The following is a 54,288-nucleotide window of genomic DNA, read 5'->3' on the forward strand; positions in this document are numbered from 1 at the left end:
CGAGCGCGATCCCGCGCGCGGCGCTCATCGCTCCCTCACCAGCACGGCCCGCGGGTACGCGCAGCGGAAGCCCGCCTTCTCGAGCGTCCGCTGCGAGGCCGTCCCGGGCTCGGTCGCGGAGGCGGCGAGATCGCACCCCAGCGCGGCCGCCCACGCGAGCCGCGCGCGCACGAGCGCGAGCTGGAGGCCGCCCCCGCGCCGCTCGGGCACGACGCCGGCGCCCGACAGCGTCGCCACGCCGCGGTGCGCGGAGGCGAGCGCGACCCCCGCGAGCGTGCCGCGCTCGAACGCGCCGAACGCGACGTTGCCCGGGGCCCGGGGCATCGTCAGGAGCCCCTCGATCATGGAGGCGTACTGCGGCATCCGCCCGAAGTACGCCACGGCGAAGGTCTCGGCCCAGGCGCGCTCCTCCTCCCGCCGGATCGGCCGGACCTCCACGGTGGGCGCCTCCGGGAGCGGCGTGGGCGCGCGGAACCAGATCTGGTGGAACCGCTCGATGCGATAGCCGCGCCGCGCCAGCTCCGCGCGGAGCGACGCATCGGCCGGCGCGGCGATCTCGATCCGGATCGCGCCACCGCCGCTCCCGAGGTGCGCCTCGATGCGGTCGACCTCCGCGGCGGTCACCGTGCCCGCGAGGCCCACGCCGAGCGCCGCCGAGAACGGCGAGCCCTGCCCCTTGGAGACGGCGAGCCCGCCCCCGAGCTCGAGCGCTCCGCTCGGCCCCGGCTCGCCGGTCCGCGCGAGCTGCTCCGCCTCGGCGCGTTCGATGCGCCGGGCGAGCTCGCGCAGGTCGGGGAAGGGCATGGCTTCGAGTCTCCGCGCGGATCCCGAGCGTGTCCAGCGCGTTCGCGGCCGCTCGCCCGCTCGACCTCCGCGGTCACGGAGCGTCTCCCCGGCTGCGGCAGATCGCACGCTGCGCTCGCCCGTACCCACGGTCGGTGCCTGCGGTGAACCCGCGCAGAGTCCTTGGGTCACCGGACACGAAGGCCCCTGATCTGGCAGGCGAAAACCCAAATTAGCTTTCGAGCGGCCCGCGTCGGGTGACCTGTTGTTTTCAAGCCTGTAGTATGTGGGACCTGTCTCCACAGAGACGACAGGGGGTGCAGTGCCATGATGCGCGCGAACGTTCGCGTCCCCGCACCGCGGGGCGCCGCGGCTCATTGCGAGGGCGACGCCATGCTCCGCTGCGACCGTCAAGCGGAGGACATGCTACGCGTGTTCTTCCCGGAGGCCACCGACGGCGCAACCATTCCGAGCGAGCTCCGAGGCCTCACCGACGGGGCGCAGCAAGGGCCGCCGGGGATCCGCCGCACGCTCGTGATGGAGGGCCACGGCGAGCGGCTCCGGATCGAGGTCACCGCGGTCGGGAAGGGCAAGACGCAGCTGCACCTCTGGCGGGAGCCGCTGCCGGAGCCGGTGCAGATCGGGCCCGAGCCCGTGCAAGCCTCTCCGGGCGATGGGCTCACCCAGCGTGAACGCGAGGTCGCCCTGCTCGTCGCCGACGGGCTGCGGTCGCGCGAGGTCGCGGAGCGGCTCGGGATCGCCTCGCAGACCGTGAAGAGCCACCTCAAGACGATCTTCGACAAGCTCGGCGTCCGGAACCGCGTCGAGCTGGCCCGCCGCCTGGTCCAGCACTAGGCGGCGCGGCGCACGCCGTTCGCCGAAGCCCGGCGACGGCGGCGCGCCGCCTCCGTCACCGCCGAGCCCGCCGCTGGCCTCACGGCCGACGCGCAGGCCCGCCGCGCGCCCCCGGCCTTGCGATCGATCGCCCGCGGGGGGTAGCGTCACCCTCCCACATGATCACGCTCCAGGACGTCCAGGCTGCGCTCGGCCGGATCCGGGATCGCATCTACGTCTCGCCCTGCGCCCGCAGCGAGACGCTCTCCCGGCTGACCGGCACGAGCGCCCACCTCAAGCTCGAGAACCTGCAGATGACCGGCGCCTACAAGGAGCGCGGGGCGCTGAACAAGCTCCTCCTGCTCTCGCCGGCGGAGCGCGATCTCGGTCTCATCGCGGCGAGCGCGGGCAACCACGCGCAGGCGGTCGCGTACCACGCCGGCCGGCTGGGCGTGAAGGCGACCATCGTGATGCCGGAGACGACGCCCATCACGAAGGTCGCGAACACCCGCGCGCACGGCGCGCGGATCGTCCTCCACGGCGCGAACTACGACGAGGCGTACGCGGAGGCGCGGAGGCTCGAGCAGGTCGAGGGGCTCACGTTCGTCCACCCGTTCGACGACCCCGCCATCATCGCGGGCCAGGGGACGATCGGCCTCGAGATCCTCGATCAGGATCCGGAGGTCGAGACGATCGTCGTCCCGATCGGCGGCGGCGGGCTCGTGTCCGGCGTGGCGGTGGCGGCGAAGGAGCGCCGTCCGGGCGTGCGCGTCGTCGGCGTCGAGACCGAGGCCCTGCCCTGCATGATCGCGGCGATCGACGCGGGCAAGCCCGTGACGCTCGAGCCGGCGAACACCATCGCCGACGGCATCGCCGTGAAGCGCGCGGGCGAGCTCACCCTCGACCACGTGAAGCGCTACGTGGACGACATCGTCACCGTCTCCGAGGAGGAGATCGCGAGCGCGATCCTGTACCTCCTCGAGCGCGAGAAGACGGTCGCCGAGGGCGCCGGCGCCGTCACGGTCGCCGCGCTGATGCAGCGGAAGCTGCGCGGCGTCGAGGGCCGCAACGTCGTCGCGATCGTCTCGGGCGGCAACATCGACGTGAACCTCGTCGCCCGGGTGATCGAGCGCGGCCTCGTGAAGGACGGCCGGCTCGTCCGCATCAGCGTCGCGCTCCAGGACAAGCCAGGCCAGCTCGCGAAGGTGTCCTCGATCGTCGCCCACCACCGCGCGAACGTGATCGAGGTCCACCACACGCGCGCGTTCGCCTACCGGTTCGGCGACACCACCCTCCAGCTCACGCTCGAGACGCGCGGGCCCGAGCACGTCGAGGAGCTCCTCACCGCGCTGCGCGAGCGGGGCTACCAGGTGCAGCGCATGGGGCTGTAGATGGCGAGGCGGCGGGATCGCAGGGGGGGCGAGGCGCGGGCGGACGCGATCGTGGCGGACGCGCACCGGCGGCAGCGGGCGCGCACGCTCCTCATCGGCGCGATCGTGGCCGCGATCGTGGGGTTCGGCGCTGGCCTCCTCGTGCGGATGTGGACCGATCGCTCGCCCGAGGCGCGCGCCAGGGACGCCGTGGGCGAGCTGCAGGAGCACGCGCGCGAGCACGCGCGCTGAAACGGCACGTCACGTCGTCCCCGCCCGCGCCTCGCTCCGGGGGAGCCCTCGCCCGCGCTGCGGGGGCGACCCGCGGAGGACGAAATTGGGCAGCCTCGTGTGCGTTGAACGGATCCGTCCGGTCGGTCATGATCCCGGCCTGGTAGCCGTGCCCCGGAGGTGGGAGCCGGCAGGGAGGTCCGCGCGCATGAGGGACGACCGCGCTGGGGCGCTCATCGAGGACGGAGAGCTCCAGGCCGGCGCGGAGGCGGTCGTCCGCGACTACGGCCCCCAGATCCTGGGGTACCTCACCTCGATCCTGCGCAACGACGCGGACGCGGCCGAGGTCTTCTCCCAGTTCACCGAGGATCTCTGGCGCGGGCTCCCCGGGTTCCGCGGCGAGTGCCCGGTGCGCGTCTGGGCGTACCGGCTCGCCTGGCACGCCGCGGCGCGCCACCTGCGCGATCCGTACCGGCAGCGCGGCAGGCGCCTGGAGACCACGGAGCTGTCGCGCATCGCGGAGGAGGTGCGCTCGAGCGTCCTCCTCGGGCAGCGCGAGGCGCGGCAGCGCGGCATCGACCTCCTTCGCGCGCGCCTCTCGCCCGACGAGCAGACGCTGCTCGTGCTCCGGCTCGATCGCGGCCTGTCCTGGCGGGAGGTCGCGACCGTCCTCGCGGAGGAGGGTGAGGGCGTGGACGAGCCGGCGCTCCGCAAGCGGTTCGAGCGCCTCAAGGAGCGGCTCGCCCGGATGGCACGCGAGGAGGGGCTCCTCGAGTAGGAGCGCGGGAGCGCATGGACGACGGGATCCACCCGCGGCGCCCCACCTCCCCGGAGCTGGCGGGGGACGGCGAGGCTCTGTCCTCCCTGCTCATGGAGCTCGCGAGCGCGCCTGCGCGCGATCCCGGCGACCTCGCCCGTCCGATCGTGGCGGGCCAGCGGATCGGGAGGTTCGAGCTCCTCCGCGAGGTGGGGCGCGGCGGCTTCGGCGTGGTCTTCGAGGCGCGAGACACGGAGCTCGGGCGACTCGTCGCGTTCAAGGCCATGCGCCCGTCGCTCGCGCAGCCGGCGCTGCTCGAGAAGCCGCTCCGCGAGGAGGCCGAGGCGGCCGCCCGGCTCAACCACCCGAACGTCGTCACGCTGCACGATTACGGGATCCACGAGGGCACGCCGTACCTCATCCTCGAGCTCCTCCGCGGAGAGACCCTCCAGCAGCGGATCCGCCGCGGCGCGCTGGCGCCGCTCGAGGCGGTGCGGTTCGCGCGCGACGTCGCGCGCGGGCTCGTGCACGCCCACGCGAACGGCGTCGTCCACCGGGACCTCACGCCGGGCAACGTCTTCCTCACCGACGAGGGCGGCCTGAAGATCCTCGACTTCGGCCTCGCCCGCCTCCTCGATCGCGCGAGCCTCGCGGGCGGCACGCCGGCCTACATGGCGCCGGAGCAGCTCCGGGGAGAGCCCGGCGACGCGCGTGCCGACGTGTTCAGCGCCGCGGTGATGCTCTTCCAGATGCTCGCCGGACGGCTCCCGTTCCCGCAGGTCGAGGGCCGGAGCGCGGCCCTCGATCCCGGCCCGCCGCCGCCGCTCCCCCTGCACGACGCGCCGCCCGAGCTCCCCGCGCTGCTCGCGAGCGCCCTCTCGAAGGATCCCGCCGGGCGCCCCCAGAGCGCGAGCGCCCTCCTCGCCGCGCTGCAGCGCGTGGAGGAGGCGTACACCGAGCGGGCCGCCGCCGCCTCCCGGGCGCTGCGTCACCGCCGGCTGCGCCGCGTCGCGGCGGTGCTCGGCACGATCACGATCGCGGCGGCGTCGGGCGCGGCGGCGCTCGCGCTCCGGGCGCGCGGCGAGGCCGAGCGCGCCCTGCGCGCCTCCCGCATCGCGAGCGCGGCGGAGGGCGCCTCCGACCCGCTCGCCGCGGCGCTCCTCATGACCGAGCTCGGCGAGGATCCGCCCGCCCGCGCGCTCGAGATCGCGCAGCGGATCCTGTCGGAGCCGATCCCCGTCGCCGTGCTCGACCACCCGCCGGGCGGCCTCGGGCTCGCGGTGAGCCCCGACGGCAGAAAGGTCGCCGTGGGGGTCGGCTCGGCGGAGGCGACCGGCGGCGGCGCCCCGGCGGCGGGCGTGGCCTTCTGGAACGCGGACGGCACCGGGGGCGCGCGGGTGCTCACCGCCCCGGGCCTGCACACGACCGCGCTCGCCTTCACGCCCGACGGGTCGCGCGTCGTCGTGGGGACGCACGACGGCGAGCTGAGGGTGTTCCGCGCGGACGGGAGCGGGAGGCCGCTCGTGCTGGCCGCCGGCTCGAGCCCGCACGCGGCGCTGGCGGTCGCGCTCGACGGCCGATCCGCCGCGGTCGGCGCGCTCGACGGGCGCGCGTGGATCGTCCCGCTCGACGGCGCGCGGCCGGCGCGCCCGCTCGTCCACGACGGGGCGGTGCTGACCCTCGCCTACGCACCGGACGGCGCGCGGCTCGCCACCGGCGGCGGAGACGGGCACCTGCGCGTGTTCGACACGCGCTCGGGCGCGCTGCTCGCGCGCGTGACCCTGCCCGGCGGTGCGATCTTCGCGCTCGCCTGGGCCCCCGACGGCGGCGCGATCGCCACGGCCTCCGAGGACGGGGTGGCGCGCCTCTTCTCCGACGGCGGCACGCCCCGCGCGGCGTTCGGCGCGGCGGGCGCGCCGCTCTCCTCCGTCGCGTTCAGCCCCGACTCGCGGCGGATCGTGATCGCCTCGCAGGACGGGTCCGCGCGGATCCACCCGGTCTCCGCGCCCGCCCAGCAGGTGCGCCTGCGCGGCCACCGCGGCGCGGTCATCGACGCGCGCTTCAGCCCCGACGGCGCGCACGTCCTCACCGTCGGCGCGGACGGCACCGCGCGGGTGTGGGCGGCCGACGGCGAGGGCACGCCGCTCGTGCTCCGCGGCCACACGGCCTTCGAGGCGGCGTTCTCTCCCGACGGATCGCGCATCTTCACGCGCGGGAAGGATCGGACGATCCGCGTCTGGAAGGCCGAGGACCCGCGGGAGCGCGGCGTCCTCCGCGGGCACGGCGAGCTCGTGGACACCGTCGAGTGGACGCGCGACGGCACGCGCATCGTCACCGCCGGGCACGACGGCACGGCGCGGATCTGGCCCATCCACGGGGACGGCGCGCCCCTCGTCATCTCCGACCCGGGTCGGGTGCTGCACTCGGCGGACCTGGATCGCGACGAGCGGCGGCTCGTGACGGCGTCGGAGGACGGGACGGTACGGCTCTGGGACGCCCGCGACGGGCGACTGCTCCGCGAGCTGCGCGGCCACACGAGCTCGGTCCTCTCGGCGGCGTTCAGCCCCGACGGCACCCGCATCGCGAGCGCCTCGCTCGACGGGACCGTGCGCATCTGGCCCGCCGACGGAGACGGCGAGCCGCTCGTGCTGTACGGCCACGAGAAGGGCATCACCTCGGTGTGCTGGACGCCGGACGGCAAGTTCGTGGTCTCGGCCTCGCAGCTCGACGCCACCGTCCGCATCTGGCCGGTGGACGGCTCCCCGGCGAGCGTCATCCGCGCGGAGCGGAGCGTCTTCCGCGCGACGGTGACGCCCGACGGGACGCGCCTGCTCGTCGCCGAGGAGAACGGGCCGCTGCACGTGTACCGGCTCGAGCCGCTCGAGGAGCTGCCGCCCATCGCGGCGCTGCCGGAGGGGCTCTTCTCCGCGGCGGCGAGCCCGGACGGCGACCGCATCGCGCTCACCTCGCACGACGGCATCGTGCGCGTCTACCCGGCCTCGGGCACCGGCGAGCCGCTCATCCTGCGCGGCCACGACGGCAGCGTGGGGCACGCGGCGTTCAGCCCGGACGGCACCGAGCTCGCGACGGCCTCGGTCGACGGCACCGCGCGCGTGTGGACCGTCTCGTGGGGACGCGTGCTCGCCCTCCTTCGCGCCTCGACGACGGCGTGCCTGCCGGTGGCGCACCGGGTCCAGATCCTCGGGGAGAGCGCGGCGGAGGCGGAGCGCCGGGCCGCCGCGTGCGAGCAGCGCCACGGGCGGGCGCCCGAGCCCCACCGGCCTCCTGAGGGAGAGCCGGGCGCCGGCCTTCCGCCGCCGACCTCGGCGCGGGGAGGATGACCGTGAACGCCCGCGCCCTCGCCGCCCTCTCCCTCGTGGCCGCGCTCGCCGCCGCGCCCGCGCACGCCGACGCGCCCACGCCACCGCGGCTCCCGCCCCCCGCTCCGGAGCCACCGCCGGCCGGCGCCGAGCGCGTCGAGGTCCGCGTCACGTTCCCGCCCTGGCAGTACACCGGCAAGTTCCGGCTCGAGACGATCTCCGGCGACCTCCTCGACGAGGGGACGGCGCGGGACGACGGCGGGTTCGCGTCGCAGGCGACGGTGGAGCGCGTGCTCGAGGGCGCGCGCGGGACGCTCGTCCTCCGCGTGCAGCGCACCGCGAAGGTGCCGCGCTTCCCGGCGCTGTTCGGGCGCTGGACGGTCGTGGGCGGCACGGGCGCGTACGCGCGCGCGGTCGGCCACGGCACGTTCACGAGCTGTGCGTCAGGTGAAGTCGGTAAGGGGAGTCCCTTCGAGCTACAGACGCTCGTGGGCTACGCGCGCCTCCGGTGATACCCCTGGCCCTGCGGTGGGCCCCCCAGGGACCGCGCCGGCGCGCGTCACGAGACTGCTTCTCGCTGCTCTAGATCATTGGGTGGTGGCAGCGCCCTCTGGAGGAGCGGAAAATGACGCGCGAGAAGCAGGAAGTCCTCTTTGCCGGGTTGCCGCGCAGGCGGCGTCTCGCCGGGTTCGTCACGATCGCTCTCTGGCTCGGTATCGCCGTCGCCTTCGCGACCGACCTGGTGCCCACGAAGTCCAGCGCCGAATGGCTGTACGGGGTCGAGGCGCGACGCGATGCCTACGCCCACGTCCTCGCTGCGCGCGCCGCGCAGCAGACCGACGCGCCGCGCCGCGCGCGGACGCCGCCGGCCACCGCTCAGCGAGACCGAGCGGCGGCTGTCGTCACGCCCGCCACGCTGCAGGTCCACACGCCGCCCGCGCTCTGCCAGGCGCCGTGACGCGGACGGTCAGCCTCGTCGACCGAGGAGCCAGAGCAGCAGCGTGAGGAGGATCGACAGGACGATCGACGTGCCGAGCGGGAGGTAGAGGCGGAAGCCGTCCCGCTCCAGCGAGACGTCGCCCGGCAGCCGTCCGAGGCGAAGCCCGGGGAAGCGCTCGGCGAGGATGAGGAGGACCCCGGCGAGCGCGATGATCGCGCCGGCGAGGACGAGCATCCGGCCGAGGCCCCCGAGGCCACCCGCTGCCATGCACCCATCCTAGCGGAGGCGAGAGCGTGTCGCGAAGGGTGAGCCGACGGGGACCCCGGTTCGGCTCAGCCCTTCGCGGCTAGGGGGATCACCTCTGCGAGCGCGACGAGGAAGGCGTCCACCTGCGCCTCCGTGTGCCCTGCGGTCAGCGTGACGCGCAGCCGGCTCGTGCCGCGCGGCACCGTGGGCGGGCGGATCGCGCGCACGTAGAAGCCGCGCTCGCGGAGCGCCTGGGACGCGGCGACGGCCCGGGCCTCGTCCCCGAGGATCACGGGGAAGATCGGCGCGACCACGCGCGCCACGTCGAAGCCGAGCCGGGCCAGGCCGGCCTTCATGCGCGCGACGAGCGCCCCGAGCCGCTCCCTGCGCTCCGGCTCCGACGCGACGATCCCGAGCGCGGCGAGCGCGGCGGCCGACGCCGCGGGCGCGGGGGCCGTGGTGAACACGAACGTCCGCGCGCGGGTGATCAGCAGATCGACGAGCCGCCGCTCCCCGGCCACGAACGCGCCGGCCGCGCCGAGCGCCTTGCCGAGCGTCCCCATGTGCACGTCGACGCGGTGGGCGATCCCGAGCGCCTCGGCCAGCCCGCCGCCCCGCGGCCCGAGCACGCCCTCCGCGTGCGCCTCGTCCACGTAGAGCATCGCGCCGTGCCGGTCGCAGAGCTCGGCGAGCTCACGGAGCGGCGCGGCGTCGCCGTCCATGGAGAAGATCGCGTCGGTGACGACGAGCTTGCGCCGCGCGCGCGAGCGCGCGAGCAGGTCCGCGAGCTCCTGGACGTCGCAGTGCCGGTAGCGCACGAGCTCCGCGCGTGACAGGAGGCAGCCGTCGACGATGGACGCGTGGTTCAGCACGTCGGAGAAGACCGCGTCGTCGCGTCCGACCAGCGCCGGGGGGACGCCCGCGTTCGCGTGGTAGCCGGAGCCGAACAGGAGCGCGGCCTCCGCCCCGGCGTGCGCCGCGAGCGCCCGCTCGAGCGCGCCGTGCACCGGGAGATCGCCGGCGACGAGGCGCGAGGCGCCGCTCCCCGCCCCCTCGCGCTCGGCCGCGTCCGCGGCGGCGCGCCTGAGGCGCGGGTCGGCCGCGAGCGCGAGGTAGTCGTTCGAGCAGAGGTTCACGAGGCGGCGGCCGCCGAGCTCCACCTCCGGCCCCTGGGGCGAGCCGATCGGCTCGAGCGCGCGGCGGAGCCCCCTCGTCTCGAGCGCCTCGAGCTCGCGATCGATCCAGTCGAGCGAGGCGCGCCCCATCGGCTACGCGCAGCCGCCGCGCGGCGCGCCGACGACGGGCAGCGCCCGCTTCCCGCCCGGCTCGGCGGCGCGGCGGTTCCACTCGGCGTCGGCCGGGACCGTCCCGTCGAACGACCAGGCCCGGCCGGTGTCGGGCGCCCGGAGCGAGAGCCCCTGGGCCTCCACCATCTCCACCGTCTCGCCCGGACCGCGCCCCGCACTCGTGAGGTAGTTGCCGACCATGGTGCCGTTCGCGCCGGCCCGGAAGATGAGGTGCTGGTGGACGCCGAGGTTCACCTCGCGGCCGCCCATCACGAAGATGTGCGCGGCCGGCATCATGAGGCGGAACACCGCGATCGCGGCGAGGCACTCCTCCGCGGTGATCGCGCTCACGTGCTCCATCGGCGTGCCGGGCCGCGGGTTCAGGAAGTTCATCGGCACGCAGTCGACGCCGAGCTCGCGGATGGTCTCGGCGAGCTCGACGCGCTGCTCGGGGGTCTCGCCCATCCCGAGGATGCCGCCCGAGCACAGCTGCAGGCCCTGCCGCTTCGCGGCGCGGATGGTCTCGAGCTGCTCGTCGTAGGTGTGCGTGGTGCAGACGTTCTCGAAGAAGCTGCGCGCCGTCTCGAGGTTGTGATGGTAGTGCATGAGCCCGGCGGCCTTGAGCCGGACGAGCTCCGGCTCGCGCACGAGGCCGAGCGACGCGCACGGCTCCACCGCCGTCTCGGCGCGCAGCTTCCGCACCGCCTCCTCGATCGTCGCGAGCTCGCTCTCCTTCGCGACGCGCGTGCCGGAGGTCACGATCGAGAACTCGCGCGCGCCGGCGCGCTCCGCGGCCTTCGCCTGGGCCACGATCTCCTCGGCCGGGACGAGCGGGTAGACCGGCGCGTCCGCCGCGGGGAAGTGCGCCGACTGCGAGCAGAACCCGCAGTTCTCGGGGCAGCGGCCGCTCTTCGCGTTCGTGATGCCGCAGAGCGCCACCTCGTCGCCGTGGACGGCGCGGCGCACGGCCTCGGCGCGATCGAGCAGCGCCTCGAGCGCAGGGCCGGAGGTGTGGCGGATGAGCGTGCGCGCCTCGTCGGCGCCGATGGGCGTGATGCCGGGCGGGAGCGTGGTCTTGGCGGTCTCGCACATGGGAGCCGCACGATAGAGGCCGCCGATCCGCTCGTCAACCGACCGGTCAGGCAGGGGTTTACGACGCGCCGCGCCGACCTCCCCCCGCGGCCCGGCGGAGCGGAGCCGCCGGCTGCGTCGGCCCCGGAGCAGTGGCTAGCTTCTCGATCGGGAGGGAAACAATGCTCTGGACGATCACGATCCTGCTCGTCGTGCTGTGGGCCATCGGCATGGTCTCCGGCGCGACGCTGGGCTGGTGGATTCACCTGCTGCTCATCCTCGCGGTCATCTCGCTCATCTTCGCTGTGATGCGCCGCGGTTCCGCTGCGGTCTGACGCTGGCGGCGGCGTCGTCCCGTACGGACGGCGCCGCCGCGTCGTTCCTGCCGGTCGCCCGCCGGCCAGGCGAGCCAGCGCCGCGCCATTCGACGGAGCGTGACGCGCCGCGACGAAACCGTCGCGACCGCGCGGTGCTCACGCGCGCGGCTGCGCGAGCGTCTCCGGCTCCCGGTCGGGCAGCCCGGCCTTCCTCAGGATCATCTCCGCCGGGCAGAACCCCGAGAAGGCGCTCTGCACGAGGTTCAGGCCGACGAAGGCCGTGAACCACAGGAAGCGGGCCGAGACGAAGAGCGGGCTCGCCTCGACGCCCAGGGCGAGGGAAAGAAGGACGAAGGTTCCCGCGAGGACGCGGACGGCGCGATCTACGGTCATCTCAGGTGGACTCCCGGGCGACCTCGGGTGGACGCCACGGGGGTCGGAGACGGAGCGACGCCGAAAGGGTTCGCCCCGCCGCCCCGACGCGGTCAGAGCCGCGTGCTAACGGTGCGCATGGCCCGCCCCGCCCCGAAGGCGAAGACCGTCTACGCCTGTGCCGAGTGCGGCCAGACGAGCCCGAAGTGGCTCGGCCAGTGCCCGGCCTGCAAGCAGTGGAACACGATGCAGGAGGAGGTCGCCGCGCCGGAGCCGAGGGGTGCGTCGCCGCGCGGGTGGGGGGTCGCCAGCTCCGCGAGGCCGATCTCGCTCGCGGAGGTCGAGGCGCGGGAGGAGGACCGGCAGCGGACCGGCATCGGAGAGCTCGACCGCGTGCTCGGCGGCGGCGTCGTCCCGGGTGCGCTCGTCCTGCTCGGCGGAGACCCCGGCATCGGCAAGTCCACCCTGCTCCTCGCGGCGCTCGACCGCCTCGCGCGCGCCACCCCGGACCGGCCGGTGCTGTACGTCTCGGGCGAGGAGTCGGCGCGCCAGGTGAAGCTCCGCGCCGATCGGCTGGGGGTCGGTGCCCCGAACCTCCGCGTGCTCGCCGAGACCGACGCCCAGAAGGTGCTGCACGCGGCAGAGGCGCTCGCGCCCGCCGCGGTGGCGGTGGACTCCATCCAGACGCAGTACCTGCCCGAGCTGCAGAGCGCGCCCGGCACGGTGACGCAGATCCGCGAGGTCGCAGCGCGGTTCATGGCGTACGCCAAGACGAGCGAGACGCCGGTCTTCCTCGTGGGGCACGTGACGAAGGACGGCGCCATCGCCGGCCCGCGCGTCCTCGAGCACATGGTCGACACCGTCCTGTACTTCGAGGGCGGGGGCGCGCACCCGTACCGCGTGCTGCGGGCGCACAAGAACCGCTTCGGCTCGGCGAGCGAGATCGGCGTGTTCGAGATGAAGGCCGGCGGGCTCGCCGAGGTCACGAACCCGTCGGCGCTGTTCCTCGCCGAGCGCCCCGAGGACGCGCCGGGCAGCGCCGTGGCCGCGGTGCTGAACGGGACGCGCACCCTGCTCGTCGAGATCCAGGCGCTCGTCGCGCCGACCGGCTTCGGCACCCCCCGCCGCACGGCGCTCGGGATCGACTCGAACCGGGTGGCCCTCCTCGCGGCGGTGCTCGAGAAGAAGGTCGGGATGGAGATCCTGGGCTGCGATCTCTTCGTGAACGTCGCCGGGGGGCTGTCGGTGGACGATCCCGCCGCGGATCTCGCCGCCGTGGCCGCGCTCGCCTCGAGCTTCCGCGATCGCGCGCTGCCGCGGCGGACGCTCGTGCTCGGCGAGGTCGGCCTCGCGGGTGAGGTCCGCGCCGTCTCCCAGCCCGAGATCCGCCTCGCCGAGGCGGCGCGGCTCGGCTTCGAGCGAGCCATCATCCCGGCCGCGAGCGCGCGGCACGCCGAGGTGCCGGCGGGGATCGAGATCGTCGGGGTGGACACCGTCGCGGACGCGCTCGATCGGTTGGGGTGACCGCCGCGCCCAGCGCAGCAGCCCGGGATCGTGCGCCGACTCAGGCCGACTGGACTGCCTTTCGCCACTTCGCGAGATGCCCCTCGCGCTCGACCGGCTTCATCCTCGGGTCGAAGCGCTTGCCGACCTTCCACGCCTTGCGGATCTCCTCGCGATCCTTCCAGAACCCGGTCGCGAGGCCGGCGAGGAACGCGGCGCCGAGGGCGGTGGTGTCGATCATGCGCGGGCGCTCGACGGGCACGTCGAGCAGGTCCGCCTGGAACTGCATGAGCAGGTCGTTCTGCGAGGCGCCGCCGTCCACCTTGAAGACCGGGTAGGCCTTGCCCGCCTCGGCCCGCATCGCCTCGGCGAGATCGTAGATGAGGAACGCGATGCCCTCGAGCGTGGCGCGGGCGAGGTGCGCGGCGGTGACGCCCCGGTCGATGCCGCGGATGACGCCGCGGGCCTCGGGGCGCCAGTGCGGCGCGCCGAGCCCGGCGAGCGCCGGGACGAACACGAGGTCGCCCGTGTCCTTCACCTGCCTCGCGAGCACCTCGACGTCCGGCGTCTTCTTGAACAGGCCGAGCCCATCCCGCAGCCACTGCACGGCGGCCCCCGCGATGAAGGAGGAGCCCTCGAGCGCGTAGGTCACCTCGCCGGCGACGTCCCAGGCGACGGTGGTGAGGAGGCCGCGCGACGACAGGAGGGGGTCCTTCCCGATGTTCTGGAGCAGGAACGCGCCCGTGCCGTAGGTGCACTTCGCCTCGCCGGGCTGGAAGCACGCCTGGCCGAACAGCGCCGCCTGCTGGTCGCCCGCCATGCCCGCGACCGGGATCCCGTCCGGCAGGACCTTCACGTTCCGCGTGACGCCGTACACGTGCGAGGAGGGGACGATCTCGGGCAGGACGTTGCGCGGCACGCCGAACAGGTCCAGGAGCTCGCGGTCCCACGCGCGCGTGCGCAGGTCCATGAGCAGCGTGCGGCTCGCGTTCGACACGTCCGTCACGTGGGTGGCGCCGTTCGTGAGGCGCCAGACGAGGTAGCTGTCGATCGTCCCGAACGCCGCCGCGCCCGAGTCCGCCCGCTCGCGCAGGCCGCGGACGTTGTCGAGGAGCCAGCGCATCTTGGTCGCGGAGAAGTAGGGATCGATGACGAGCCCGGTCTTCTCGCGCACCCGCGGCTCGTGCCCCTCCGCCTTGAGCAAGGCGCACACGTCGGTGGTGCGCCGGTCCTGCCAGACGATGGCGTGGTGCAGCGCGCGCCCCGAGATCCGATCCCAGGCCGCGGTCGTCTCGCGCTGGTTCGTGATCCCGATCGCGGCGATGTCCCGACCGGTGAGGCCCGCCTCGCGCAGCGCGCGCTGGACCGTCGCGATCGTCGAGCCCCAGATGTCGTCGAGATCGTGCTCCACCCAGCCCGGCTTCGGGAAGATCTGCCGGAACTCCTGGTTCACCCGCGCGCGGAGCCCGAGCCGCTTGTCGAGGACGAGGACGGTCGTCCCGGTCGTCCCCTGGTCGATCGCCATCACGTAGGAAGCCATGCTCACCTCGCGCGCGGGCGCCACCCCGGCCCGCGTCGCCTCGTGCCGCCGCTCCGCTCCCGCGCCCGGGCGCCGTCGTCGCCGCGCGTCCTCCGCCCCGGCTCCGGCGTGGCGCGCGCCCCCGGCACGGGGAGGCTCGTCAGGAAGCGCGCGGTCACGTCGGCGCAGAGATCGCGCTCCACGTCGATCCCGACGAGGTGCCAGCTGTCCTCGAGGACCACGAGCTCGGCCGGCCCGCTCCCGATGCGCCGCGCGATCCGCCGGGCCCCGCCGACGGTGACGGTGTGATCGCGCGCCCCGGCGACGACCAGCGCGGGCGCGGCGATGCCCGGAAGCTGGCGGTCCACGTGCGCGGCGAGCGCGGCGAGCTCCGCGACCGCGCCGAGCGGCACGCCGCCGAGGGTCGGGGCGCGGTTGCGCTCGCGCATCTCGGGATCGCGGACGTCCGAGCCCGCCTCCTTTGGGACGACGATCCGCGAGATCGGCCCGAGCCGCGCCAGCAAGGCGCCGAGGCGGCCGTGGAGCTGGAGCTCGAGCGCGGGGGCGAGGAGGACGAGGCCGTCGACGCGCTCCGGGTGATCGTGGGCGAGCGCGCAGGCGACGAGCGCGCCCATCGAGCAGCCGACCACGAACGTGCGCCGCGCGCCCTCGAGCCGGCCGAGCTCGCGGCGCGCCTTCGCGACCCACTCCGACCACGGCACGCCGAGCAGGTCCCGGGGGTCGCCGCCGTGCCCCGCCATGACCGGCGCGAGGCAGCGCATGCCGGTGTCGGCGAGGCGGCGCGCCACGACGTGCATCTCGAAGGTGGAGCCAGTGAGCCCGTGCAGGAGCAGGACGGCGTCCGGGCCGCCGCGCAGCTCGAACTCCCTCCCGTGCTCGATGCCCGTGCGTGCCAACCGAACGATCGCTTACCCCTGGACGGGCTACGTTTCAATGCTCCCGGTGCGACGGCCCCGTCCAGGCAGCGCTCCCGGCGCCGGCATGCTAACACCGCGGCATGTCCGACAAGCCCGGCGTCCCGCCGCACGCGATCCAGCTCCAGCTCGAGATCGACCCCGTCACGGCGAACGGAGTGTTCGTCAACATGGCGATGGTGAACCACACCGAGACCGAGTTCACCCTCGACCTCATCTACATCCAGCCGCAGGCGCCGAAGGCGACCGTCCGCTCGCGGATCATCACGACGCCCAAGCACATGAAGCGGCTCATGCTCGCGATCCAGGACAACGTCGCGAAGTACGAGGCGCGCTTCGGCGAGCTGGACCTCGGCGACACGCCTCACTTCCCCCACGGAGGCGCGGTGGCGTGAAGGCGGTGTGACCCCGGGCGAGCCACGTCGTCCTGAACCCCCTGCCCGCGCTCGGTGATCGTGCGTCGCCCCCTTGCTCGCCGCGTCCCATGACCGCGCCGCCGGACGCGGTGACGCCCCGGCGCTCGCCTCGCTCGGCGGTCCTCCACGGAGCCAGTTCCATGAAGATCTCCTCCCCGCTCCTCGGCACCACGTTCGAGCTGCCGGAGCGCCCCGGGCGCATCGTCTCCCTGGTCTCGTCCGCCACCGAGACGCTCTTCGCGCTCGGCGCGGGCGACGCGGTGGTGGGCGTCACGCCCTACTGCGCGCGCTACGTGCCCGGCCTCGGCGCGCCCGTGGTCGCCGACTACGTCTCCGGCGACCCCGAGGCGATCCGCGCCGTCCGCCCCGAGCTCGTCGTGGCGACCGACGGCGTGCAGCTCCCGCTGGCGCGCCGGCTCGCGGCGGCGGGGCTCCCGGTGGCGCTCCTGCCCGTGCCGCAGAGCCGGTTCGGCATCCTCGAGAACACCGTCGCGCTCGGGGCGCTCACCGGGCGGCTCGCCGCGGCGCGCTCTCTCTGCGACCGGCTCGAGCGCGCGTGCGCCGAGCTCGTCGCCTCCGCTCCCTCCCCGCGGCCACGCGCGTACGCGGAGCTGTGGTTCGGCCGCCACCTGCGGCGTCCCGGGGGGCGCGCGTTCGTGCACGACCTGCTCTGGCTCGCGGGGCTCGAGCCCGTGCACGGCGATCGGCCGGACGCGTATGCCCCGCCGGAGCTCGACGAGGTGCCGGGCCTCGCGCCGGACTGGGTGATCGTGTTCTCGGAGCCCGAGCACCCGATCGACGCGGAGGCGCTCGTGCGCGAGCGCGGCTGGGATCGGGCGGTCGCGCCACGCGTGCTCGCGTCCACCACCGAGCGCGGGCGGAACCTCATCCACGACGGCCCGTCGTTCGTCGAGACGGCGGCGTGGCTGCGCGACGCGACCGCCGCGTGAGCGCGCGGCCGCCGCGCGGCCGCCGCGGCCGGGCCTGAACCCCCGTTCCGTGGACGGTCCAAAGGATCCCGCGGGGTTGGGACCGGCACAGGCGCTGCTCTCCTGCCGCGCGCGCGCACGACCGCGCGCTCGAACGGAACGGAGAGAGAGATGAGCGACACGAACGACAAGGGCGGCGCCCGCAAGCTCGCGGTCTACGCCATCCCCGACAGCGCGAACGGCGAGCGGACCTGGTGGCCGAAGATCGGCGTCGCGTTCACGAACAGGGACGGCAGCATCGCGATCCTGCTCGACGCCTTGCCCCTCGGGACGAACAAGCTCCAGGTGCGCGAGCTGCGCGAGGACGGGCGGCCCGCGGGGAACGGAGCGCCGCGCCGCGTGGGGCTCGAGACCGTCGAGGTGCGGCCGTGAGGCGGGCCCTCCTCGCCGCGGTCGCCGCCGCGGTGCTGCTCCTCGCGGGCCCCGCGCTCGCCGCGAAGAGAGCGCTCGGCCCGGGCGAGCGGATCGACCTCAACCGCGCGAGCGTCGCCGAGCTCATGCGCCTGCCGGGCGTCGGAGAGAAGCGCGCCCAGGCGATCGTCGCTCAGCGGGCCCGCCAGCCGTTCCGCCGGCCGGAGGACGTGCTCGTCGTGAAGGGGATCGGCCCCGCGTGGCTCGCGAAGGTGAAGGCGAACGTCGCCGTGGGCTCCGCTCCGTCCGGCACCGCTGCGGTGACCGCACGGAAGTGAAGGCACCCGGATTCGCTCGGGGACCCGGCCGGCGCATGCACTCTCCGGCCGGGTGCCCCGGCGACGCCCCGCGGGGTCCTGCTTGACACCCGGCGCGGGCGGGCGCTACTCGTGGCTTCGATTCAGCGGCACGGAGGAACAGGGAAGCCGGTCGAAGTCCGGCGCGGTCCCGCCACTGTAGCCGGGTGAAGGTGCCTCGGAAGTCGCCACTGCCGCAGCCCAATCGCGGTGGGAAGGTGGAGGTACCGAGCGGAGCGTCCCTCCGCGACCCGGGAGCCAGGAGACCTCCCTCCGAGCCTGTCGCGCATGGTGCGCGGCCTCGCCGTTCGCGGCGAGCAAAGATGCATCGGGTCCGGAGGAGACCCGACACTTGGGCTCGACTTCCCGCTCATCGGGGCGCGCGTGCGCCCTCGTCGCCGCGCTGGCGCTCGGGCTCGCGCTGCGTGCGCGCGCCGACGGCACCGTCCCCGACGCGCCGCCGTCCGAGAGCGAGCCGCCGGTGCGGCTCCCCGAGGTCGAGGTCCGGGTACCACGCGCCGAGGTCGAGAAGGATCCGACCGCGTCCGCGACGGTGGTGTCCGCGAGCCGCTTCGAGGGCGAGGCGAAGGACGTGGCGCAGCTCCTCGCCACCGCCCCGGGCGTCTCGGTCACCCGCTACGGCACGCTCGGCCAGCTCGCCACCGTCTCGGTGCGGGGCGTCGCCGCGGACGGCGTGAAGGTGCTGCTCGACGGGCTCCCGCTCGGCACGGCTGGCGGCGGGGTGGATCTCTCGACCATCCCGCGCCAGTGGATCTCGCGCATCGAGGTGGTGCGCGGCGCGGCGGGCGCGCAGTTCGGCGCGGGCGCGCTCGGCGGCGCGGTGAACGTCGTGATGCGCCAGGGCGAGAAGGGCGAGCTCTCCGCCGAGGCGACCACCGGCGCCTTCGGCACCTACGCGATCTCCGCCGACACCGTCGCGGAGGTCGGGCCGTTCTCGCTCTTCGCGGCGGCCACCGGCGAGGACACCCAGGGCGACTTCACCTACGCATTCGACGACCGGCCGTCGCTGCCGGGGAGCCCCCTCGAGGAGCGGACCCGCCGGAACAACGGCGCGCGGCGCGCCGGCGCCCTCGCCAAGTTCGGCGGGGTCGCGAGCGGCTTCCGGGTCGACGGCCTCGCGCAGCTCACGGCCGGGCGGCGCGAGCTCCCCGGCTCGCCCTACCAGCCGACCCCCGCGGACTGGGAGGAGGACGGGCGGGTGCTCGCGATGCTGCGCGTCGCGCGCGCGGTTCACCCTCGCCTCACGCTCGCCGCTCGTGCGTTCGGCCGCCGCGACCTCCTAGACACGAGGCTCGCCGCGACGGGGTCGGACCCCACGCGGCAGCGCGGCGGCGCCGGCGGGCTCGAGCTCGAGGCGGGGCTCACGCACGGGCCGGGCGTCCTCACCGCCGCCGCCTCCGCGGAGGTGGAGGGCTACTCGAGCGACGCGCTCGGCGGGACGCGGAGCCGGCCTGGCTTCGCGGGCGCGCTCGCGGAGGACCTGCTCCTCGCCGGCGGCCGGCTGCGCGTCGGCCCGTCGGTGCGGGCGGAGCGGACCGGCGGATACTCGGGCGTCTCCGCCAAGCTCGGCGCGGCGCTCGAGCTCGCCCGCGGCCTCGCGCTCCGGGCGAGCGGCGGACGGACCTACCGCGTACCGAGCTTCGCGGAGCTCTACCTCGAGCAGGGGCTCCTCGCCCCGAACCGCGACCTGCGCTCGGAGAAGGGCGCCGGCGCCGACGCGGGGCTCGTCTACGACGGCGCGCTCGGGCTCCTCTCCGTCGGCGGCCACGCGACCGTCTACGACGACATCATCACCTACGAGCCGGCGAGCGTCGGCAGGTTCCGCCCGTTCAACACCGGCCGCGCCTTCGTCGCGGGCGTGGAGGCCGAGGCGGCGACCTCGCCCTGGCGGCGCGCGCTCGGGCTCGCCCTCTCCGGCGCGTACACCTTCCTCCCCACCGAGGTGCTGCGCGGCAGCGCCGACGTGCTCGGGAACGCGCTGCCCCGCCGGCCGCGCCACCGGGTCTACGCGCGCGCCGCGATCTCGCCCGGCCGGGTCGGCGCCCACCTCCAGGTGGAGCACGTGCGCGACCAGTACCTCGACCTCCGGAACCAGGCCCGGCTCCCGGACCAGACGATCCTCGGCGCAGGCGCCTCCGTGCGGATCCTTCGCCAACCGCTCGTCGCCCTCCACCTCGAGGTCGAGAACCTCGGCGACGACCGGACGCTCCTCGACGGCTACGGCAACCCCCTCCCCGGCCGGACGTGGATGGTCACGCTCCGCGGCGGGACCTTTTCTCGCAGTGAAAGGACCCCATGACCCTCCGTTCCCCCCTCGCGGTCGCGCTCGCGCTCGCGTTCGCCCTCGGCTGCAAGAAGGACCTCGTCTGCCCCTCGGGCGAGGTCGACTGCGGCGGCCGCTGCGTGTCGCTCCTCACCGACGCCTCGAACTGCGGCGCCTGCGGGGCGACCTGCGGCGCGCTCGAGGCGTGCAGCGCCGGGAGCTGCGGCTGCGCGCCGGGCATCGCCCTGTGCGGCGGGGCCTGCACCGATCTCGCCCGCGACGCGCAGCACTGCGGCGCGTGCGACACCGCCTGCGGCGCGGCCGACTTCTGCACGACGCAGGCGGACGCCACCGCCTGCACCGCGGCGTGTCCCGGCGGGTTCACGGCGTGCGGCCGGTCGTGCGTGGAGCTCGCGACGGATCGGCAGAACTGCGGCGCCTGCGGCAAGGCCTGCGGCGCGGGGGAGTCGTGCCGCGACGGCGCCTGCCGCGCCGAGGTGTTCGTCGCCTGCTACGCGACGGGGGACGTTCGGCCGGTGACGGCCGAGCTGGCCCCCGCCGGCGCCCCGCGCCTGTCGCGCGGCGGCCCCACGGCGCTCGCGATGGGCGCGGACGTGCTCTACACCGCGAACGGCTACCCCGCCGGGGTGGGCGTCGTGCCCATCGACGCGAGCCTGCCCACGAGCCTCACCGTGCTGCCCGGGAACGACCTGCAGTACGTCACGACGTACGCCGGCGCGGTGCTCGCCGCGAACTCCGGCGTCGGCACGCTCGTGGTCCTCGACGCGGCGGGCGGGGTGCTCGACGAGATCGTGCTGCCCGGCGACGCGCCGAACCCGCACGGGCTCGCCGTCGCGGGGACGACCGCGTACGTCGCGCTCTACGGCAACGGGCCCACGGGCGACCAGACCGCCCCGGTCGGCCAGCAGATCGCGAAGGTCGATCTCTCCGGGCTCGCCGAGTGCGCGAAGCCCGACGCGCCCGCCTGCGGCGCGGGCGGCGCCTGCGCCGCGGGCCGCGAGTGCCGCGACGGCCGCTGCCGGGCGCGCTGCGGCGAGGTCACGGGCACGATCGACGTCCTCGCGATCCCGGGCAGCTTCGACGCCCCCGGCTATCCCTTCCCGAACCAGGTGGCGACGGTCGGCGCCCGCGTGTTCGTGTCGCTCCCCAATTTGAAGCTTTCGGGCGTTTACTACACGGCGCCGGCCGGGAACGGGAAACTCCTCGTCGTCGACACGGCCGCGAACGACGCGACCTCGATCGTGGACCTCGGGCCTGGATGCAAGAACCCCGGCGACGTCGCGGTGCTGGGCTCGACGGTGTGGGTCGCGTGCGGCTCGTTCTCCTTCCCGACCGAGGCCCCCGGCGCGATCGTCCCGGTGGACGTCTCGGGCGCGCCGAAGGTCGGCGCCGCCGTCGACGCGAGCGCGATCATCCCGGGCAACGTGGCGTTCTGTGGCGGGCGCGGCTACGTCACCGACCAGAGCTCGGGCAAGGTGCTGCCGTTCGATCCAGCGTCCCGCGCCATCGGAACGGCCGTCGACGTCTGCCCGGTGGTCTACTTCGCCTGGGCCTCCGACATCGCATGCAGCGAGTGATCCGCGCCGCCGCCCTCGCCCTCGCCCTCGCCGCGCTCGCCCCGTCGCGCGCGGCGGCGGACGATCCCCTGCGCCCGTCCGGCAAGGGCGCCGCGGAGGGCGGCGCGATCTGGGTGGGGCCGCGTCCGAAGGCGCCGCCCCGCCGCGTCGTCGTGCTCGCCCCGAGCCTCACCGACGTCGTGGTCGCCCTCGGCCACGCGGATCGGCTCGTGGGCGTGACGCGGCTCGACGACTCTCCCGAGGTGAAGGACCTCCCGCGCGTGGGCGGGTTCCTCGACCCGAGCCCGGAGGCGGTGCTCGCGCTCTCTCCCGATCTCCTGCTGTGGGTGACCGACGGGGGCGCCCTCGGCGCGGTGCGGCGCATCGCCGAGCTGTCGGCCGCGTCGCGCCACCCGTTCCCGGTCCTCGCCATCCCGATCGTGAGCGTCGCCGACGTGCTCGCGACGCCGCGCCTCGTGGGCGAGGCGCTCGGAGATCCCGCGGGCGGCGAGCGGCTCGCGCGGTCCCTGCGCGCGGCGGTGGACGACGTGAGGCGCCGGGGGCGGGAGGTGAAGCGCAAGCGCGTCCTCTTCGTCGTCGGACGGGAGCCGCTCGTGGTGGCGGGCCCGGGGAGCTTCCCCGACGAGCTCCTCGCGCTCGCCGGGGCCGAGAACGTCGTCCGCGGCGAGCGGCCCTGGCCGGTCTACCCGCTCGAGAAGGCGGTCGTGGACGATCCGGAGCTCGTCGTGGACGGCGCGGCGCGCGAGCCGGCGGAGGGGATCGCGCGGCTCGCCGCGATCCCCGCGGTCCGGCGCGGCCGGGTGTTCCGGATCCCGAACGACGATCTCCTCCGGCCGGGCCCGCGCATGGTCCGCGGCCTCGACGCGCTCTTCCGCGGGATCCACCCGGAGGCGGGCCGGTGACCGTGCCTCCCGCGGCCCGGCTCGCGCTCGCCCTCGCCGCGGGCGCCGTGGCCGTCGCCCTCGCGATCGCCCTCTCCTGCGCGCTGGGCGCCCAGCCGATCTCCATCTCCGCCGCGCTCGCGCGCCGCGATCCCGACGCGGCGATCCTCCTCGGGCTGCGGCTCCCGCGCGCGGTGCTCGCCGCGCTCGTCGGCTGCGCCCTCGCGGGCGCGGGGACCGCCCTCCAGGCGCTCCTGCGGAACCCCCTCGCCGAGCCGTTCGTGCTGGGCGTCTCCGGCGGCGCCGCCCTCGGCGGCTCGATCGTGCTCGTCGCGGCGGCGGGGCTCGCGCGCGTCGCCGGGAGCGCGGGCGAGGCGCTCGCAGCGGCGCCGCCGGTCGCGGCCGGCGCCGTGCTCGGAGCGCTCGCCTCGACCGCGCTCGTGTTCGGGCTCGGCCGCGTCGCGGGGCGGCTCGTGCCGGAGGCGGCGCTCCTCGTCGGCATCGTCTTCAACGCCTTCGTCGCGGGCGTCATCACGCTCATCAAGCTGCTCGTCCCGCCCGAGCAGGCGAGCCGGCTCATGTACTGGCTCGTCGGCGCGGTCGGCTACGAGACCTCCGGCACGATCGCCGTCGGGGCCGTCCTCATCGCCCTGTCCGTGGGGGCGCTCGTCGCGCTCTCGGCGCGCCTCAACGTCCTCACGCTCGGCGACGAGGAGGCGGCCTCGCTCGGGGTCGACGTCAGGCGCGCCCGCGCGGCCGTGTTCTTCGCGGCGAGCGCCGCGACCGGCGCGGCGGTCGCGCTCGCCGGCATGGTCGGGTTCGTCGGCCTCATCGTCCCGCACCTCGTGCGCCGCGTGGTCGGGCCCGACCACCGCCTGCTCGTCCCCGCCTCGGCGCTCTTCGGCGCGGCCTTCCTCGTCCTCGCCGACGCGCTCGCGCGGCTCGCCTTCCTCCCGCTCGGCACCGAGCCGCCGGTCGGCGCGGTCACCGCGTTCCTCGGCGGGCCGTTCTTCCTCTGGCTCCTCCGCCGCACCGAGCGGCCGTCGGAGGCGGCGTGAGCGCGCCCGCGCCGGGCCCCATCGTCGAGGTGCGCGGCGCCTCGTTCGCCTACGGCGCGCGGAACGCGCTCGAGGACGTCTCCTTCACCGCGCGCGCGGGCGAGTTCGTCGGGCTGCTCGGCCCGAACGGCGCGGGCAAGTCCACCCTGGTCCGGCTCGTCGCCGGGCTCGCCGCGCCCTCGTCCGGCTCGGTGCGCCTCGGGGGGCTCGATCCCCACGCCGCGCCGCGCCGGGAGGTCGCCCGGGTCTGCGCGCTCGTCCCGCAGGAGCCGCGCGTCGGCTGGCCGTTCACGGTGCGCGAGGCGGTGATGATGGGGCGCACGCCGCACCAGGGCCTGCTCGCCGTGGCGACCCGCCTCGATCACGGGGCGGTGCGCGGCGCCCTCGAGGCCTGCGACCTCCTCCACCTCGCCGGACGCCGGCTCGACGCGCTCTCGGGCGGCGAGCGGCGCCGCGTGTTCTTCGCGCGCGCGCTCGCGCAGGAGCCGCGCGTGCTGCTCCTCGACGAGCCGACCGCCTTCCTCGACCTCGCCCACCAGGTCGCCGTGATGCGGATGGCCCAGCTCGCGGCCCGCGGCGGACTCTGCGTCGTCGCCGTGCTGCACGACCTGAACCTCGCCGGCGCCGCCTGCGATCGGCTCGTCGTGCTCTCCGGCGGCCGGGTCGTCGCGGAGGGCCGGCCCGCGGACGTCCTCACGGACGCGCGGGTGAGCGCGGTGTGGGGAGTGCCGGTGTGGCGCGGCGAGAACGGGGCGACGGGGAAGCCGATCGTGCTGCCGAACGTGTGAGGATGGCCGGCGCCCGGAAGGTGCACGGAACAGTCACCGTGGGAGTGCCCGGCCCATCGCGCGAGGAGAGGCGACGCCCCTCCCGGCAGCGGAGGAGTCGAGCGTCCCTTCGAGCGGTGAGTGAAACTGACAGCGAGCGTATCGGCACGGGACGCCGGCGGCGCAGTCACCTCGCGGCGCCGAGCTCTTTCAGGCGTTTCTCGGCGATCTCTTGCTGCCTCGGCGAGATCGGCATGCCGAGGAAGCGCCGGTAGCGCGCGACCGCCTCCGCCTTGCGCCCACTGTCGCGGTAGACGTCGCCGAGGTTGAGCTGGATGGCCGGGCGCTCCGGAAACTGCTGCTCGCACTCGAGGAGGACCCTCTCCGCGGACGCGTGATCCCCGATCGCCCAGTATGCGAACCCGAGGTTGTTGCAGATCTCGCCCTCGTCCAGGAGACGCCGGCCATCCTGCAACGCGGACCTCCACGACGCGATCGCCTCGGAGCGGCGCCCCGCCTTCCACATCGCGAGCGCTCCCGCGTCGAGCTCGCCGAGGTCCTCGCGCTCGCGGTCGAAGGCGGCGCTCGCGGTGTCGACCACCGGGCCGAGCGGACGGACGTCGAAGAGCTTGCGCCGAGCATCCCAGCGAACGAGCGTGGAGCAGTTCAGGTGCGCCCCTCCGGGCACGTAGAACTGCTCCACCGTCACGGCTGCGTCCGTGGCGCGCAGGGCGCTCACCGTCCCGAGCCCGCCGCAGCTCGCCGTCGGGCCGGACAACCCGTCCCCTAACTCGACCGTGCGCCCCGCGTCGATCGCTCCGCGTGAGGGGTCGTGGACGAACACCTTCGCCTCGAAGCCCGCGCCCGGATCCCTCTCGTCCACGTACCGCCCGCCGGACTGGACGTACACGAGGAGCAGCCCCGACCCCGGGAGCGTCGCCGCCATCAGCTGCGCCGGTCGCGCAGGGCCTGCAAACTCGACGAATGCACTCGACGCATGGAAGGTCGCCCTCGCGGACGCGCTCGGGCGGGCGCTCCAGCTCGCTCCGGTCGCCAGCGCGTCGCGCGCGGCGTCGGTCGCGAGGAGGTCCCGGCGCGTGACGTCGATCGTGGAGCGCTTCGGGTCCCATGTCACGAAGCAGGCCGGGCGCGGGTCGCGGCCACCCGCGAACCCGATCACCACGGCCCCGCCGATGCCGGCGACGTTCGGCGTCCCGTGCTCGGGCGAGCCGAGGCACCTCGCGTCAGGATCCGCACCTCGTATGGCCTCGGCGAGCGCCGCCGTCAGCGCTCCGTCCGGCGCGCCGTTCGCGCGCAGCACGAACGCAGCCTTCGGGCTCGGTCCGTCCGGCTGCGCGGGCCATGCCTCGACCACTGCCACGTGCATCGACGACCCGGGGAGCGGAACGTACTGCTCGTGCGCAGGGAGCGGGCCCCCGAGGAAGGCGCGAACGGCCGGGAGCACGAGGAACCCCGCGGGCACGGGAGCGGCAGCCGGTTCGTGAGGTCCTGTCCGGCTCGTGTTCGTCGCCGGAGCCGCGGCGGTCACGGCGAGCACGAGGGGAAGCGTCCACATACGCGCAGTCACCCGCCTCGACGACGCAGCTCCGAGCTTCAATCGAACATGTACATCTTCAGCGAAGCCGCGATCGTCCGCGCCGAGGTCGCGTCCAGGCTCTGGCGGTAACCGACGTCGAGCGCCACTCCACCGCGGGTGACGATGCCCGCGCCGAGCGACCACCACGACGTGTCGATCGTCTCGTCGCGCGCCCAGCCGGCGCGGAGCGGGACGAGGCCTCCCAGCAGCACCTCGGCGCCGACGCCGTAGCGGTTCTTCGTGGTCTCGGCGCGGTCGAGGTCTGCGCGCCAGTCCGCGGTGATCTGGAAGGCGCGGTCGTTGCCGAGCGTGAGGCCCGCGCCGACGCCCATCGGAGCCACCGCCTCGTTCGCGATGGGCACGAGGTTGTAGCCCACCGCGCCGAGCGAGACCCACTCGCCCACCTGCCAGAACAGTCCGGCGTCGCCGGTCGCCGCGCTCACCTTCTCGTTGGCGCGAAGCGAGAGCCACTTCGCGGCGACGCCCAGGTAGAGCTTCTCGGCGATCGGACCCGCGAGCGCGAGGTGGACGAGGTTCCCCGTGTAGTCCCCGTCGATCGCGCGCAGGTACGAGACGCCCGCGGCCACCGGCGACGAGAGCGAGTCGACCACGGAGCCGCCGAAGAGCTGCGCGACGCTCTCGGCCCCGCGCCGATCGACGAAGCCGCCCGCCTCGACCGAGTAGCGCCGGCGCGCCCCGATCGTCGCGGGGTTCACCAGGATCCCGTCGTTGCCTGCCGCCATCCCCACGCCGGCCGAGAGCGCGAGCGCGCGTGGACCGGCGAGGTCCGGGACCCCACCGGGCGGAGGCAGCTCGGCGGCAGCGGCGTGGGCGGCGACGATGACGGCCGCGAGGGCACTCGTCACGATTCGCGCGTGCACCGGGCGAGGATACGGGGACGTCACGCCCCCGGCAAGGACGCTTGTGGCGGTTTTCGGGAACGCGCTACGGTCGAAGGGTACGGCTCACCCGAGGAGGACCCCATGCGCAAGCGCGACACGGATCGCTACCGTGCTCTGCTCGAGGAGCAGCTCAGCGCGCTCGTGGGGCAGTCCGAGCGGGCGGTCCACGAGATGTCGGGAGGAGAGGGACGGCAGATCCCGGATCCGAACGACCGCGCCACGGCCGAGGAGGGCCGGAACTGGGCGCTCCGCCTGCGCGATCGCGACCGCAAGCTCATCACGAAGATCCAGGAGGCGCTCGCGCGCATCGAGGCCGGCACCTTCGGGCGCTGCACCTCCTGCGGACGCCCGATCGCGGCGGCGCGGCTCCGTGCACGCCCGGTGACGGACCTCTGCATCGGCTGCAAGACCGAGGCGGAGCGGCTCGAGCGCTGAACGGCCGGGTGCGCGCCCGCCCGAAGGCCGCAGGAGCACCCACCGCCTCGCGGCGTCCTGCGGCGTCCTGCGGCGTCGACGAGCGTCGAGGTCGGGGCCGGGGTCGGCTCCGCGTGACGAGCCCGCCGGGCGCACCCCCGATGGAACGCTTGCGGACTTCTGCTCGGCGCTGAGCGGGGCTAGATTGCCGGCACCATGGAGAACCGGACGATCCGCAAGGCCGTCATCCCTGCAGCGGGCCTCGGCACGCGCTTCCTCCCAGCCACGAAGGCGGTCCCGAAGGAGCTGCTCCCCATCGTGGACACGCCCACAATCCAGTACATCGTCGCCGAGGCGGTGGCCGCCGGCGTGCGCGACGTCGTGCTGGTGGTCGCCCGCGGCAAGGAGTCGATCGTCGATCACTTCGACATCGCCGCCGAGCTGGAGGCGCACCTCGAGCGCACCGGGAAGCTCGAGCTCAAGAAGCAGATGCGGTCCATCGCCCAGATGGCGAACGTCATCACCGTCCGCCAGCAGGAGCCGCTGGGGCTCGGGCACGCGGTGCTCTGCGCCCGCGACGTCATCGGCGACGAGCCGTTCGTGGTGATGCTCGGCGACGACATCATCGACGCGAAGGTGCCGGGCGCGAAGCAGCTCGCCGACTGCTACGCGAAGCACGGCCTCGGCACCGTGGCGCTCATGGAGGTCCCGCGCGAGGAGACCTCGATGTACGGCATCGCCGCAGGGTCGGAGATCGAGCCGCGCACCCTCCGGGTGGACCGCCTCGTGGAGAAGCCGAAGCGGGACCCGCCCTCGAACCTCGCGGTGATCGGCCGGTACGTGCTGCCGCCGCGCGTCTTCCAGGTCCTCGAGCAGGTTCGCCCCGGCGTCGGCGGCGAGATCCAGCTCACCGACGCGCTCGCGGTGCTGGCGCGCGAGGACGGGCTGCTCGGCTACCGCTTCGAAGGCGACCGATATGACGCCGGCGACCGATTGGGGTATCTGAAGGCGAACCTCGCGTTCGCGCTGAAGCGCCCCGAGCTCGCGGGCCCGCTGCGCGAGCTGATGAAGGAGATGTCCCGTTGACGAAGCGCCTCCTCGCCACCCTCGCCGTCGCCGCCCTCGCGCTCCCCGCCGCCGCCTACGTCCTCCCGGTCTCGAGCATCCTCTCGCGCCTCGCCGCGAGGCGCGCCGAGCTCTCGCTCGCCTCGGTCGAGGCCCAGGGGACGTTCCAGGCGGAGGGCCCCGACGCCCAGAAGCTCGCGCAGGCGGCGGGGGTCGAGCTCCGCGGCCAGCAGCTCACCGTACCCGCGCGCTTCCTCATGAAGGTGCCGGGCCGCTGCCGCCTCGAGCTCGCGCCGCTGGACGTCCCGGAGGCGAGCCGGCCGTACGTCGCGATCCGCGACTCCCGCGTCGTCGGCTCGCGCGGTCTCGCTGAGCTCCCGGCCGCGGTCGCGCTCGTCCGCTCGACCTGCGCCCTCCTCGGCCCGTCGCTCGCCGGCGGCGGCGCCTCCGCGTACGCGAGCGTCCTCGGGCGGCGGGGGGTCTCGACCGCGGAGGTGTCCATCGGCCGGTTCGACGGCCGCCTCGCCTACGTCGTCGGCGCGCGATCGAGCAAGGACGCGAAGCCGGTAGCGTACGTGGACAAGGAGACCTTCCAGCCGATGCGGCTCGTCTCGGCAGAGGGCGGCGTGATGCTCGACGTCCGCCTCCTCGGCTGGGGCTCGCCGACGGGCGGCGACTGGTTCCCTCGCGCCGTCGAGGTCTGGAAGGGCGAGGCCGTCCAGCTCCGCTTCACGACGGAGAAGGCCGCCGCGAACCCGCGGCTCGGGGACCCGTTGTTTCCATAGAAGCGGGGGGGGGGGGCCCCCCCCCCCCCCCGGCGGGGGGGGGGGGGGCCCCCCCCCCCCCCGGGGGGCCGGGGGGGGGCCCCGGGTTTAGCCACCTCCGGGGGGCAGGGCGCCCCCCCCCCCCCCCCCCGCCGTCGGCCGGGGCCCCACCCCTGCTCGGCGGGGCCCGTGCGCCACCGCGTGGCGGCTTCGCCGCGAACGCGGCGGCGCCCCGCCGGGAGGGACTGCGTCCCTCCCCGTCGCTTCGCGACGGGGCCCCTCCCTGCTGACGGATGTCGGCGGGCGGCGTGAACGCGTGTCGCGAATGCGGCAGGAGGGACTGCTTCCTCCCCGGACACACGTCGGGCGGGAGCGTGAACGCGGCGGTGACCCGCCGCGGCCGGCGGGCTCGCTTCGTTCGCCTACCGCCTACCCTGCCGCGCGATCGGCCTCGTCCTGCTCGCCCACGTCGGGCTCCACGTCGGTGCGGTACTTGCGCAGCACGCGCTTGAAGTTGGACCGGTCCATGCCGGCCTTGCGGGCCGCCGCCGAGATGTTGCTGTCGCAGTGGCGCATCAGCGTCTCGACGTAGCCCTTCTCGAACCGGCGCAGCGCCTGCTCCTTCGCGGCGGCGTAGGACATGGTGAGCCACACGGACTCGTCGCCGCTCGCCGGCGCCTCGCGCACGAGCGGCGCGGTGCGGCCGGTCACGGCGGGCGGGAGGTCCGACGCGCTCACCGCCTCGCCGCGGCAGAGCACGACCGCGCGCTCGATCGCGTTCTCGAGCTCGCGGACGTTCCCGGGCCAGCGGTAGCCGCAGAGGAGCTCGACCGTCTCCGGCGACAGGGTGCGCACGCGCTTGGCGAGCCGCTCCGCGTACCGGCGCAGGAAGTGGTGGGCGAGCAGCGGGACGTCGTCGACGCGATCGCGGAGCGGGGGGAGCGGGATGTTGATGACGTTGAGGCGGTAGAACAGGTCCTCGCGGAACTTGCCGGCCTTCACGAGGCGCGGCAGGTCGCGGTGCGTGGCGGCGATGACGCGCACGTCGACCCGCACCGAGTCGGCCGAGCCGACGCGCTTGAGCTCGCCCTCCTGCAGCACGCGCAGCAGCCGGACCTGGGTCGCCATCGGGATGTCGCCGATCTCGTCGAGGAAGATCGTCCCGCCGTCGGCGGCGTCGAACAGGCCCTTCTGGTCGCGCTGCGCGCCGGTGAACGCGCCCTTCACGTGCCCGAAGAGCTCAGACTCGAGCAGCGTCTCGGTGAGCGCGCCGCAGTTGAGCGCCACGAACGGCTGGGCGCGCCGCGGGCTCCGCGCGTGCAGGGCCCGGGCGACGAGCTCCTTGCCGGTGCCGCTCTCGCCGGTGACGAGCACGGTGGTCGCGCTGTAGGCGACCGCCTCGATCATCCGCACCACCTCGCGGATGGGCGCGGAGTTGCCGACGAGCCCCTCGGGCGCCGCGCCCTCCTTCTCGCGGAGCTGCGTCTCGAGCCGGCGGTTGCGGTCGAAGAGCATCTTGCGCTCGGCCGCCTTGGCGACCGCGCGCGCGACGAGCTCGACGTCCTCGAACGGCTTCGTGAGGTAGTCGTACGCGCCGGAGCGGACCGCGGCGAGCGCGGTCTCGACCGTCGCGTGCCCGGTCATCATGATGACCTCGACCTCGGGGCGGCGGTGCTTCACCGCCGACAGGAGCTCGAGGCCGGAGAGCTGCGGCATCTTGATGTCGAGCAGCGCGACGTCGAAGTCTTCGTGCGCGAGCCGCTGCGTCGCGGCGATGGGCGAGTCGAGCGCGACCACCGCGTAGCCCTTCTGCTCGAGCAGAGCCTGGAGCGCGCGGAGGAGCGTCGGCTCGTCGTCGACCACGAGGACGCGTACGGGCTTGGTGTCTGTGCCTTCGGCCATGATGAGGTCCCCTCGGTTCAGTGCTTCGACTGCGTCGCCGGCAGGTCGACCACGAAACAGGCGCCCCCCTCAGGGCCCGGCTCGACGCGGATCGAGCCGCCGTGGTCCTCGGCGATCTGGTAGCAGATGGAGAGACCGAGCCCGGTGCCCTTCCCCTCGGGCTTGGTCGTGAAGAACGGCTCGAAGATCCGCTTCGCGATCTCCGGGCGCACGCCCGGCCCGGTGTCGGCGACGGACACCCGCACGCGCCCCGGCGCGCCGGGGCCGGCGGTCACGGTGAGCCGCCCCGCGCCGCTCATCGCCTGGATGGCGTTCACCACCAGGTTCACGACGATCTGCTGGAGCTGGTTCGCGTTCCCGAGCGCGGTGACCGGGCGGTAGTCGCGCACCACCTCGACCTTCCCGTCCTTCATCTGCGGGCGGAGCAGGAACAGCGCGTCGTCGGCGACCTGCGCGAGCTCGACCGGGCCCTTCTCCTCGCCGCGCGGCCGGCGCGAGAAGCGCAGCAGGCTCTCGACGATGCGCTTGGCGCGCATCGCCGCGTCCTGGATGAGCTTCAGGTTCTCGAGGTCGGCCGGCGAGCGGTCCTCGCGGCTCATGAGCTGCGCGAAGGCCAGGATCCCGCCGAGCGGGTTGTTGATCTCGTGCGCGACGCCGCCGGCGAGCTGGCCGATGGCGGACATCTTCTCCGCCTGGAACAGCCGCTGCGTCACCTCGCGCTCCTCGGTGACGTCCTTCATCACCACGACGAAGGCGGCGTCCTCGCCCGTGAACGGGAAGGAGCGGACGAGCCAGGTGCGGTCGCCGCGGACGGCCTCGGCCTCGGCGCCGCCCGCCGCGACGCGGCACCGCGACGGGCAGGGCAGCGCGCCGAAGGCGTGCTCCCGGCAGCGCAGGCTGGGGAGCGCGTTCACGGCCACGCCCGCGGCGCGCGCGAACGCCGCGTTCGCGCGGACCACCTCGCAGCCGCCGCTCTTCACGATCGCGACCGGGTCGCCGAGCGCGTCGAAGCAGGCGCGCCACTCCTCGGCGGCGCGCACGAGGGCCACCTGCCGCGCCACGAGGTGCGCGTCGAGCTCGCGGTTCACCCGCTCGAGCTCCGCGTTGCGCACCGCGAGCTCGCCGGCGAGCCGGTCGTTCTCCTCGAGCGTCCAGAACTGGTCGATCGCGCTCTGCACGGTGATGAGCAGGTGCGCGTCGTCCCAGGGCTTCCAGATGAAGCGGAAGATCTCGGAGCGGTTCACCGCCTCCTCGATGGCGGCGGAGTCGGCCTGGCCGGTGAGCAGGACCCGCTGGACCCGCGGCCAGCGCTCCTTCACCCTGCGCAGGAGGTCGATGCCCGTCATGCCGGGCATCCGGTGATCCGAGACGATCGCGTGCACGGGCTCGCGGTCGAGGAGCTCGAGGGCGTCCTCCGCCCCGGCCGCCTCCAGGATGCGGCAGCGCGTGCGGCGCAGGACGCGCTGGAGCGCGCGCCGGACGAGCTCGTCGTCCTCGACGATGAGGAGGGTGCACTCCCGGCTGGGTCCGGGGTGCACGCATCCCGTCGAGGTGACCTGCGCGTCCATCACGGGGTGCCCCCACGGTGCATCGTCCGGTCCACGTGGGACGGACCCGGGGAGCAATGTTTTCGCAGCGTTGAGCGCGCTCGGACCCGGGTAGCGATGCGCTCCGGGTCAACCTATACCCTTACCCTGACAGTAACGCCACTTTGCGTTCAGCCGTTTGCGGGAGGGCCGGGCGGCGGGGTCGAGCTGGGCGACTGGTAGAGACGGATGGTGTTCCGCCCGGCGCGCTTCGCCTGGTAGAGCGCGTCGTCCGCGAAGCGGAGGAGGTGCTCGTGCGCCGTGATGTCCTTCGAGGGGAAGAACGCCACGCCGAGGGAGGCGGTCACGCGCAGCTCCGCCGGACCGGCGTGCGCCTCCGCCGCGACGGCGTACGCCTTCGCGCCGAGCGCGCGCCAGATCCGCTCCGCGACCGCGAGGGCGCCGGGCAGGTGCGTCTTCGGCAGGATGACCGCGAACTCCTCGCCGCCGTAGCGGCAGCAGATGTCCGGATCGCGGATCGACGCGCGCGCCACGGCGGCCGCCTCGCGCAGCACCGCGTCGCCGGCCGGGTGGCCGTGCCGATCGTTCACGGTCTTGAAGTGATCGAGATCGATCATGATGAGCGACAGCGGGTCCGCGTAGCGGTGCGCGCGGCAGAACTCCTCGTAGAGCCGCTCGTCGAAGAAGCGCCGGTTCTTGAGGCCCGTCAGCGCGTCGGTGACCGAGCGCTCCTCCAGATCGCGCTGGGCGCGGCGGAGCTGGTCCTGGAGCGACTTGATGCGCAGCATCGCCGCGCAGCGGGCGAGGACCTCCGCCTCGGCGAACGGCTTCGCGAGGAAGTCGTCCGCCCCGAGCCGCAGCCCGGCCACCTTGGAGTCGACGTCGCACCTCGCCGACAGGATCATGACCGGGACGAAGGGCTCCTCCGGCCTGGCCTTGACGGTGCGCAGCACCTCGAGCCCGTCCACGTCCGGGAGCATGAGGTCGAGCAGCACGAGATCCGGTGGCGCCCCGCGGATGGCGCCGATCGCCTCGCCTCCGTCGCGCGCGATCCGGACGCGGTAGCCCTCGCGCCTCAGCACGGACACGAGCCAGTCGACCTGGCTCGGCGAGTCGTCGACGACGAGGATCTCCGGCGCGGGCACGCGGCGCCGACTCTAGCCGAGATCCCGGGGACCCCCAAGGACGCGGGCGTGCGCGCCTACGTCCACGCGACGCGCCGCGCGCACACCGGCGACGCGCTCCCACCGCAGGCTCCCACCCGGGCGTTTCCGCCGCCGCGCCGGCGCCCTACTCGAGGGACATGAGCCGCCGCACGCGCCCAGCCGCGCAGGAGCCCACCCTCGCCGCCGCGCTGTCGCGCGCCGCCGCCGCCGCGCCCCGGGGCGTGGTCGTCCTGGATCTCGACTCGACGCTGCTCGACAACCGCCCGCGCCAGGCGCGCATCCTCCAGGACTACGGCCGCGTGGCGGGGCTGCCCGCGCTGCTCGAGGCGAGGGCCGAGCACTGGCAGGGGTGGGACCTGCGGCTCGCCATGGCCAACGCGGGCCTCACGCCCGCGGAGGTGGCGGCGCACGCCGGGCCGGCGCGGCGCTTCTGGGCGGAGTGGTTCTTCACGAGCGCGTACTGCCGCCTCGACGCCGCGCTCCCCGGCGCCGCCGCGTTCGTCCGCGCGCTCGCGAGCGCCGGCGCGCGCATCGCGTACGTGACCGGCAGACCCGCCCGCATGATCGAGGGCACGCTGCACGTCTTCCGGCGCGAGGGGTTCCCGGCCCCGGACGGCGCGGGCGTCCACCTGCTCATGAAGGACGACCTCGCGCTCGACGACGACGCGTGGAAGGAGGTCGCGGCCGCGCGCGTCGAGCGGCTCGGCCCGGTGGTCGCCGCGTTCGACAACGAGCCCGCGCACGTGAACCTCTACGCCCGCCGCTTCCCGGAGGCGCTCGTCGTCCACCTCGCGACCGATCACTCCGCGCGGCCGATCGCGGTGCTCCCGGGGATCCCGGCGATCGCGGACTTCTGCTCCGGGCCGCTCACCGAGGAGGAGCCGTCCGCCGCCGCGGGAGTCCCGTGACCCGCCGCGCGGCGCTCACCGCAGCGCCTCGTACACGTCCGCGGGCACCACCGGCGCGAGCCCGCCGCCGCCGAGGATGTTGACCACCGGCGAGGCGGCGGCGCGGACCACCGAGCCGTCGGCCCGCGAGGGCCCCAGCCCGCAGTAGGTGGACAGGTCGCGGTAGAGCATCCCGCGGTCGAGGCCCTCCGGCGTCACGCGCGTCGCCGCCCGGCGCGCCGCGAAGATCCGCTCCTGCGCGACGAACCCTCCCCCGCGCGCGTCGCCGAGCGCCGCCTCGACGGTCCGCGCCCACTCCTCGGGGGCCTCCTCCGCGCCGAGGTGCACGCTCTTCCCGCCGTAGTCCCAGCTCCGCTTCAGCACCCAGCGCGCCCGCTCCTCGAGGAGGCGCGGCGCGAGCGCCGGGGTGAGCCGCCGCGTGATCGGGAGCCGCGCCGCGGCGGCGCGCTCCTCCGCGTCGAGCCCGGCGCGCCCGGCGAGCGCCGCATCGTCCGCGCACTCCGACAGCCGCGCGAAGAGGGCCTTCGCCTCGAGCAGGCCGTTCACCGGGTTCACGAGCACGTGGCGCGCCGGGGCGAGCAGCGCGCGCGCGAACGGCGTGGCCGGGTCCACGCGGTTCGCCCACACGTGCCGGTACAGCACGTCCCAGCGCTCCGGCTCGCACGCCGCCGGGACGAGGTTCGCCGCGGCGTGCCCCATCCGCGCGAGGTGGGCCTGGAGGCACCGGAGCTCGCCGATCTGCGCGTCGCCCGGCCGCGCGACGATCGCGATCGACGGGCGCTCGCGCGTGCCGCCGCGCGCCCGGTAGTAGGCGACGAGCACCTCGCGCAGCCGCTCCATGTGGCTGCCGCAGCGGGCGACGAGCGCCTCCGCCTCGCGGGGAGGCTTGCCGCGCGCGGCGGCGGCGGCGCGGATCCAGGCGTGCGCGGCGAGATCCGCGTAGCCGGACATGGCCGGGATGGTGGCGTTGAGCTCGAGCGCGCGGGGCGGGCCGCCGCCCTCGGGGATGAGGAAGTCGACCCGGGCGTGGAGCACGGGGAGCGGCGCCTCGGCGAAGAGCTTCGCCATCGCCTCCGCTTCGAGGCCCTCGAACGGCTCCACGAGCGCGGCGCGATCCCGCGCGTCCCCGTGGAGGAGGAGGTGGCGCGCGAGCTTCACCGCGCCGGACAGGATCGCCTGCGCCTCCCGCGCGGCCGCGGCGAGCGCCTCGCGCGACGGCACCTCCGGCTCGGCGACGAGCGGGATCGGCACCACGCTCCCGTCGGGCCTCGCCACCGTGAGCCCGCCCGCCCAGGCGCGCTCCGCCGCCGCGCGCCCGACCGCCGCGAGCGCGTCTCCCTCGAAGATGGGCTCCATCCGCTCCTCGCGCGGGCGTTGCGGCCCGCCTCGTGCCTCTGATAGGCACGCTGGCGTGAAGATCTACACGAAGAGCGGCGATCGCGGAGAGACCGGCCTGTTCGGGGGGCCGCGCGTGCGGAAGAGCGACGCGCGGGTCGACGCCTACGGCGAGGTGGACGAGCTCAACGCGGCGGTGGGCTCGGTCCGCGCGATCGTCGAGGATCCCGAGATCGACGCCCAGCTCGCGCGCGTGCAGCACGAGCTGTTCTGCGTCGGGGCGGAGCTCGCGACGCCGCACGAGGCGAAGGCGCGCAGCGCGATCCCGCCCATCGCCCCGGCGTGGACCGCCCGGCTCGAGGCGGCCATCGACGCGTTCGACGCAGCGCTCCCGCCGCTCCGCCAGTTCGTGCTCCCGGGCGGCACGCGGACCGCGGCGGCGCTCCATCTCGCGCGCTGCGTCTGCCGCCGCGCGGAGCGGCGGGTGGTGGCGCTCGCGGCGGAGGTCGAGGTCGCGCCCGAGGCGCTCGCGTACCTGAACCGGCTCTCCGACTTCCTGTTCGTCGCGGCGCGCGTCGCGAACGCGCGAGCGCGGCGCGACGAGACGATCTGGGACCCGCCGCGCGAGGGCGAGGCATGACGGCGCCGTCCGCGCGCATGGAACCGGCCGCGACGCCCGCCGCCTCCCTGCGCGACTGCACCGCGCGCCTCGCGGCGCCGGGCGGGCGAGGGTCGCCGTGACGCCCGTCGCGCTCGTCACCGGCGCGGGCGTGCGGGTCGGGAACGCGATCGCGCGCGACCTCGCGCGCCACGGGTACGCGGTCGTCGCCCACTACCGCTCGCACCCGCCGCGCGGCCTCGCGGACGCGTTGCAGGCGGACCTCGCCCAGCCGGACGGACCCGCGGCGCTCGCCGCCGCCTTCCGGCGCGGCCACCGCAGGCTCGATCTCCTCGTGAACAGCGCGGCGGCGTTCGACGCGCTCCCGCTCGAGGAGACCGACGCCGCGGCGTTCGACTCGCAGATGGACCTCAACGCCCGCGCGCCGCTCCTGCTCACGCGCGCGCTCGCGCCGCTCCTCCGCCGGTCCCGCGGCTCCGTCGTGAACGTCGCCGACGTGGGCGGCGGCCTCGTGCCTTGGCGCGGCTTCGCGGCCTACGCGGCCTCCAAGGCGGCGCTCGTCCGGCTCACCGAGTGCCTGGCGCTCGAGCTCGCGCCGGAGATCCGGGTGAACGCCGTCGCGCCCGGGACGGTGCTCTGGCCGGAGGCGTACCCGGAGAAGCTCCGCCGCACGCTCGCCGCCCGCATCCCGCTGGGGCGTCCGGGCACTCCCGCCGACGTCGCGGCGGCCGTGCGCTTCCTCGCCGGGGCGCCCTTCGTGACCGGCGCGGTGCTCCCCGTGGATGGCGGGCGCCACCTCTCGGGGCGCGCCTGAAGCTCGCGGCTTCCGCGCCCGTCCGCACCTCGCATTGAAGCGCCCAACCCCCGCTGTTAGACTCCCTTGCGTCACGTCAAAGCGGGCGGGCGACCAACCCCGCCACGGAGAATTTCGACACATGGATGCCATCACCCAGACTCCCGTCACCCCTGCCGCCCCCGCCGCCGACGCCGGGACGGAGAATCCCGTCAGCCTCACCGCCAAGGCGATCGAGATGGTGAAGGACGCGATGGAGCGCGAAGGGCTCCACGCGTACGGCATCCGCGTCGGCGTGATGGGCGGCGGCTGCGCGGGCTTCCAGTACTCGATGGACTTCGAGAAGGACCCCCGTGAGGGCGACGTCTCGTTCGAGCAGGACGGCGTGAAGCTCTACGTCGATCCGATGAGCTCGATGTACCTCCAGGGCGTCACGATCGACTACGTGGTCGGCCTCCAGGGCGCCGGCTTCAAGTTCAACAACCCCAACGCGCGCACGACCTGCGGCTGCGGGTCGTCCTTCTCGTACTAGCCAGGCGCGCGCCCGCGAGCGCGGGTCGCCATCGTCGCCGGGGGCCGGGGGATCGATTCCCGCCGGCCCTCGTCGCTTCCAGGGGCCCGGCAGCGCGCGAGGGCCGGGGGATCGAAGCGATGCTCGTCGTCCGGAACGCCGTCGTCGGCCCCTTCGCCGCGAACGCCTACGTCGCCGCCTGCGACCGGACGGGCGAGGCGCTCCTCGTGGACCCGGGCGGCGAGATCCCGCGCGTCCTCGCGCTCCTCGAGCCGGACTGGCGCGTGACGCGGATCGTGTGCACGCACGGACACATCGATCACGTCGCCGGCGCCGCCGAGGCGAAGGACGCGACGGGCGCCCCCCTCTCGCTGCACGCGGCCGACGCGGGCTGGCTCGAGGCGCTGCCGCGCCAGGCGGAGATGTTCGGGTTCGATCCGGTCGTCGCGCCGGCGGTCGATCACCAGCCGGCCGACGGTGAGACCTTCCGCGTGGGCGCGTCGGAGGGGCGCGTCATCCACACGCCCGGTCACAGCCCGGGCTCGATCTGCCTCTTCTTCCCGGAGGAGCGGCTGCTCTTCAGCGGCGACACCCTGTTCGCCGGCTCGGTCGGGCGGACGGATCTCCCCGGCGGCGACTTCGACGCCCTGCACGCCTCCATCCAGGGGAAGCTCTTCCCGCTCGGCGACGAGGTGCGCTTCCACCCCGGCCACGGGCCGGCGGGGCTCCTCGGGGAGGAGCGCCGCTCGAACCCGTTCGTGGGAGAGAAGCCGCGGCGCGGCCGCTTCGTGTGAGCGGCGGCGGCGCCTACTCCATCGACACGACGCCCAGGATGTTCTGCCCGGCGTCGACGTGCAGCACCTCGCCCGTCACGTTGCGCGCCAGGTCCGAGCAGAGGTAGAGGGCCGCGCGCGCGCAGTCCTCCTGGTCGACGTTCCGGCGGAGCGGCGTCTTCGCCGCGTTCTCGCCGAGCATGGTGCGCATGCCCTTGATGCCGGCGGCGGCGAGCGTCTTGATGGGCCCGGCGCTGATCGCGTTCACCCGGATGCCCTCCTGGCCGAGGTCCTCGGCGAGGTAGCGCATCGAGGACTCGAGCGCGGCCTTCGCGACGCCCATCACGTTGTAGTTCCGGACGACCTTCTCGGCGCCGTAGTACGTGAGCGTCACGATGCTCGAGCCAGCGGGCATCATCGGCCGGAACGCGCGGGCGAGGGCGATGAGCGAGTAGGCGGAGACGTCCATGGTGATGCGCCACGCGTCGCGGGTCGTCACGTCGGCGAAGCGGCCGTCGAGCGCGCTGCGCGGCGCGAAGCCGATCGAGTGGACGAGCACGTCCACGCGATCCCACACCTTGCCGATCTCCGCGACCGTGCGGGCGATGTCCTCGTCCTTCGAGACGTCGCAGTCGACGATCGCCTTCGCGCCGATGCCCTCGGCGATGGGGCGGACGCGCCGCTCCATCGACTCGCCGGGGTACGTGAACGCGAGCTCGGCGCCCTCGCGCTGGAACGCCTCCGCGATCCCCCAGGCGATGGAGCGGTCGTTCGCGACGCCGGTGATGAGCGCGCGCTTGCCGCGCAGGAGGCCGCCGAGCGAGAGCCGGACGTCGTCCGTCTCCATGCGCGCGCGGGTCACTTCGACGTCCTTGGGATCGATGGGGCTCATCTTCTGTCAGGCTCCTCGGGCACGGACGGCGTCGAGCGCCTGCGAGAGCTCGCTCCGTGCGTGCATGTCGTTCGTGCGGGTCGCGGCCGCGATCCCGTCCTCGTAGGCCCGCGCCGCCTCGCCGTCCAGGCCCGCCGTCTCGAGCGACTGGCCGAGCATGAGGTAGGTCGGGACGTAGTCGGGCTTGCGCCGCGCCGTCTCGCGGAACTCGGCGACGGCCTCGTCTCCGCGGCCGGCGGTGCGGAGCGCCATCGCGAGCGAGTAGCGCGCGAAGGCGTCGTCCGGGCTCTTCGCCACGAATGCCCGGAAGGCCTCGATGCGCTGTTCCGGCGTCATAGGGGGGCTAGGGTTGTACCCGAATCGACCGCTCGACTCCATAGCGGCGGCGGTCCGCCGGCGCCCGGCGGACGCCTCCTCACGTTATGCTCGACCCCGGTGATGTCGGCACGCATCTCGGACTGCACCGGCGCGCTCATCGCGGGCGGACGGGCGACGCGGCTCGGCGGCCGGCCGAAGGGGCTCCTGCGCGTGGGCGGCGAGCCCATCGCGGCGCGCTCGCTCCGCCTGTTCCGCGCGCTCTTCGACGGCGGCGCGCTCGTCGTCGCGAACGACCCCGCGCCCTACGCGCCGCTCGGCGCGCCCATCGTGCCGGACCTCGTGAAGGGGAAGGGCGCGCCCGGCGGCGTGCACGCCGCGCTCTCCGCGGCGCGCACGACCTGGGTGTTCACCGCCGGCTGCGACATGCCCTTCGTGTCCGAGGCGGGCATCGCGCTCCTCGCCTCGCGCCGGGCCGGGGCCGAGGCAGTCGTGGTGCGCTGGCAGGGCCGCCTCGAGCCCCTGCACGCGCTCTGGTCGCGCGCGTGCCTGCCGCTCCTCTCGCGCCTCCTCGCGGAGGGCGATCCGTCGCTCCAGGCGATCGCACGGAGCGTCGCGGCGGCGATCGTGGAGGAGAGCGAGTGGCGCGCGGTCGATCCCGAGGGGCTCGCGTTCGCGAACGTGAACACGCCCGAGGATCTCGCGCGGCTCGGGCTCGTCCCGCCGCCGTGAGGGCGCGGCGGCGCCCGCGCCCGGGGCCGCCGTCGCACGAGCCCTGCGAGCATCGACTCCGTCGCGAGCGGCCGCGGGGGCGCGCGCAAAGCATGCGGACGTCCGGATCCGACCTACCGTTCCATCGGTGGATTCGGTGAGGTCAGCGGTCGCGTATTGACGCACGTCAAATTAGGCCCCGAATGGCCACCGACGGAAACTCTTCCGGTCTCGGCAATTCCTGCGCTAACCAGCAATGGCAACTTCGGGTCAACCAGCACCGACCCGCACCCGAGGAGCAAGCGATGCCTCCCATCGATCGCCTGTGCGGCGCGCTCGTCCTCGCCGCCGCGCTCACCCCCGGCCTGGCCGGCGCCGCCGCCGACCCGCGCCAGGGCGAGGCGCTGTACGTGGGGACGACGCCGCTCGCGAACGGCGGCGCGCCGTGCCTCGCCTGCCACGGGCTCGCGGGGCACGGGCTCGCCTTCAGTGCGAGCTTCGGGCCGGACCTCTCGGCCGCGGCGGAGACCTACGACGCGGAGACGCTCGCGGCCGCGCTCGAGGACGTGCCGTTCCCGAGCATGGAGCCCATCTACCGCGGCCACGCCCTCACCGCGCGCGAGCGCGGCGACCTCGCCGCGTTCCTCCTCGAGGCGCGCGCGGCGCCGCCTCCCTCGGGAGGCCCGCTCGGGCGCCTGCTCCTGGAGGCGGGCCTCGTCGCCGCGGCGATCTTCGCGCTCCTCGCCGTCCTGTTCCGCCGCCGCATGCCGCCCGTCTCGGCCGCGCTCGCGCGCGCCCGCCGGGCCGAGGGGGGTTCCCGATGAGCTTCCTGCGTGACGTCCTCGACCCCTCCTCGCGCCGCTGGGAGCGGCTGTGGCGCGACCGGCACCAGCACGACCGGTCCGTGCGCTCGACCCACGGCGTGAACTGCACCGGGAGCTGCTCCTGGAACGTGCACGTGAAGGAGGGGATCGTCGCCTTCGAGACCCAGGCGACCGACTACCCCGCCCTCGAGGGCGTGCCGCCCTACGAGCCGCGCGGCTGCCAGCGCGGCGCGTGCTACTCGACCTACCTCTACTCTCCGCTCCGCGTGAAGACCCCCTACGTGCGCGGCGCCCTCCTCGACGCGTGGCGCGCGGCCAGGGCGGCGGACGCCGATCCGGTCGCGGCCTTCGGCGCGCTCATGGCCGACCCGGCGCGCCGCGCCGCGCTGCAGGCGGCGCGGGGCAAGGGCGGCTTCCGCCGCGCGAGCTGGCAGGAGGCGGTCGAGATCGTCGCGGCCTCCATCGTCCACACCGTGAAGCGCTGGGGCCCGGACCGCGTCATCGGCTTCTCGCCCATCCCGGCCATGTCGATGCTCTCGTTCGCCGCGGGCTCCCGCTTCCTCCAGCTGCTCGGCGGCGTGAACCTCTCGTTCTACGACTGGTACTGCGACCTCCCGAACGCCTCGCCGGAGGTGTTCGGCGAGCAGACCGACGTCGCGGAGAGCGCCGACTGGTTCAACAGCAAGTACGTGCTCGTGCTCGGCTCGAACGTGGCGGTGACGCGCACGCCCGACGCGCACTTCCTCGCGGAGGCGCGCCACGACGGGGCGAAGGTCGTCGTGCTCTCGCCCGACTTCAACCCCACCTGCCGCCAGTCCGACTGGTGGATCCCCGCGCACGCCGGGCAGGACGGCGCGCTGCTCTGCGCGGTGAACCACGTGCTGCTCTCGGAGGTCCACGCCCAGCGCGAGGTGCCGGCGTTCCGCGACTTCCTCACCCGCTACACCGACGCGCCGTTCCTCGTCGCGCTCGACGTGAAGGACGGCGTCGCCGCGCCCGGGCGCATGCTCCGCGCGGAGGCCCTCGGCCGCTACCGCGGCGAGGAGCACGGAGGGTTCAAGTTCCTGGTCTGGGATCGCGCCGCCGACGCCCCGCGCATGCCGCAGGGCACGCTCGGCTTCCGCTGGCAGGCGCGCAAGGGGCAGTGGAACCTGAAGCTCGAGGACGGGCAGGACGGCTCGCCCATCGACCCGGTGCTGTCGTTCCTCGAGCGCCACGACGCGGTGGTCGCGCTCGAGGTGCCCGACTTCGGCTCGGACCGGGTGTGGCGGCGCGGGGTGCCGGTGCGGTTCGTCGAGACGGACGCCGGCCGGGTGGCGGTCGCGACCGTGCAGGATCTGCTCTTCGCGCAGCACGGGGTGGGGCGCGGCCTCGCGGGCGAGTACCCGGCGAGCTACGACGACGCGGAGGCGCCGTTCACCCCCGCCTGGCAGGAGCGGTACACCGGCGTGGACCGCGCGCAGGTCGTGAGGCTCGCGCGCGAGTGGGCGGACACGGCGGAGCGCACCGGCGGGCGCTGCTCCGTCATCATCGGCGCCGGCGTGAACCACTGGTACCACGCGGACCTCGCCTACCGCGCCGCGCTCACGACGCTCATGTTGTGCGGCTGCGTCGGCAAGAACGGCGCCGGCCTCAACCACTACGTCGGCCAGGAGAAGCTCGCGCCGGTGGCGCCGTGGGCCACGCTCGCGGGCGCGCTCGACTGGGCGAAGCCGCCGCGCTTCCAGAACGCGCCCTCGTTCCACTACGTCCACTCCGACCAGTGGCGCTACGAGCACGCCGAGCGGGAGGGCCGGCTCGACCCCGCCTCGCGCGGCGATCGTCCCCACGCGATGGACCACCAGATCCGCGCGGTGCGGCGCGGCTGGCTCCCGTTCTACCCTCAGTTCGACCGGAGCTCGCTCGAGGTCGCGCGCGAGGCGGCCGAGGCCGGCGGGGCGGAGCCGAAGGCCATGACCGCCCACGTGGCGCGCGCGCTGGAGGAGAAGCGCGTGCGGCTCGCGGTGGAGGATCCCGACGCGCCCGAGGCCTGGCCGCGGGTGCTCCTCGCCTGGCGCGGCAACGCGCTCTCCTCGAGCGCCAAGGGCCACGAGTACTTCCTGCGCCACTACCTCGGCGTGAAGGCGCTCTCGATCGCGGAGGAGTCGCCGGAGGGCGCCCGCGAGGCGGTGGTGCGCCCCGCGCCGGAGGGGAAGCTCGACCTCGTGGTCGCGCTCGACTTCCGCATGACCACCACCGGGCTCCTCGCCGACGTGGTCCTGCCGGCGGCGACCTCGTACGAGAAGGACGACCTCTCCTCGACCGACCTCCACTCCTTCGTCCACCCGATGCAGGCGGCGGTCCCGCCCTGCTGGGAGGCGAAGAGCGACTTCGACGCCTTCGCGGCCCTCGCCGACGCGGTCACGGCGCTCGCGAAGGCGCACCTCCCCTCCCCCGTGCTCGACGTGGTCGCGACCGCGATCGCGCACGACACGCCCGCGGAGATGGGCGATCCCGAGGCGCCGGACTGGGCCGACGGCGCGGCGCCGCTCGTCCCCGGCCGCAACGCCCCGGCGCTGGCGATCGTCGAGCGCGACTACGCGCACCTCGCCGAGCGCTTCCGCGCGCTCGGGCCGCTCGCCCGCGAGCAGGGCATCGGCGCCCACGGCCTCGGCTGGCCCATCGCCGACCTCTACGACGAGCTCCTGCGCGAGCGGCCCACCGTCGCCTTCGGCGGGAAGACCTACCCGTCGGTCGCGACGGCCCGCGACGCCGCGAACGTGGTGCTCCACCTCGCGCCCGAGACGAACGGCGAGGTCGCCTGGCGCGCCTTCCACGAGGAGGAGAAGAAGGTCGGCCTCCCGCTCGCGGACCTCGCCGAGGGCACGCGCGGGGTGCGCACCACCTTCGAGGACCTCGCGGCCCAGCCGCGCCGCGTGCTGACGAGCCCGTGCTGGTCCGGGATCGTGAACGACGGCCGGCCCTACGCGGCGTACACGCTCAACGTCGAGCGGCTCGTCCCCTGGCGGACGCTCACCGGGCGCGCGCACCTCTACCTCGACCACCCCGGCTTCCTCGCCGCCGGCGAGGGGCTCCCCACCTACAAGCCGAAGCTCGATCCGGCGCTGCTGCAGGACCTCGACGCCACGCAGGCGGACGGGCCGGCGCTGAAGGTGAACTTCATCACCCCGCACGGAAAGTGGAGCATCCACTCCACCTACGGCGACACCGTGCGGATGCTCACCCTCTCGCGCGGGCTCCACCCGCTCTGGCTCAACGACCGCGACGCCGCCGGGTGCGGGATCCGCGACGGCGACTGGGTCGAGGTCGTGAACGACCACGGCGCCGTGGTGACGAAGGCGGTGGTGAGCGCGCGCGTGCCGCGCGGCATCGCGATGCAGTACCACGCGCCCGAGCGGACGATCGCCACGCCGCGGACGCCCGCGCGCGGGGGCCGCCGCGCGGGCGTGCACAACTCGCTCATGCGCATCCGGCTCAAGCCCACGCTCATGCTCGGCGCCTACGGGCAGATCTCGTACGGCTTCAACTACTGGGGTCCCACCGGGACGAACCGCGACGCTTACGCGCTCGTGCGCAGGCTCGAGCGCGCGCCGGAGTACTGACGACCGCGATGGCACGGCAACGTTCAACGAGCGAAGCGAGCCCGCCGGGGCGCCCGTTCAATTGGAGACGGCCATGACGATGGAAGTGCGCGCGCAGCTCGCGTCGGTGTTCCACCTCGACAAGTGCATCGGCTGTCACACCTGCTCGGTGGTCTGCAAGAACCTGTGGACCGACCGGCGGGGCTCCGAGCACATGTGGTGGAACAACGTCGAGACGCGGCCCGGGACGGGCTACCCCGCGCTTTGGGAAGACCAGGAGCGCCACCGCGGCGGGTTCGTGGTGGAGGACGGCGAGCTCCGGCTCCGCCTCGGCGGCCGCGGCAGCATCCTCGAGCACCTGTTCCAGGCCCCGCGCCTCCCCACGCTCGACGACCAGTACGAGCCGTGGACGTACCGCTACGAGGACCTGTTCCAGGCGAAGGCCTCGGACGACCTGCCCACCGCGCGGCCGGTGTCGGCCGTGACGGGCCTGCCGATCGACCCGAGCGCCGGACCGAACTGGGACGACGACCTCGCCGGCTCGAGCGTGCACGCCGCCGCGGATCCCAACCTCGCCGCGCTCGAGCCGGCGGAGCGCGAGGCGCTCCTCGCGCTCGAGGGGATCGTCTTCTTCCACCTGCCCCGCACCTGCAACCACTGCCTAAACCCGGCCTGCGCCGCGGCCTGCCCGTCCGGCGCCATCTACAAGCGCGGCGAGGACGGGATCGTGCTCATCGACCGGGAGGCCTGCCGCGGGTGGCGCATGTGCGTCCCGGCCTGCCCGTACAAGAAGACGTTCCACTCGTGGTCTGAGGGGAAGTCGGAGAAGTGCATCGGCTGCTACCCGCGCGTCGAGAGCGGCGAGCCCCCCGCCTGCTTCCAGGCGTGCGTCGGGAGGATCCGCTACCAGGGCGTCCTGCTCTTCGACGCGGAGGCGGCCCTGCGCGCCGCGCGCGCGCCGGAGCACGATCTCGTCGCCGCGCAGCGCGCCGCGCTGCTCGACCCCGCCGACCCGGAGGTCGTCGCGGCGGCGCGGCGGAGCGGGATCTCCGACGCGACCCTCGACGCCGCGCGGCGCTCGCCCGCCGATCGGTTCGTGCGGCAGTGGGAGGTGGCGCTGCCGCTCCACCCCGAGTTCCGCACGCTGCCCATGGTCTTCTACGTGCCGCCGCTCTCGCCGGTGCGGACCGGCGCCGCTGACGGCGCGGCCCTCACCCCGGCCGACGCCCAGCGCATCCCGGTCCGCTACCTCGCGGCGATGTTCGCGGCGGGCAACGACGAGGTCGTCCGGTCCGCGCTCAGGCGGCTCGTCGCGGTGCGCACCCGCCGCCGCGCGGCCACGGTGGGCGACGTCAGCGAGGCGGACGCGGCCGAGGCGCTCCGCACGGCCGGGCTCACGCCCGAGGTGGCGGACGCGCTCCACCGGCTCACCGTGTACCCCACGCTCCGCGAGCGCGTGGTGCGGCCGCCCGGCGGGCGCGAGGCCGAGACCGAGCAGCTCGTCGGCCTGCAGGGCCTCGCCGGGCTGCGCGCGAGGGTACCGTGACCGCGCCCGCGCTCTCGCGCGAGGCGGCGCGCGCGTTCGCCGACCTCCTGTCCTACCCCGACGACGCGCTCCCCGGCCGGCTGCGCGCCCACGCGAGCCACCTCCCGGGCGGGATCGGCGCCGCGCTCGACACGCTCGCCGACCGGCTCGCGCTGCTCGGCCCGGGCGGCGCGGAGGAGCTCTACACGGCCACCTTCGATCTCCGCCCCGCGGTGAGCCCGTACGCCGGGATCCACCTCTGCGGCGAGGGGCCCCGGCGGAACGCCCTCCTCGCCCACCTCGCGGCGCTGCGCGCGGAGGCGGGCCTCCCCCGCGCGAGCGAGGTGCCCGACCACTTCGCCGAGCTCCTCCGCTACGTCGCGGAGGCGCCGGAGGGCGGCGAGGCCGACGACGTCGCCGCGCTCGTCCTCGCGCCCGCCGCCCGCCGCGCGGCCGCCGCGCTCGACCACGACCACCCGTACCGGGCCGCCCTCGAGGCGCTCGCCGCCGCGCTGCCCGCGCCGGCCGGCCCGCCCGTCGCGCCCCAGGAGGCCGGACCATGACGGACCTCGTCCTCTTCGCCGTCGTCCCGTACGTCGCCGTCGCCCTCGCCGCGGCCGGGCTCGTCCTCCGCCACGCGGGGGCGGGCGCCCCCATCTCCGCGCGCTCCTCGCAGCTCCTCGAGTCGCGCCTCCTCCACTTCGGCGCGGTCCCGTGGCACGTCGCGATCCTCGCCATCCTCTCCGCGCACGCCTTCGCGGCGCTCGCCCCGCGCACGATGGGCCGCGTGCTCGGCGACCCGGCGCGGCTGCACCTCCTCGAGGTGACGGGCCTCGCGCTCGGCGCCTGGGCGCTCGCCGCCGGCGCGCTCCTCCTCTGGCGGCGGCTCGCCCTGCCCCGCGTGCGCGCCGTCACGAGCGCCATGGACGTCGTGGTCCTCGCGCTCCTCGTCCTGCAGGTCGGGCTCGGCCTGTACGTGACGCTCTCGCTGCGCTGGGGCTCGATCTGGTACCTGCACACGGCCGCCCCGTGGCTGCGCTCGCTCTTCACCCTCTCGCCGGATCCAGCCTTCGCGGCCGTGCTGCCGACGCCGGTGAAGCTCCACGCGGTGCTCGCGTTCGTGCTCGTGGCGCTCATCCCGTTCTCGCGCCTCGCCCACGTCGTCTCGTTCCCGCTGCGCTTCGCCGGCGGCGTCCGCGGCCGCACGGTCTGGGCGCGCGCCCCCGCCGGCGTGGACCTGCCCCGGCCCGCCGCCGCGGTGCTGCGCTCCCGCGCGCTCGAGCCGCAGGTGCTCTCGGTGTGGGACCCGGAGGACGCGGCGGCGTGGGCGCGGAGCGGCGAGGCGACTGCCCGGCGCAACCTCTGGATCTCGATCTTCGCGCTCTTCCTCGCGTTCTGCGTGTGGATGGTCTGGAGCGTCGTCGTGGTCCGGCTGCCCGACGTGGGCTTCGCGCTCGACACCGGCCAGCTCTTCTGGCTCGCCGCGCTGCCGGGGCTCTCCGGGGCCACGCTCCGGATCTTCTACTCGTTCGCGGTCCAGCTGTTCGGCGGGCGCCTGTGGACGACGATCACCACCGCCTCGCTGCTCGTCCCCGCGATCGGCATCGGCCTCGCGGTGCAGGACCCCACGACGCCCTACCCCGTGCTGCTCGTCCTCGCCCTCCTCGCCGGCCTCGGCGGCGCGAACTTCGCCTCGAGCATGGCGAACATCGGCTTCTTCTTCCCGGGCGCGAGGAAGGGCACCGCGCTCGGCCTCAACGGCGGCCTCGGGAACCTGGGCGTGTCCGGGATGCAGCTCCTCGTGCCCTTCGCCATCACCGCCGGCGTGTTCGGCGCCCTGGGCGGCGCGCCCCAGGTCGCGGTGAAGAACGGCGTGGAGCAGCACCTGTGGCTGCAGAACGCCGGCTTCGTGTGGGTGCCCTTCATCCTCCTCGCGACGGCGCTCGCCTGGCTCGGCATGGACGACGTCGCGAGCGCGCGGGCCTCGTTCCGGGAGCAGGCGCGCATCTTCCGCAAGCGGCACACCTGGATCGTCTCGGCCCTCTACCTGGGATCCTTCGGCTCGTTCATCGGCTTCTCGGCCGCGCTGCCGCTGCTCGTGAAGGGGTCGTTCCCCGGCGTGGACCCGGTGCGCTACGCGTTCCTCGGCCCGCTCGTGGGCGCGCTGTTCCGGCCGGTGGGCGGGTGGCTCGCCGATCGCGTCGGCGGCGCGCGCGTGACGCTGTGGAACTTCCTCGCCATGGCCGGGCTCGCGCTCGCCGTGCTCTCGTTCCTGCCCCGCGGCGGCGCGGCGGGCCACTTCGCCCCGTTCCTCGGCGCGTTCGTGCTCCTCTTCGCCGCGACGGGGGTGGGGAACGGCTCCACCTACCGCATGATCCCGGCGATCTTCGCGGCCCTGAACCGCGCGCCCGCGGGCGCCTCCCCCGCCGCGCTGGCGGCGGCGCGCCGCGCGGCCGCCACGGAGTCCGCCGCGGTCGCGGGGTTCGCGTCGGCGGTGGCCGCGTACGGCGCCTTCTTCGTCCCGAAGGCATTCGGGACCTCGGTCGCGCTCACCGGCGGGCCGGGCGCGGCGATCGTCGGCCTCGTCGCGTACTACGCCCTCGCCGTCGCCGCGACCGCGTGGTGGTACGCGCGCAGGGGCGCGGCGATCAGCTGCTGAGCGCGCCCGCCGCGGCGGGCCGAGCGGAGGACGCGGGGAGCGGGCGGCGTCGCGGGGGGAGGCGGCGCCGCCTCCCCCTTCACCAGCTGTACCCCATGCCGAGCTTCAGGTAGGGCCCGTCCTCGCCGCCGGTGTAGCTCGTGAAGTTCTCGTCCTGCGCGTCCCCCGCGAGCCGGGCGCCCCACCCGCCGCCCACGCTGGAGGTGAAGCCGCTCGCGTGGATCATGTTGAAGCCGATCTCCGCGGCCACCCCGACGCGCGCGAAGTTCGAGGAGCCCTGGACGGTCTCGCGTCCGAAGCTGAGGTCGATGCGCGGCCCGATGCGGAGCCCCTCGTTGTTGTGCCCGAAGACGAACAGGTCGGCGCCGCTCCCGAGCCCGAAGGAGCTCACGTTTCCGTTCGAGGCGTTCGTGCGCGAGTACCGCGCCGAGACGAGCCACGACGCGTGCTCCCACGGGAAGGGCCGGATGTAGGTGGCGTTGACGCCGAGCCCGCTGAACCAGCCGAGCGGGTTCGTGACGACGGTGTTGTCCACCGCTCCCCGGGAGGTCATCCCCATGCCGACGCGCCGCTCCCGGAACTCGCTCGGAGGCTGCGTGAAGCCGGTGGGGATGCTCTCGCCGGGCGGCGGGGTCGCCGTGCCGACACCGGGTGCGACCGTCCCGCCCTGGCGCACGAGCCCCTCGCAGCTCGCGCGGAGCGCCGTGACGTCCACCCCGGACTCCACACGCCCGTTCAGCAGCTCGACGCACGAATCGGCGAGCGTGCGGCCGGGGGGAGCCACGCGAGGCTGCCCGGCCGGCGCCGCGGACGCCGTCGGCTGCTGCGGCGCAGGGGCCTGCTGTGGCGCAGGGGCCTGCTGCTGCGGCGTGACGGCCTGCGGCGCAGGGGCCTGCTGCTGTGGCGCGGCGGCCTGCTGCTGCGGCGCGGCGGCCTGCTGCTGCGGCGCGGCGGCCTGCTGCTGCGGCGCGACGGCCTGAGGTGCCGCCGACTGCTGCGGCGCCGCGGCGGATTGCTGTTGAGACTCGGCCTGCCCCTCCGCGGTCGCGGCGACGAGCGCCGCGAGCGTGGCCGCCAAGAGCTTCCTTTGCATGGCCCCCTCCCGCCGCGTGCGCCCGCCCGCACCGTCGCCGGCCGGCGATCCTGGCCGCGGCTCCGGGTACTTCCCCGGAGCTAAGCGTGTGCACGGGGGCACCCCGGGCGCATCCGGCGAGCGTGCGACGCCCGGGCGAGCCGGGCGCGAGCTCACCCGAGCGTGCGCGCGGCGAGGAGGCCCACGAACCCCGCGGCGAGGCACCCCAGGAGCGTGAGGGCGACGTTCGCGAGCGCGTGCGCCGGGCCGCGCTCGAGGAGGGCGAGCGTCTCGTAGTTGAACGACGAGTAGGTCGTGAAGCCGCCGAGGATCCCCGCCCCGAGGAAGAGCCGCACCTCCGGCGAGATCCCCTCCCGCGCCCCCGCGAGCCCCATGAGCAGCGCGAGCAGGAACGAGCCCACGACGTTCACGATGAGCGTACCGCGCGGGAAGTCGGCGCCGAGCGCGCGCGCCGCCCAGGTCGAGACGAGGTAGCGCGCGCCGCTGCCGAGCGCGCCGCCCGCGCACACGATGAGGAGCCGGATCACGGCCGCCGGTCTATCGCGGCCGGCGCCGATCCGCAACGGTGCGGCGCCGCGCTGGACGACCGTTCGCGGCCCCGCCGCGATGCGCGGGTCGCCCCGGCGGGCTCGCCTCGCTCGCGGACCGTTTCCAAAATCCCGATCGCTCGTCTAGGCTCGCCTCGGCCCTTCTCCCTCGCACCGGAGGTCACCCATGATGAAGAGACGCGTCGCCCTCGTGACGGGCGCGAGCCGCGGCATCGGCGCGGCGACCGCGAAGCTCCTCGCGCGCCACGGCGCCGCCGTGGCCGTCAACTGGTTCCAGAGCGAGGAGGCGGCGCGCGCCGTCGTGGACGAGATCCGCGCCGCGGACGGGCGGGCGGTCGCGGTGCGGGCCGACGTGCGCGATCCCGGGCAGGTCGCGGGGATGGTCGCGGAGGCGGAGGCGGCGCTCGGCCCCATCGACACGCTCGTGGTGAACGCGTCGATCTCGTTCCCCATCCGCCCGTTCGTCGAGTACCGCTGGGCGGACTTCCAGGCGAAGCTCGACGGTGAGCTGGGCGCGGCGTTCCACTGCTGCCAGGCGGTCGCCCCCGGCATGATCGCCCGCGGGTCCGGCTGCATCGTGGCGATCTCGAGCGGCCTGTCCCGCCACCCCGGCCCGGGCTTCTGCGCCCACAGCACCGCCAAGGCCGGGCTCGACGCCTTCGTCCGCGGGCTCGCGCTCGAGCTGGGGCCCCACGGCGTCCGCGTGAACGCCGTCGCGCCTGGGCTCACCGACACCGACGCGACCGCTCATCAGCCGGCCGCCCAGAAGGAGGCGATGGCCCGGATGACGCCGCTCCGCCGGATCGGGGTGCCCGAGGACGTCGCGGGCGCGGTGCTGATGGTGGCGTCCGAGCACGGGCGCTTCCTCACCGGCGTGTACGTGCCGGTGAGCGGCGGCGCGCTCATGGCCTGAACGGCCGATCACGATCCGCGAACAGGCGAGCGAAGCGAGCCCGCCGGGGCGACGCCGGCGAAGCGGCGAAGCCGCTCGCGGCGGCGCACGGGACCCGGCGAGCAGGGGTGGGGTCCCCGACGACGGCGGTCAGCCGTCGGCGGGGCGGGGGCGCCGCCCCCGTTCGAACATGGCTGGCCGCTACCGCGCCGGCGCCGGCGGCTGCAGGGCGTCGAGCGCGCGGGCGTAGGCGGCGGCGTCGAAGCGGCCGCCCTTGAGCGCGGCGTCGAGCGCGTCCGCCGCCACGCGCCCCACCACGTGCAGCGCCTCGTGGCGCGTGAGGCCGCCGGCCACGAGCCGCTCGACCGCGCCGCGCGCCTGCGGCGGCTCGCCCGAGGCGAGCTGGTCCTCCACCACGAGGTGGAGCGCTGCGTGGACGCGCGGCTTCGGCATCGGCGGGTGCGGTCGGGAGAGCGCGTGGTGGTGCGCCTCGACCGCGCGCAGGCGCTCCTCCTGCGGGACGTCCTTCCAGGCGCGCGGCTCGGGCGCGCGATCGGCGTCGTAGTCCATGCTCGGCGCGGACCTTAGCGCCGCGCCCGGAGGCGCCGCAACCCGCCGCGAGGCGAAGGCGCGCGCAGCATCGGACGACGAACAGGCGAGCGAAGCCCGCCGTCAGTACACGTGACACCCGACGCACAGCGGTCGGGTGGCCACCGCCTCGCCCGGCCGGGGCCGCCGTGCCTGCGCCTTGCCCGCGTCCTCTCCGGGGAGGACGGCGCGAGGATCGGGCGCGAGCCGCGCCTCGGCGCCGGGCGGGAGCGCGACGTGGGCGGCCCAGGGCGAGTCGGCGTCGTGACAGGTCGCGCACCGCACCTCCCCCTCGGGCAGCCGGATCTGCCGGCGGGCGACCTCTGCGGGATCGCGCAGCGCGGACGAGCGACCCGCCTGGGCCTGCGCGTACGAGAAGTCCACGGGGTGCGTATGGCCTTCGCGCCCGCGCGGGTGGCAGGCCACGCACGCGGCGCTCGACGCGGTCGCCTGGGGCGAATGAAGCGCGCACGCTCCGGCGGCATCGGCGGTCGCCGGAGCCGGCACCTCCGCCCCGGCCGGCGCGGCGAGCGCCCAGAACGTGAGCACTGCGACCGGTGCACGCCTCGTCATGACCGCCTCCTCGACAGAACGAGATAGTGGCGCTCAACCCCGGCGAGGAGACCCCGTCACGGCGCGGAACGGGCTCCGGGGGGAACCGGCTGCGCTCGTCCGTTAAGTCGGACACTCATCCGTTGTCCGCTTGACAGGAGTTTCGTCCGTCATCTAGGATTCGCACACGATGCGCGCCCTCCCCGCCTCCTCCCGCTCCGCCGCGCGTCGGACGCTCCACCGGCGATGCATGTGTCGCCGGCCGGCGCCTCCCGCGCGAATGCGCGGCTGAGCGCCGGCGAGCTCCTTCACCCCGTTCGAGTAGACGCGCCGGCCGTCACGGGCTGCCGGACGGCGCGTCCCTGGCGAAGCCCTGCGCACCGCACGAGGAACTCCCATGTCCGCCGCTCCTCCCTCCACGCTCCCCTGGCACCGCCGCGAGGACACCTGGGCGATCCTGATCGCGCTCGGGATCGTGCTCGCCGTCACCTCCGCCTTCTTCCTCGGCGCGACGCGGCTCGTCTCGACGGCGGCGCTCTCCTTCCCCGCCTGGTCGGACGCCGGGAAGGTGCTCGCGACGCTGCAGGCGAACCCGGCCTCGCCCCTCGTGCTCTTCGGCGTCTTCCTCGCGCTCTTCGGCGCCGCCTCGGCGGTGATCGGCTGGGACGTCGCGAAGTACGCCGCCGGGTTCGGCGTGCTGTTCGTGTTCTCGATCGTGGTCGCGATCCTCGGCTCGAACGAGGTCCTGAAGGCCTGGCAGCTCGAGCCGCCCCTCCTCGCGCTCGTGGTCGGCATGGTGCTCGGGAACGCCGTCGCGCTGCCGCGCTGGTTCCAGTCGGCGCTCCGCACCGAGTTCTACGTCAAGGTCGGCATCGTGCTCATGGGCGCGACGCTGCCGTTCACGATCATCCTCCAGGCCGGCCCGCTCGCCATCCTGCAGGCGACGATCGTGGCCGTGACGACCTTCGCCGCGATCTACCTCGCCGCGACCCGGCTGTTCGGCCTCGATCCGCGCTTCGGCGCCACGCTCGGCGCGGGCGGCTCGATCTGCGGCGTGTCGGCGGCCATCGCCATCGGCGGCGCGTGCCGCGCGGAGAAGAGCCACGTCTCTGTGGCGATCTCGATGGTGATCCTCTGGGCCGTCGCGATGATCTTCCTCCTCCCCGTCGGGGCCCGGCACCTCGGCCTCGGCCCCGGCCAGGCCGGCGCCTGGATCGGCACCTCGGAGTTCGCCGACGCCGCGGGCTTCGCCGCCGCCGCCACCCTCGGCGACGAGCGCGCCATCAAGACGTTCACGCTCATGAAGGTGGTCGGGCGCGACATGTTCGTGGGGGTGTGGGCGCTCGTGGTGGCCTTCCTGTCGGTCACGCGCTGGGAGCGGAAGGGCGCCGCCGAGGCGGAGCGGGTCCGCCCGGCCGAGATCTGGCAGCGCTTCCCCAAGTTCATCCTCGGGTTCCTCGTCGCCTCGCTCGCCGTGACGGTCGTGCTCGCCTCCGTCGACTCGAAGATCGGGACGCAGTTCTCCAAGGAGGCGATCGGGCCCCTCAAGAACCTGCGCGGCTGGGCGTTCACCTGGACGTTCCTCTCGATCGGCTTCACGACCCGCTTTCGCGAGCTGACCCGGTTCG

The 54,288-nt window shown here is 74.9% G+C and carries 53 protein-coding genes and 1 riboswitch (1 of these 54 only partly in view); of the genes, 34 read left to right on the forward strand and 19 right to left on the reverse strand.

Annotated features, from left to right (window positions below; genetic code table 11):
* Window positions 1-24: 24 nt before the first annotated feature.
* Complete coding sequence (locus MNZ29_RS03475) at window positions 25-804, reverse strand: GNAT family N-acetyltransferase (protein WP_242352854.1); 780 nt, start codon at window positions 802-804, stop codon at window positions 25-27.
* Between the two features lie 402 nt (window positions 805-1,206).
* On the opposite strand from MNZ29_RS03475, the gene MNZ29_RS03480 reads away from it, so the two are divergent.
* From MNZ29_RS03480 to MNZ29_RS03510, 7 genes are all read left to right on the forward strand, one after another.
* Complete coding sequence (locus tag MNZ29_RS03480) at window positions 1,207-1,638, forward strand: helix-turn-helix transcriptional regulator (protein ID WP_242352990.1); 432 nt, start codon at window positions 1,207-1,209, stop codon at window positions 1,636-1,638.
* Window positions 1,639-1,796: 158 nt separating this feature from the next.
* Entirely contained in the window at window positions 1,797-3,008 is a 1,212-nt protein-coding gene (locus tag MNZ29_RS03485) for a threonine ammonia-lyase (RefSeq protein ID WP_242341452.1), read from the forward strand.
* Window positions 3,009-3,239, forward strand: a complete 231-nt coding sequence (locus MNZ29_RS03490) for a hypothetical protein (protein ID WP_242341453.1) — start codon at window positions 3,009-3,011, stop codon at window positions 3,237-3,239.
* 187 nt (window positions 3,240-3,426) lie between these two features.
* Window positions 3,427-3,996, forward strand: coding sequence for an RNA polymerase sigma factor (locus tag MNZ29_RS03495; RefSeq protein ID WP_242341454.1), 570 nt, complete (start codon window positions 3,427-3,429; stop codon window positions 3,994-3,996).
* A gap of 14 nt (window positions 3,997-4,010) precedes the next feature.
* Window positions 4,011-7,316: a protein kinase gene (locus MNZ29_RS03500; RefSeq protein ID WP_242352856.1), complete on the forward strand. Its 3,306-nt coding sequence runs from the start codon at window positions 4,011-4,013 to the stop codon at window positions 7,314-7,316.
* Between the two features lie 2 nt (window positions 7,317-7,318).
* The gene (locus MNZ29_RS03505; RefSeq protein WP_374110781.1) at window positions 7,319-7,807 is read left to right on the forward strand and encodes a hypothetical protein; all 489 of its coding nucleotides are present in this window, start codon (window positions 7,319-7,321) and stop codon (window positions 7,805-7,807) included.
* A 113-nt stretch (window positions 7,808-7,920) separates the two neighbouring features.
* The gene (locus MNZ29_RS03510) at window positions 7,921-8,253 is read left to right on the forward strand and encodes a hypothetical protein (protein ID WP_242337773.1); all 333 of its coding nucleotides are present in this window, start codon (window positions 7,921-7,923) and stop codon (window positions 8,251-8,253) included.
* Between the two features lie 9 nt (window positions 8,254-8,262).
* On the opposite strand, the gene MNZ29_RS03515 is transcribed toward MNZ29_RS03510, so the two are convergent.
* From MNZ29_RS03515 to bioB, 3 genes are all read right to left on the reverse strand, one after another.
* Window positions 8,263-8,502 (reverse strand): DUF2905 domain-containing protein, encoded by a 240-nt coding sequence (locus MNZ29_RS03515; protein ID WP_242352860.1) that lies wholly within the window; start codon window positions 8,500-8,502, stop codon window positions 8,263-8,265.
* 65 nt (window positions 8,503-8,567) lie between these two features.
* Window positions 8,568-9,746, reverse strand: a complete 1,179-nt coding sequence (gene bioF, locus MNZ29_RS03520; RefSeq protein ID WP_242352863.1) for an 8-amino-7-oxononanoate synthase — start codon at window positions 9,744-9,746, stop codon at window positions 8,568-8,570.
* A gap of 3 nt (window positions 9,747-9,749) precedes the next feature.
* Window positions 9,750-10,859, reverse strand: a complete 1,110-nt coding sequence (bioB, locus tag MNZ29_RS03525) for a biotin synthase BioB (protein WP_242352865.1) — start codon at window positions 10,857-10,859, stop codon at window positions 9,750-9,752.
* 161 nt (window positions 10,860-11,020) lie between these two features.
* Here bioB and MNZ29_RS03530 point away from each other — a divergent pair, with 161 nt between their 5' ends.
* Window positions 11,021-11,173 (forward strand): lmo0937 family membrane protein, encoded by a 153-nt coding sequence (locus MNZ29_RS03530; protein ID WP_242337781.1) that lies wholly within the window; start codon window positions 11,021-11,023, stop codon window positions 11,171-11,173.
* A gap of 138 nt (window positions 11,174-11,311) precedes the next feature.
* On the opposite strand, the gene MNZ29_RS03535 is transcribed toward MNZ29_RS03530, so the two are convergent.
* Window positions 11,312-11,548: a DUF2892 domain-containing protein gene (locus MNZ29_RS03535; protein ID WP_242337783.1), complete on the reverse strand. Its 237-nt coding sequence runs from the start codon at window positions 11,546-11,548 to the stop codon at window positions 11,312-11,314.
* 117 nt (window positions 11,549-11,665) lie between these two features.
* On the opposite strand from MNZ29_RS03535, the gene radA reads away from it, so the two are divergent.
* Window positions 11,666-13,051 (forward strand): DNA repair protein RadA, encoded by a 1,386-nt coding sequence (radA, locus tag MNZ29_RS03540; protein ID WP_242337785.1) that lies wholly within the window; start codon window positions 11,666-11,668, stop codon window positions 13,049-13,051.
* A 40-nt stretch (window positions 13,052-13,091) separates the two neighbouring features.
* Here the strand turns inward: radA and glpK are convergent, their stop codons facing one another.
* A complete protein-coding gene (glpK, locus tag MNZ29_RS03545; RefSeq protein ID WP_242352867.1) occupies window positions 13,092-14,570 on the reverse strand; it encodes a glycerol kinase GlpK in 1,479 nt (492 codons plus the stop codon).
* 2 nt (window positions 14,571-14,572) lie between these two features.
* Window positions 14,573-15,466 carry a carboxylesterase gene (locus MNZ29_RS03550; RefSeq protein ID WP_242352869.1) on the reverse strand — a complete coding sequence of 298 codons (894 nt, stop codon included), beginning with the start codon at window positions 15,464-15,466 and terminating at the stop codon, window positions 14,573-14,575.
* Between the two features lie 101 nt (window positions 15,467-15,567).
* Between MNZ29_RS03550 and MNZ29_RS03555 the strand changes: the two genes are divergently transcribed.
* The 9 genes from MNZ29_RS03555 to MNZ29_RS03595 all read left to right on the forward strand — a co-directional run bounded on the left by MNZ29_RS03555 (window position 15,568) and on the right by MNZ29_RS03595 (window position 24,205).
* Entirely contained in the window at window positions 15,568-15,879 is a 312-nt protein-coding gene (locus tag MNZ29_RS03555; protein WP_242337791.1) for a DUF3467 domain-containing protein, read from the forward strand.
* 161 nt (window positions 15,880-16,040) lie between these two features.
* Window positions 16,041-16,850 carry an ABC transporter substrate-binding protein gene (locus tag MNZ29_RS03560; protein ID WP_242352871.1) on the forward strand — a complete coding sequence of 270 codons (810 nt, stop codon included), beginning with the start codon at window positions 16,041-16,043 and terminating at the stop codon, window positions 16,848-16,850.
* Window positions 16,851-17,000: 150 nt separating this feature from the next.
* Window positions 17,001-17,261 (forward strand): hypothetical protein, encoded by a 261-nt coding sequence (locus MNZ29_RS03565; protein ID WP_242352873.1) that lies wholly within the window; start codon window positions 17,001-17,003, stop codon window positions 17,259-17,261.
* Complete coding sequence (locus MNZ29_RS03570; RefSeq protein WP_242337797.1) at window positions 17,258-17,578, forward strand: helix-hairpin-helix domain-containing protein; 321 nt, start codon at window positions 17,258-17,260, stop codon at window positions 17,576-17,578. Before MNZ29_RS03565 ends, MNZ29_RS03570 begins: the two co-directional genes overlap by 4 nt.
* 112 nt (window positions 17,579-17,690) lie before the next feature.
* A riboswitch (cobalamin riboswitch) is annotated at window positions 17,691-17,869 on the forward strand.
* 79 nt (window positions 17,870-17,948) lie between these two features.
* A complete protein-coding gene (locus MNZ29_RS03575) occupies window positions 17,949-19,916 on the forward strand; it encodes a TonB-dependent siderophore receptor (protein WP_242352875.1) in 1,968 nt (655 codons plus the stop codon).
* Window positions 19,913-21,478: an MXAN_6577-like cysteine-rich protein gene (locus MNZ29_RS03580; RefSeq protein ID WP_242352877.1), complete on the forward strand. Its 1,566-nt coding sequence runs from the start codon at window positions 19,913-19,915 to the stop codon at window positions 21,476-21,478. Before MNZ29_RS03575 ends, MNZ29_RS03580 begins: the two co-directional genes overlap by 4 nt.
* Window positions 21,466-22,380: an ABC transporter substrate-binding protein gene (locus tag MNZ29_RS03585; RefSeq protein WP_242352879.1), complete on the forward strand. Its 915-nt coding sequence runs from the start codon at window positions 21,466-21,468 to the stop codon at window positions 22,378-22,380. Before MNZ29_RS03580 ends, MNZ29_RS03585 begins: the two co-directional genes overlap by 13 nt.
* On the forward strand, window positions 22,377-23,417 hold the full coding sequence (locus MNZ29_RS03590; RefSeq protein ID WP_242352881.1) for an iron ABC transporter permease: 1,041 nt from the start codon (window positions 22,377-22,379) through the stop codon (window positions 23,415-23,417). Before MNZ29_RS03585 ends, MNZ29_RS03590 begins: the two co-directional genes overlap by 4 nt.
* Window positions 23,414-24,205, forward strand: coding sequence for an ABC transporter ATP-binding protein (locus MNZ29_RS03595; protein ID WP_242337807.1), 792 nt, complete (start codon window positions 23,414-23,416; stop codon window positions 24,203-24,205). The genes MNZ29_RS03590 and MNZ29_RS03595 overlap by 4 nt, the downstream gene beginning before the upstream one ends.
* Before the next feature lie 166 nt (window positions 24,206-24,371).
* On the opposite strand, the gene MNZ29_RS03600 is transcribed toward MNZ29_RS03595, so the two are convergent.
* Both MNZ29_RS03600 and MNZ29_RS03605 read right to left on the reverse strand, forming a co-directional pair.
* Complete coding sequence (locus MNZ29_RS03600; protein ID WP_242337809.1) at window positions 24,372-25,667, reverse strand: tetratricopeptide repeat protein; 1,296 nt, start codon at window positions 25,665-25,667, stop codon at window positions 24,372-24,374.
* A gap of 131 nt (window positions 25,668-25,798) precedes the next feature.
* Window positions 25,799-26,662: a hypothetical protein gene (locus MNZ29_RS03605; RefSeq protein WP_242337811.1), complete on the reverse strand. Its 864-nt coding sequence runs from the start codon at window positions 26,660-26,662 to the stop codon at window positions 25,799-25,801.
* Window positions 26,663-26,764: 102 nt separating this feature from the next.
* Between MNZ29_RS03605 and dksA the strand changes: the two genes are divergently transcribed.
* From dksA to MNZ29_RS03620, 3 genes are all read left to right on the forward strand, one after another.
* On the forward strand, window positions 26,765-27,118 hold the full coding sequence (gene dksA, locus MNZ29_RS03610) for an RNA polymerase-binding protein DksA (protein ID WP_242337813.1): 354 nt from the start codon (window positions 26,765-26,767) through the stop codon (window positions 27,116-27,118).
* A gap of 195 nt (window positions 27,119-27,313) precedes the next feature.
* Complete coding sequence (gene galU, locus MNZ29_RS03615) at window positions 27,314-28,183, forward strand: UTP--glucose-1-phosphate uridylyltransferase GalU (protein ID WP_242337815.1); 870 nt, start codon at window positions 27,314-27,316, stop codon at window positions 28,181-28,183.
* Complete coding sequence (locus MNZ29_RS03620; RefSeq protein WP_242352883.1) at window positions 28,180-28,947, forward strand: hypothetical protein; 768 nt, start codon at window positions 28,180-28,182, stop codon at window positions 28,945-28,947. The genes galU and MNZ29_RS03620 overlap by 4 nt, the downstream gene beginning before the upstream one ends.
* A gap of 408 nt (window positions 28,948-29,355) precedes the next feature.
* Here the strand turns inward: MNZ29_RS03620 and MNZ29_RS03625 are convergent, their stop codons facing one another.
* The 3 genes from MNZ29_RS03625 to MNZ29_RS24830 form a co-directional block, all read right to left on the reverse strand.
* The gene (locus MNZ29_RS03625; protein ID WP_242337819.1) at window positions 29,356-30,828 is read right to left on the reverse strand and encodes a sigma-54 dependent transcriptional regulator; all 1,473 of its coding nucleotides are present in this window, start codon (window positions 30,826-30,828) and stop codon (window positions 29,356-29,358) included.
* A 17-nt stretch (window positions 30,829-30,845) separates the two neighbouring features.
* A complete protein-coding gene (locus tag MNZ29_RS03630) occupies window positions 30,846-32,396 on the reverse strand; it encodes an ATP-binding protein (protein ID WP_242352885.1) in 1,551 nt (516 codons plus the stop codon).
* A gap of 149 nt (window positions 32,397-32,545) precedes the next feature.
* On the reverse strand, window positions 32,546-33,520 hold the full coding sequence (locus MNZ29_RS24830) for a diguanylate cyclase (RefSeq protein WP_242352887.1): 975 nt from the start codon (window positions 33,518-33,520) through the stop codon (window positions 32,546-32,548).
* 158 nt (window positions 33,521-33,678) lie between these two features.
* Here MNZ29_RS24830 and MNZ29_RS03640 point away from each other — a divergent pair, with 158 nt between their 5' ends.
* The gene (locus MNZ29_RS03640; protein ID WP_242352889.1) at window positions 33,679-34,449 is read left to right on the forward strand and encodes a haloacid dehalogenase-like hydrolase; all 771 of its coding nucleotides are present in this window, start codon (window positions 33,679-33,681) and stop codon (window positions 34,447-34,449) included.
* A gap of 15 nt (window positions 34,450-34,464) precedes the next feature.
* Here MNZ29_RS03640 and MNZ29_RS03645 read toward each other — a convergent pair whose 3' ends face one another.
* Window positions 34,465-35,805 carry a hypothetical protein gene (locus MNZ29_RS03645; RefSeq protein ID WP_242352891.1) on the reverse strand — a complete coding sequence of 447 codons (1,341 nt, stop codon included), beginning with the start codon at window positions 35,803-35,805 and terminating at the stop codon, window positions 34,465-34,467.
* 55 nt (window positions 35,806-35,860) lie between these two features.
* On the opposite strand from MNZ29_RS03645, the gene MNZ29_RS03650 reads away from it, so the two are divergent.
* The 4 genes from MNZ29_RS03650 (at window position 35,861) to MNZ29_RS03665 (ending at window position 38,501) form a co-directional block, all read left to right on the forward strand.
* Entirely contained in the window at window positions 35,861-36,424 is a 564-nt protein-coding gene (locus tag MNZ29_RS03650; RefSeq protein ID WP_242352893.1) for a cob(I)yrinic acid a,c-diamide adenosyltransferase, read from the forward strand.
* 97 nt (window positions 36,425-36,521) lie between these two features.
* Window positions 36,522-37,217 (forward strand): SDR family oxidoreductase, encoded by a 696-nt coding sequence (locus MNZ29_RS03655; RefSeq protein WP_242352895.1) that lies wholly within the window; start codon window positions 36,522-36,524, stop codon window positions 37,215-37,217.
* Between the two features lie 121 nt (window positions 37,218-37,338).
* Window positions 37,339-37,728, forward strand: a complete 390-nt coding sequence (gene erpA, locus MNZ29_RS03660; RefSeq protein ID WP_242337832.1) for an iron-sulfur cluster insertion protein ErpA — start codon at window positions 37,339-37,341, stop codon at window positions 37,726-37,728.
* A gap of 119 nt (window positions 37,729-37,847) precedes the next feature.
* Window positions 37,848-38,501 carry an MBL fold metallo-hydrolase gene (locus MNZ29_RS03665; protein ID WP_242352897.1) on the forward strand — a complete coding sequence of 218 codons (654 nt, stop codon included), beginning with the start codon at window positions 37,848-37,850 and terminating at the stop codon, window positions 38,499-38,501.
* A gap of 13 nt (window positions 38,502-38,514) precedes the next feature.
* Here MNZ29_RS03665 and MNZ29_RS03670 read toward each other — a convergent pair whose 3' ends face one another.
* Both MNZ29_RS03670 and MNZ29_RS03675 read right to left on the reverse strand, forming a co-directional pair.
* Window positions 38,515-39,372, reverse strand: coding sequence for an enoyl-ACP reductase (locus tag MNZ29_RS03670; protein ID WP_277956783.1), 858 nt, complete (start codon window positions 39,370-39,372; stop codon window positions 38,515-38,517).
* Between the two features lie 6 nt (window positions 39,373-39,378).
* Window positions 39,379-39,708 (reverse strand): tetratricopeptide repeat protein, encoded by a 330-nt coding sequence (locus MNZ29_RS03675; protein WP_242337836.1) that lies wholly within the window; start codon window positions 39,706-39,708, stop codon window positions 39,379-39,381.
* Window positions 39,709-39,810: 102 nt separating this feature from the next.
* On the opposite strand from MNZ29_RS03675, the gene MNZ29_RS03680 reads away from it, so the two are divergent.
* The 6 genes from MNZ29_RS03680 (at window position 39,811) to narI (ending at window position 48,987) form a co-directional block, all read left to right on the forward strand.
* A complete protein-coding gene (locus MNZ29_RS03680; protein WP_242352899.1) occupies window positions 39,811-40,419 on the forward strand; it encodes a molybdenum cofactor guanylyltransferase in 609 nt (202 codons plus the stop codon).
* A 284-nt stretch (window positions 40,420-40,703) separates the two neighbouring features.
* The gene (locus tag MNZ29_RS03685; RefSeq protein ID WP_242352901.1) at window positions 40,704-41,222 is read left to right on the forward strand and encodes a hypothetical protein; all 519 of its coding nucleotides are present in this window, start codon (window positions 40,704-40,706) and stop codon (window positions 41,220-41,222) included.
* Complete coding sequence (locus MNZ29_RS03690; RefSeq protein WP_242352904.1) at window positions 41,219-44,824, forward strand: nitrate reductase subunit alpha; 3,606 nt, start codon at window positions 41,219-41,221, stop codon at window positions 44,822-44,824. The genes MNZ29_RS03685 and MNZ29_RS03690 overlap by 4 nt, the downstream gene beginning before the upstream one ends.
* A 73-nt stretch (window positions 44,825-44,897) precedes the next feature.
* On the forward strand, window positions 44,898-46,349 hold the full coding sequence (gene narH, locus MNZ29_RS03695; protein ID WP_255821417.1) for a nitrate reductase subunit beta: 1,452 nt from the start codon (window positions 44,898-44,900) through the stop codon (window positions 46,347-46,349).
* A complete protein-coding gene (locus tag MNZ29_RS03700) occupies window positions 46,346-46,891 on the forward strand; it encodes a molecular chaperone TorD family protein (RefSeq protein WP_242337844.1) in 546 nt (181 codons plus the stop codon). Before narH ends, MNZ29_RS03700 begins: the two co-directional genes overlap by 4 nt.
* A complete protein-coding gene (gene narI / locus MNZ29_RS03710; RefSeq protein WP_277957209.1) occupies window positions 46,888-48,987 on the forward strand; it encodes a respiratory nitrate reductase subunit gamma in 2,100 nt (699 codons plus the stop codon). The genes MNZ29_RS03700 and narI overlap by 4 nt, the downstream gene beginning before the upstream one ends.
* A gap of 79 nt (window positions 48,988-49,066) precedes the next feature.
* Here the strand turns inward: narI and MNZ29_RS03715 are convergent, their stop codons facing one another.
* Together MNZ29_RS03715 and crcB are read right to left on the reverse strand one after the other, a co-directional pair.
* Window positions 49,067-50,080 (reverse strand): hypothetical protein, encoded by a 1,014-nt coding sequence (locus MNZ29_RS03715; protein ID WP_242337846.1) that lies wholly within the window; start codon window positions 50,078-50,080, stop codon window positions 49,067-49,069.
* Window positions 50,081-50,232: 152 nt separating this feature from the next.
* The gene (gene crcB / locus MNZ29_RS03720; RefSeq protein WP_242337848.1) at window positions 50,233-50,607 is read right to left on the reverse strand and encodes a fluoride efflux transporter CrcB; all 375 of its coding nucleotides are present in this window, start codon (window positions 50,605-50,607) and stop codon (window positions 50,233-50,235) included.
* 187 nt (window positions 50,608-50,794) lie between these two features.
* Here crcB and MNZ29_RS03725 point away from each other — a divergent pair, with 187 nt between their 5' ends.
* Window positions 50,795-51,541, forward strand: coding sequence for an SDR family NAD(P)-dependent oxidoreductase (locus tag MNZ29_RS03725; protein ID WP_242337850.1), 747 nt, complete (start codon window positions 50,795-50,797; stop codon window positions 51,539-51,541).
* Between the two features lie 180 nt (window positions 51,542-51,721).
* Here MNZ29_RS03725 and MNZ29_RS03730 read toward each other — a convergent pair whose 3' ends face one another.
* Both MNZ29_RS03730 and MNZ29_RS03735 read right to left on the reverse strand, forming a co-directional pair.
* Entirely contained in the window at window positions 51,722-52,090 is a 369-nt protein-coding gene (locus MNZ29_RS03730) for a DUF1841 family protein (RefSeq protein ID WP_242337852.1), read from the reverse strand.
* Window positions 52,091-52,192: 102 nt separating this feature from the next.
* Complete coding sequence (locus MNZ29_RS03735) at window positions 52,193-52,681, reverse strand: hypothetical protein (protein WP_242337854.1); 489 nt, start codon at window positions 52,679-52,681, stop codon at window positions 52,193-52,195.
* 376 nt (window positions 52,682-53,057) lie between these two features.
* Between MNZ29_RS03735 and MNZ29_RS03740 the strand changes: the two genes are divergently transcribed.
* Window positions 53,058-54,288 carry the 5' portion of a YeiH family protein gene (locus MNZ29_RS03740; RefSeq protein ID WP_242337856.1) on the forward strand. Its footprint extends 107 nt past the window's final position, so 1,231 of the gene's 1,338 nt are visible here — the first part of the coding sequence; the start codon lies at window positions 53,058-53,060; the stop codon falls past the right edge of the window.

Source organism: Anaeromyxobacter sp. SG64 (genome assembly GCF_022690745.1).
In the GTDB taxonomy this organism is placed as follows: Bacteria; Myxococcota; Myxococcia; order Myxococcales; family Anaeromyxobacteraceae; genus Anaeromyxobacter; species Anaeromyxobacter soli.

What these genes read in the sequence shown, in the direction of transcription:
- MNZ29_RS03475 (WP_242352854.1), bottom strand. Translation starts at nt 804, where the DNA reads ATGCCCTTCCCCGACCTGCGCGAGCTCGCCCGGCGCATCGAACGCGCC.
- MNZ29_RS03480 (WP_242352990.1), top strand. Translation starts at nt 1,207, where the DNA reads ATGCTACGCGTGTTCTTCCCGGAGGCCACCGACGGCGCAACCATTCCG.
- MNZ29_RS03485 (WP_242341452.1), top strand. Translation starts at nt 1,797, where the DNA reads ATGATCACGCTCCAGGACGTCCAGGCTGCGCTCGGCCGGATCCGGGAT.
- MNZ29_RS03490 (WP_242341453.1), top strand. Translation starts at nt 3,009, where the DNA reads ATGGCGAGGCGGCGGGATCGCAGGGGGGGCGAGGCGCGGGCGGACGCG.
- MNZ29_RS03495 (WP_242341454.1), top strand. Translation starts at nt 3,427, where the DNA reads ATGAGGGACGACCGCGCTGGGGCGCTCATCGAGGACGGAGAGCTCCAG.
- MNZ29_RS03500 (WP_242352856.1), top strand. Translation starts at nt 4,011, where the DNA reads ATGGACGACGGGATCCACCCGCGGCGCCCCACCTCCCCGGAGCTGGCG.
- MNZ29_RS03510 (WP_242337773.1), top strand. Translation starts at nt 7,921, where the DNA reads ATGACGCGCGAGAAGCAGGAAGTCCTCTTTGCCGGGTTGCCGCGCAGG.
- MNZ29_RS03515 (WP_242352860.1), bottom strand. Translation starts at nt 8,502, where the DNA reads ATGGCAGCGGGTGGCCTCGGGGGCCTCGGCCGGATGCTCGTCCTCGCC.
- bioF (WP_242352863.1), bottom strand. Translation starts at nt 9,746, where the DNA reads ATGGGGCGCGCCTCGCTCGACTGGATCGATCGCGAGCTCGAGGCGCTC.
- bioB (WP_242352865.1), bottom strand. Translation starts at nt 10,859, where the DNA reads ATGTGCGAGACCGCCAAGACCACGCTCCCGCCCGGCATCACGCCCATC.
- MNZ29_RS03530 (WP_242337781.1), top strand. Translation starts at nt 11,021, where the DNA reads ATGCTCTGGACGATCACGATCCTGCTCGTCGTGCTGTGGGCCATCGGC.
- MNZ29_RS03535 (WP_242337783.1), bottom strand. Translation starts at nt 11,548, where the DNA reads ATGACCGTAGATCGCGCCGTCCGCGTCCTCGCGGGAACCTTCGTCCTT.
- radA (WP_242337785.1), top strand. Translation starts at nt 11,666, where the DNA reads ATGGCCCGCCCCGCCCCGAAGGCGAAGACCGTCTACGCCTGTGCCGAG.
- glpK (WP_242352867.1), bottom strand. Translation starts at nt 14,570, where the DNA reads ATGGCTTCCTACGTGATGGCGATCGACCAGGGGACGACCGGGACGACC.
- MNZ29_RS03555 (WP_242337791.1), top strand. Translation starts at nt 15,568, where the DNA reads ATGTCCGACAAGCCCGGCGTCCCGCCGCACGCGATCCAGCTCCAGCTC.
- MNZ29_RS03560 (WP_242352871.1), top strand. Translation starts at nt 16,041, where the DNA reads ATGAAGATCTCCTCCCCGCTCCTCGGCACCACGTTCGAGCTGCCGGAG.
- MNZ29_RS03565 (WP_242352873.1), top strand. Translation starts at nt 17,001, where the DNA reads ATGAGCGACACGAACGACAAGGGCGGCGCCCGCAAGCTCGCGGTCTAC.
- MNZ29_RS03580 (WP_242352877.1), top strand. Translation starts at nt 19,913, where the DNA reads ATGACCCTCCGTTCCCCCCTCGCGGTCGCGCTCGCGCTCGCGTTCGCC.
- MNZ29_RS03585 (WP_242352879.1), top strand. Translation starts at nt 21,466, where the DNA reads ATGCAGCGAGTGATCCGCGCCGCCGCCCTCGCCCTCGCCCTCGCCGCG.
- dksA (WP_242337813.1), top strand. Translation starts at nt 26,765, where the DNA reads ATGCGCAAGCGCGACACGGATCGCTACCGTGCTCTGCTCGAGGAGCAG.
- galU (WP_242337815.1), top strand. Translation starts at nt 27,314, where the DNA reads ATGGAGAACCGGACGATCCGCAAGGCCGTCATCCCTGCAGCGGGCCTC.
- MNZ29_RS03625 (WP_242337819.1), bottom strand. Translation starts at nt 30,828, where the DNA reads ATGGCCGAAGGCACAGACACCAAGCCCGTACGCGTCCTCGTGGTCGAC.
- MNZ29_RS03630 (WP_242352885.1), bottom strand. Translation starts at nt 32,396, where the DNA reads ATGGACGCGCAGGTCACCTCGACGGGATGCGTGCACCCCGGACCCAGC.
- MNZ29_RS03640 (WP_242352889.1), top strand. Translation starts at nt 33,679, where the DNA reads ATGAGCCGCCGCACGCGCCCAGCCGCGCAGGAGCCCACCCTCGCCGCC.
- MNZ29_RS03645 (WP_242352891.1), bottom strand. Translation starts at nt 35,805, where the DNA reads ATGGAGCCCATCTTCGAGGGAGACGCGCTCGCGGCGGTCGGGCGCGCG.
- erpA (WP_242337832.1), top strand. Translation starts at nt 37,339, where the DNA reads ATGGATGCCATCACCCAGACTCCCGTCACCCCTGCCGCCCCCGCCGCC.
- MNZ29_RS03665 (WP_242352897.1), top strand. Translation starts at nt 37,848, where the DNA reads ATGCTCGTCGTCCGGAACGCCGTCGTCGGCCCCTTCGCCGCGAACGCC.
- MNZ29_RS03670 (WP_277956783.1), bottom strand. Translation starts at nt 39,372, where the DNA reads ATGAGCCCCATCGATCCCAAGGACGTCGAAGTGACCCGCGCGCGCATG.
- MNZ29_RS03675 (WP_242337836.1), bottom strand. Translation starts at nt 39,708, where the DNA reads ATGACGCCGGAACAGCGCATCGAGGCCTTCCGGGCATTCGTGGCGAAG.
- MNZ29_RS03680 (WP_242352899.1), top strand. Translation starts at nt 39,811, where the DNA reads ATGTCGGCACGCATCTCGGACTGCACCGGCGCGCTCATCGCGGGCGGA.
- MNZ29_RS03685 (WP_242352901.1), top strand. Translation starts at nt 40,704, where the DNA reads ATGCCTCCCATCGATCGCCTGTGCGGCGCGCTCGTCCTCGCCGCCGCG.
- MNZ29_RS03690 (WP_242352904.1), top strand. Translation starts at nt 41,219, where the DNA reads ATGAGCTTCCTGCGTGACGTCCTCGACCCCTCCTCGCGCCGCTGGGAG.
- narH (WP_255821417.1), top strand. Translation starts at nt 44,898, where the DNA reads ATGACGATGGAAGTGCGCGCGCAGCTCGCGTCGGTGTTCCACCTCGAC.
- narI (WP_277957209.1), top strand. Translation starts at nt 46,888, where the DNA reads ATGACGGACCTCGTCCTCTTCGCCGTCGTCCCGTACGTCGCCGTCGCC.
- MNZ29_RS03715 (WP_242337846.1), bottom strand. Translation starts at nt 50,080, where the DNA reads ATGCAAAGGAAGCTCTTGGCGGCCACGCTCGCGGCGCTCGTCGCCGCG.
- MNZ29_RS03725 (WP_242337850.1), top strand. Translation starts at nt 50,795, where the DNA reads ATGATGAAGAGACGCGTCGCCCTCGTGACGGGCGCGAGCCGCGGCATC.
- MNZ29_RS03730 (WP_242337852.1), bottom strand. Translation starts at nt 52,090, where the DNA reads ATGGACTACGACGCCGATCGCGCGCCCGAGCCGCGCGCCTGGAAGGAC.
- MNZ29_RS03735 (WP_242337854.1), bottom strand. Translation starts at nt 52,681, where the DNA reads ATGACGAGGCGTGCACCGGTCGCAGTGCTCACGTTCTGGGCGCTCGCC.